Here is a 53,370-nt window from a genome sequence, read left to right as displayed (position 1 = left end):
GTGAGGGAGCGCAGCGACCGCGTGCCGAAAGTCTCGGAGGAGCCGGTGGCGCAGCCACTTGAACGGAGCCCGTAGGTAGCTACGACCGCAGCGAAGCGGAGGGAGCCGCCGAAGGCTTCACGGCAAAGAAACGTGAGCCCAACGGGCGAACATCAGCGGCCGGCACAGCCGGCCGAACCTCTGGGCGGCGCTCCGTCGCTGCTGCGCGAGTGCAGCTCGCGCCCCGGAACGGGATACCGGGGAGCGTGAGGGGTTATCCCTCACGGGGCGGCAACGCCGACCCTCCCCCACCGTCGACCGCGACATGCTGACTTGTAAACATGCCTACAAGTCAGCACGTGCTGTGGGGACTCGAACCTCCGTCACCAGAGTTGCCGAGCCGTGGGTTCGAACAGCGCCGCCGCCACCGCGCAGGTCCCCCGGAAGATAGCGGCGCCGACGCGCAGTAGCTCGTGGGTCATCCGATCCCGCGTCTGCCGGCTGCTCCCAATCACGGGGTCACCGCGGATGGCGAGTGACGGCCTGGGAGGGCCGGACGGCCCGGTATGCATGTAGGGAAGTTGACTTGATTACATGCTTACTTGTCATCAGCTTTGCGTCCCTCGTACTGGGCGAGGAGGAGTTGAAAGGCTTCCGCAGCGAGCACCTGTACGGGGACGCCCTGCTCGGCCGCCAGGATCTTCACCGCTCGGATCGACTCCTGGGGGAGTCGAACGGAGAACACGGCGAGCTGGGTCGGCGGCACGAAGGTGCCTTCGCCCACCTGGGCTCTCTTCGGTCGAGCTGCGCGGCCCGCGGCCGCAAAGCGGTTCTCGCTCACTTGACGATTCCCTTCAACTCCGCGAGCACGTTTCGGTACTGGCCAGGATCGGTGATCGGCAGGCCGTACGCCATCGCGAGAGCCTGCGCCTGCGGGATCTCGCTCGTCAGGACGGGGACGCCGAACGGTTCGAGCGCGTCGCGGATCTGCCCAGCGGCGACCGTGCGCTTGACCACTCGGGTGAGGAGGGTGAAGGCCGGCGCGTCCGTGAGAGCTTGAACCTGCTCGATGAGGTTGACCGTCTCCGCGTACTGGGAGAAGTCGCCGCTGGTGGGTTGGATCGGGATCAGGATCAGGTCAGCGGCTCGAGCTGCTGACGTCGTGATACCCAGATCGCCCGGGGGAGTGTCGATGAGCACGTTCTGGTGGCTGCTGCTCAACCAGGGCTGCTTGTGGATCGTGTTGCGAGGCAGCCCGGTCGCGTCCCAACCGAGGGTGTTGGCCCAGTCGAGCGCGCTGCCCTGCGGGTCGCCGTCGACAATGAGCACGCTCTCCCCGGTTTCGCGAAGCGCTGCTGCGAGATGGATGACGGTCGAGGTCTTGCCCGACCCGCCTTTCAGGTTCACTACCGCTGTAATCATGTTGACAAGACTACCAGTCTGCATGCTGACATGTAAACATGCTGACGTACTGACTTGGGGGATGTGCGGTTACTGGGGCCGTCGCTCGACGGCGGACGCCCAGACCCACAGTCGGCGGCTGGCGTCGCGGTCCTGCCACTCGACCATGACGGCTCGGGCGGTCCAGGCGATGGCGTAACCCTCGACGCGAACGGGGTTGCCGGGGTAGCGGACCCAAGCCCAGACGGGCAGGGGAGTGGCGGCCCAGGTGGGCCGCTGCCGGGTCTTGTCTAGCTCGTCGTCGGTCAGGCCGATGGGGTGGCCGCGGCCGGCCGTCTCTTCGATGCGTCGATCGATCTGGGCGCCGACATGGCGCTCGTAGCGTCGGTTCGTTCCCACGCCGCCAGTAGAACATATGTTCGAACGCGCGTGCGGTCGACGTCATGCGGCGGTCGAGGACCACCAGAGCGAGCCGGGGGCGAGCATGCCGGTGCGTCCCCAGTGCAGCGCCTCGCGGTGATCGCCGCGGCCGGCGGCGTCGCGGGGGTAGAGCGGCCAGACGCGCTCGCCAGCGGTGCTGTCCTCGAACAGGGGTCGGCTCGACACGTGTCGGCGTCGCGGTCGTTGCCTGGGGGAGGAGGACCGGTGAGCGAGCTCGGCTTGCCACCAGGCCCAGACTTCGCGCTCGACGTCGTAGCGGTGCGCTCGATCCGTCAAGACTCCGTCGACACCGATCGCGCGAGCGGCGGCGGTTCGGAGGTCGCGCTTGGCCTGGGTCCAGCCGTTGGTGTGCTTGACGATCAGGCGGTGGGTGCGCAGGCGGGAGAGGGCTGTGGCGGCGGTGCGGGTGGTCACTCCCAGCAGTGTGGCGGCGGCGTCGACGGCGAGGGTTCCTTCTCGGCGCAGCAGCGCGTACGCCTTCCCTGCCAGGTGTCCGAGGCCGGCGCGGGTGAAGAGGTCGTGCCGAGTGTCCGTGAGGTCCGCCTCGAGCGTGGTGAGCAGCATGGTTCGTTCAGTGAAAAGCGGCCCGGGGGGGCGGGGGTTATTAGTGGTTGTGACCGGACCTTGCAGTGAGCCTGTGGAAAAGTGCTCGGACAGTCGCCATTCGCTGGCGTTCGATCCGTCAGCGCGGACGACGAGCTGCACGTAGCCGTCCTCGCGCAGGCTCCGCAGGGCGCTGGCGGCCGTGGTGCGTCCCAGGCCCGCCAGGAGGGCCAGGTCGCGGATGGACGCGGCGACGGTGCGCTTGCCGGTGTGCAGGGTGAGGTAGGCCAGGGCGGTGAGGATCGTCTTCTCCGACGTCGCTCGCTCGGTCCTGCCCCACCGGCCCGGGCTCACCCGGAACCGGTCGAGGAGGCCGCTGACGGCGCCGACGATGCTGCCCAGCTCCGCCAGGTCGCTCATTTCGCGCTCGGGCGGGAGAACGGCGTGCAGCGCCGCGTACTGGCGGGCCTTCTCCCACTGCCGCGCCAGTCGCTCCGCGGCCTCGTCGCGGGCGCGGGGCCGGCGGTGGCCGCGGCCGGTGTTCTTGGTCCGGTAGTGCTCCATCCCGGGCGCGCTTCGGGCGGCGTGCTCGACGTCGGTCAGGGACCAGCCGGCGTGAGCAGCGGAGAGCAGGCACATGAACGCGGTCCACGATGGATTCGCGCCGCCGCCGGCCGTGGCCATGTGGGCGGCGCCGGCAGCGCTCAGCGTCCGGTGCGTGTGGTGTGCGGTGGCGGTGGGTACTGGGGGAGTGGCGTCGACGCGCTGCGGCGGACGGGACGCTTCCAGCGCGACCGTGACGGCATCGATGGCGGCCGCGGTGACGTTCGTGTCCAGCAGCTCCTCTGCGCGGCCGCGGAGGACCCTCGAGAAGCTGCCGTCGCGGTGCGGGGAGAGCGGCGGCCGGGCGGCGCCGGTGCGCGGGTTGCGGAGCATCCCGTGGTCGAGGGTGCGGAAGTTTGCTCGAGCGGCGATCGCCAATCGGGCCACCTGCTCGGCTGGGGCGGCTTCCGCGAGAGCGACCCACAGGTGGCGACCTCCGGTGCCGGAGGACTGGCAGACGACGTGAGCGACCTGGTGCGCGTCGAGGACGGCGGAAAGCGCGTCGCAGTCGTCCGCGGCCTGCTCCATGAGGTCGGCGTCGACGCCGCGGGAGTCCTTGCCGTCGAAGTCGAAGCACAGCAGCCGGAACGCTCCGGCGTCGTCGGTGAGGTAGATCGCCCACGGGGCGGCCGGCGCGACGGGGGAGACGGGGAACGCGGCCGGATAGGCGTTCTCGTCCAGGCGCCCGTAGGCATCCGGGCGCATCGTGCGCACCGCGGCACGGGGGCTCAGTCGGCGCGTCAGTGCCCAGGGCGCCGAGAAGGAGTCAACTTCGGCATTTTGGGCGTGCGCAGACACAGCAATGTGGCTTACGATGAGGTCACTTCTCCTCCCTCGGGGGGGATGGATGAGGCCCGGCCTGAGAAACCGGTCCTGATCAACTGCTTCACACCTGTCGCCCTGGTAAGCCTTTGGTGTGAAGCGAGAGCTTCTAGGCCCGTCGCGTGAGCGGCGGGCCTAATGCGTTAAGTGGTGGTGATCGGCGGCTCCGATCGGGACGCGGTGACCCGCGGGAGCGCGCCGTACTTCGCGAGCAGCTCGCTGTAGAGCATGTCGACGTAGAGCGAGACGGTCACGCCGCTGGCGGCGGCAGCCTCGGAGACGGCATCACGGTTGGTGGGCAGCACGCGGGCGTTGAGTTGCACCGCCGCCGCTCCATCGTTCCGTCGTCTTCTTCCCATGCGGCTCATCATGGTGTGAGTGCTAGCAGTATTCGGGGAGTGGTGCGGCGTGTCGAGTGTCATGGTCGTGGTCGCTGTCCCCTCTGCCTGCATCCAACGTGGGTGAGGCTGCCCGCTGGTCTGCGGCACTCTCGACCTCTGACTAACGTAATCGATACTTCACCGTAGCCGTTAACACCTGTCAGCCGGCCGCGGGGCGAGCGATGCTGGCGATTGCGTTGGAGACGGCCGTCATGTGGCGGGCGCCATCCGAAGCGACCGTGTTGGTTAGGTAGGCCACGACGAGCTGCGTGTCCGGGTCGGCCCAGGCGACGCAGACGTTGGACCCGTTGTGTCCGAACGTTCGCGGGCCGGCTATCGATCCGAGCGGCGGGTAGAGGTTGGGGGTGCGACCGCCGAGCTGGAATCCATGCGCCCAGAGGATCGGCGTGTGGGCGAAGCCGTCGACGTCGGCCTCGGTGGAGCTGGCGATCGTCGCCTGGGACAGGATCTCCGGTGAGACAACCTGCGTGTCATCGCGGCCCCGGCCATCGTTGAGCAGCATTTCGTAGAACCTGGCGACGTCGCGAGCGGTCGTTGAGATTCCGGCGCTCGGGATCACGGCCATGCGGACGGCACGGCTGTTCAAGGCCCCCATGGCGAGAGGTACGGAGCTGCGGATGGAGACGCATCGGGAGAGGTCGTGTTCAGCGACGCCCAGCATGGTGTTGGTGGCGCCGAGCGGAGTGAGCAGCACGTCGTTCATGACGTCGCGGAGAGGACGCCTGGTCACTCGTTGAATCACCTCGCCCAGGATGAAGCCGTAGGTGAACACCTGGTAGGAGGGAACGGTGCCCGGCACCGTCCTGAGGCGAGCGCTCTCGAGGTTACGGATCGAGCTGCGCCAGTCGGTCATCGCCAGGGCGTCCCCGATCAGTCCGCGCGAGGTCGAGAACCCCGCACGATGGTGGAGGACCTGGCGGAGAGTGATCGATCCTTTCCCGTGACGAGCGAACTCCGGCCAGTAGTAAGAGACTGCGGCGTCGATGTCGAGGAGCCCGTCTGCGGCCAACTGGTGCACGAGGATGCTCAGGTAGGGCTTGCTGACTGACCAGGACCAGAAGAGTCCATCGGGTGCGTACCCCTGGGAGTGGTCGAGAAGGACGTCACCGCCCCTGAGGACGACGAGCTGCGCGGACCCTCCTCGCTGACGAACGAGGTTGACCACGGGGGACAGCGACTGATTCACCCACACCCCCGGTTCTCGTGCCCGGAACTGGTCGGGGCCTGCTGAAACTAACAGTGCTCTCTACGAGCGGCTACCGTGGTCAGCATGGCTGCGAGAACAGGTAACGGCGCGTCCGAGTATTCGATGCGCGTTCACGCAGCGATCAAGACCTTGATGGCCAGAGCCGGTCTTTCGAACGTCGACTTCGCGACGCGCACGGGAATGACGCTGACCTACTTCTACGCGCGGATGCGCGGCGACGCGATGTTCGACACGAACGATCTGGAGCGCTTCGCGCAGGTTTTGGGAGTCAAGGTCGCCACCATCTTCACGATGGCGGAGGAGTTCGGCGAGCCCACCGCGGACGTTGACGAGGTGGTCGTGCTCACGAACGGTGTCGAGTTCGCCCGACGACTGAGCGTCCTCCTCCCGGCCGGCACGAGTGCGAGTGATGACGTCGCGGGGATCCCGGCGGCACGGCTGTCCGAGATGCTCGGCGCCACCGCGCGGTTCGGCGTGACTCGGAGCGAGCTCACTCGCCTCACCACTCACTTCCAGGTCCCTGAGGCGTTCTTGACGGAGCTGACGACCTCGGAGGACACCGCAATGATCGAAGCTGACCTCGAGCTGCGCCGAGCGCTCGCATCCAAGGGTGTCGAGCCGCTGGCGGCCCGGTCCCTCGGGGGAAACCTTTCCCCTGCTGCCATCCGCGGCATCGCCGCGTCGATCCGCGAGCTACGCGAATAGTGGCTGTATCTGGGAGGGGGAACTGTGGACGATCCGTGGCTCGTAACTGAGCAGATTCGCCAGACCGCCGAACGCGCCTTCAAGGAAATTTTCACTGAGAATTACCCCGGTGAACTGTCGACCGAAGAAGCCATCATCCGTCGCGCTCAAGAAGTGCTTGGTGCTGATATTGAGGTGTATCAGGGCGGAGACGAGTCGTGGGAGAACTATCTCGCCCTGACTCTTACCGAGACAATCGCCGCGCTGCTTCCTACCAAGTACATGATCCTCATCCGCAGCGACAAGAAAGCCTACTATCGGCTGTTCAATGTGTTCCACGAACTGGCTCACATCCTGTTGGGGCATCCTCCGAGTGAAGTCGAGCTCCCTCACGGTCTTAGCCTCGACAGCATGGGGCTGACGAGCGCAACGAACGCGGTACGTCACGCTAAGCAGTTTGTTTTCGATGGCGACGATTCCTCTCGGACGCATCGGATCCGCGAAGGCGAAGCTGAAGAATTCGCGCGTCTCATGGTGTCGCTCGTCATGTACCCGCGATACCGGTCGGGTGAGAGGAAGTTCGGCTAAGTGAGTCCGATCGAGAGCTTCTTCTTCACCGCCTCCTTCCTCGCCGTCACCGCCTACTTCTTGGGCTGGTTCATCGCCATCCTCGCCCGCCGACGTCCGCCGACGCGCCCATGGGTGGCAGCAGGCTTCGGGTCGGTGGGGCTGCTCGCACTGGGCGGCTTCCCGTGGCTGACGCTCGATGAGGCAGACAGCCTGTTCGGAGGAACGAACGTCTACTACTGCGTGATGCTCGTCGCCGCCTGCACGGCGATGTGGCTTCTCGTGGAGGCCGTGATCGACGTCGGCCGAGTGCGCCTCTGGTCGGTCGTCCTGCTCGTGGCGTGGATCGCGGCGTACGTGGCCGCGTTCATCGCGATCGACCGCCCGGCCACCTCGCCCAAGTTCTCGCATGAAGAAGTCGATCAGCTCCCGATGATTCTGTGCAGCGGGATCTACTTCCTCGGGCTGATGGTGCTGTTCGTGCGACTGATCGTGAAAGTCGCGAGGTTCCCCCGTCGCGCGTACTGGCCGTTCACTGTCGGCGGCGCGCTCATCATCGCCGGAGCCGCGGGCGAACTGGCCGGAATGCTGGTAGCGCGATACGTGCCCGACTCTGCCGCGACGACGAATGTCCTCTATCTCGCCTTCACCCCGGGATTCTTCGGTGGGATCCTGCTCTTCACCGCCGGCCTGTGCAGCTTCCCCGCTCGGCGTACGATTAGGGACGTCGCCGTCGACCTGAGCTCCCGAAAGCTCGTCACGATGCTGGCAGAGCGAGAAATCGCCGCCCCGCCCGTCTCATATGTGAGAGAAGGAACCGCGAGCGAGAAGAAGCTCGTGCGACTGATGACGCTACAGGTGCGCGTCACCGACGCGGTGATGGTCGGCGCAATGAAATTGAGCAACAACGAGAACGGTGTCGTTCGTCGCGCAGAGCGACTGATCGACGGTGAATTGCTAGCAGCAGGTATGGGATGGAACGAATGAACAAGTTGATCGTTGGAGCAGCAGCAGCAGGAGGCGTCGCCGTGGCCGGCGCTATCGGCTCGATCTTCGCCGCTCGCCAGGTCGTGCTTCCCGTCGATCCGCCTCAGATCCCGATCCTGCGCCAGGACGGGAAGACGATGACGCTGGCCGTTGACGGCAAGACCATCGCCCCCGGCATCCTCGGAATCTTCCGCACCGACCGCACGGGTCACGCGACACTCAGCCGCCCGATCCACACCGACCCGGTGACCGGTGCGACCACCCGGCGCATCGAATCGACCTGGGGCGCAAGCTTCGCCGGAGAGAAGGCCGTCATCTGCGAGGGCGACGTCTTCGCCGGACCGGAGGCGGTCGACCCTGACTTCGTGGAGGTCCTGGTCCCCGGGCCTCTAGGTGACTGCCCCGCCTGGCAGTTCGGGCCGGACGAGAACCCGGAGGGCACGTGGGCGATCCACGTGCACGGCATCCGCACCAAGCGGATCCACGCGCTGCGCAGCGTGCCGGCGATGACCGCGCTCGGCTACACGTCCCTCGTCGTCTCCTTCCGCGGCGACGGCGACGGCCCCGCGGTGCCTCACAGCGCGTCCATGCTCGGTCAGCGCGAGTGGGCCGACGTCGCCGCGGCGATCGACTACGCAGCCGCCCACGGCGCGCGGAAGATCGTCCTCATCGGCTGGTCCCTCGGTGGCGGTGTGGCGCTGCTCGCAGCGGAGCGCACGAGCCGCCGGGATCTGCTCTCCGGCCTCGTGCTCGTCGGGCCGGCGCTGAACTGGAAGACGGCGATCGAGCAAGGCGCCGTCGAGATGGGATTGCCTCGTCAGGTCGCGATCCTCGGCCTCGTGGGCCTGCGCAGCAAGCTCGCGAGCCGTCTCGTCGGTCTTCCGGAGCCGGTGGACTTCGACGCGCTGGACTGGGTGCGCGAGCCGCGAGCCGCCGCGCTGGGCTGCCCGATCCTCCTGTTCCACTCGGCCGGCGACACGACCTTGCCGATGGATGTCTCCCAGCGGTTCGCGAAGCTGAATGCGCCGGCCGTGGAAGTGGTCGAGACCGCAGCGACCGCCCACAACACGGAGTACAACGTCGACCCGGAGGTCTTCGACTCGACCATCGCTCGGTGGATTTCCGAGCACCAGTAACGAAACCGCTAGCACTGACATAGTGTTAACGCCATGGAAGCCCTTCCTGGCGTATCGCGAGCGGACCGTGCACTCACTGACGATGGCCGCACCGCTGATCGACGGTGGTCGGCCGTTGTCCACTTCTTCCACCTGGGCAACAGCCACCCCGTCGACTGCGCGTGCCAGCGGTGCGTGGCGACTCGCGAGCCGTCCATGGCCGATGAGGAGCTGGACGCGCGAACAGGGCTGGTGCGGCACTACCCGGTAGTGGAAATCGAGCAAGCCGCCGATGACGCGATCCTGCGGGCGGTGGCCTTGGAGACGTACTGGTTCGGCCGAGACGTCATCGCCGCCGGCTACGGGCTTCGCGCCGCGGAACGGTTCGAGGACGTCGCGGTGACCTCTCCTGACGGGGATCAGTTCGGCGTCGAAGGATGGCTCGCGGGGGATGCCTTCGAGCTCCAGTTCGCGACAGGGCTACGGGCGGTCGCGGACGAAAGCAAACTTCTGGCCCACAGATGCGTGGCGCTTCTTGAGCGCATCCCAGCAGGAACAGGGAACGCCGCGTGCGTCAGATAGCCCGCGGCGGCTCCGCGAGGTCGATCTGGCCCTTCTGATATGCCCGACTGACCTCGTGCAGGCGGTCGATCGCGTCCCAGTCGACCTTGTACGTCACGGTCTTGCGGTGTCGAACACCCGGCGCTGGCCTTCCAACGATCGCGCCAGCCTCCTCCAGGAGGTTGAGGTGACCGAAGAGGGTCACCTTGTTACGGGCCTCGGGAACCGCCTCAAGAATCTCCGACACCGTGGCCCCGTGAAGGCGCGCCGTCTCCTGCGACAGGAAGTGCAGCACGCGATTGCCGATTTCACTGGTCGTGGCACGCATGTGCATCACCTCCCTGGACGGCGGAGGGATCGGAGACGACATGAGTTCCATTGTGGCGCACTGGCCGTTTCCCCTTCACGCACGGGAGCCCGGTCGGCTTGAACCAAGCAAACTCATAAAGCTACCTAAGTTTACGTTACAGGAAACCAAAAAAACCTTATAGTGGTCGTAGCGCGCAACCGGGACGACCGGTTGCGGCACGAGCCGTAGGGGACACACATGAGGACGCCGAGTAAGGCAGCGCTGGTCGTCGCGTTCGCGCTCATCACCACCGGCTGCACCAGCTCGAGCACCGATGCCGCGTCACCCTCCACCGAGTCGGCAGCTCCCGAGACGCGCTCCGCTGAGGCACCGACCTCACCCGAGACGGCGCCGGCCGAGAGCACACCGCCGGCCGCCGCCGAACTCTCCGACGTGGAGCCGCAGCCGGAGCCGACTGTCGAGGGCGACACTGTGGCGATCGCGGTGGCAGCGACTACCGCCTTCTGCCGCCCCGCCCTGGACTACGACACCTGGATCGCTGAGCTGTACCCGTTCCTCAGCCAGCAGGCCGCGGTGGCCTACGAGACCGTCGACCCGGCCAACGTGCCCTGCACGACCCTCACCGGCGCAGCATCGGTCCGGGACGGGGACGGCGCCTTCACGATGCGCATCCTGGTTCCCACGGATGCGGGGGAGTACTCCGTGTACGTCCACCGCACCGTCGAGACCGGTCCATGGGCTGTCGAGCAGATCACCCCCCTGGCGTCGGAGTAGCCCGGTGGCGAAGGGGGGAATGGGGGTTCTCGCGGCGGTCCTGGCACCGCTTCTCGCGATCGCACTGCTGCTGTGGCTGCTGTTCTTCGGCGCCGCTGAGGACGCGGCCGCGGCGTGCCTGCCTGGCGGCGGGCCGGTGAACGTGTCCGCGATCCCCGCGGACGCGAAGGTCGGCGCCTACGGGCACGACCAGCTCGTGAACGCGGCACTCATCGTCAACGCGGGAGCCGCGAAGGGCCTCGGCGCCGATGGGCAGACCCTCGGCGTGCAGACGGCGATCGGGGAGTCCTCCTTGGTGAACATCAACTACGGGGACGGTGCTATCAACCCGGACGGGTCGGTCGCTGACTCGATCGGCCTGTTCCAGCAGCAGTCGAGCTGGGGCACCGTCGAGCAGCGCATGGACCCGACGACCTCGGCCGGCTTCTTCTACGACCGCCTCGTAGCCGTCGAGGGCTGGCAGTCGATGGAGCCCTCCATCGCGATCAACAAGGTCCAGCGCAACGCCGACCCGAACCACTACACGAAGTACCGCGCCGACGCCGTAGCGATCATGACCTACCTCAACAGCCTCGGCAGCAGCACGACCGCACCCACGACGTCGGCGGCGCCGGTGAGTGCCCCGTCGACGCCGATCGGCACTGCGCCCGCCTCCCCGGCGCCGGTCGGTGGATGCGTCGCCGTGTCCGGCGATGCGCAGGCTCTCGCAGCGAACCTCGTCGCGGCGATGGACGCAGGCAACCTGACCCTTCTCGAGGACCGGTACGCGCAGCAGATCCGCGACATGGCCGCGGGCACCCCGAAGGAGAACTGCGCGATCGACGTCCGCATTCTCCAGATCATCACGATCGCCCTGAACACGTTCGGGAAGATCGGCGTCTCCGACCTCAACCGCCAGTGCACGGGCTCGCTCCTGGGCGCCGGCACGGGTTCCTCGCACTGGATGAACGGCGGCGGCAACGCCGTGGACTTCTACAGCTTCGCCGGCACCGCCACGACCGGCTGCGACCCCAACGCCCTCCAGCTCCTTGACGTCCTGGACCCGCAGGTGCCGCAGGGCTCGCGTGCGGGCCAGATCCAGTGCCGGTCGAGCACCTATCAGCACATCACCCAGTTCGGTGACACCCCGAACCACCTGCACTTCGACGTCGCCTACGCCGACGGCCCCCTCACCACCGGATAACCGGACCCTTTCGACGTCGCGACCGCGGCGCCGATCACCCCGCACCACCCAACACAGAAAACGGAGCACACCATGTCTGCACTGCTCGCAGCAACGACCGACATCCTCACCACCGCGGGCGCGCTCGGCGCGGTCGTGCCGGACCCGGGCCCCGGCGGCATGCCCCCCGGATTCGAGGCCTTCACCACAGTCATGGGCTGGGCCAAGTGGGTCGGCCTCGGCGTCGCCGTCGTCGGCCTCATCATCCTCGGCGTCACCATGACCGTCTCCGCCCGCCGCGGCGAGGGCGGCGAAATCGGCGGCTGGCTCGGCCGGCTCCTCGTGGGTGTGATCGTCATCTCCGCCGCGTTCACGATCGTCGGGTTCCTGATGGGCGCGTAGCGTCCCCGGGAAACCGACACCACCAACAGAAAGGCAAGGGACGTCATGAACGACTCCGAACCGCGTAACCCGTTCACCAAGAAGGGCTTCATCGTCGGAGCCGTCATCGTCGGCGCACTCGCCCTCTCGGCCATCGTGCTCGGCGTGGCGTCCCTCGGGACCGGGGGAGGCGGCACCACGACCGCCGCCCCCGGGACCCCCACCCCGACCTCCACCGTCTCGGCCGACGCCGAAAGCGTGTGCGGACTCTCCGGCTACGAGGAGAGCGGCACCCTCACCGCACCGCCGACGACGGAGTGGACCATCGTCGGCACCATGGCCGCTCCCAGCTCCGCTGAGGCCGGCCCCGGGGAGACCGACAGTGACGGGGTACGCACCTGCTACGCGCACACCGTCGAAGGCGCTCTCTTCGCTGTCTCGAACCTGTGGGCGATGGGCTCGGATGCTCGACTCGCGCCGCTCGCAGTGGAGCAGCTCACGGCACCGGGACCCGGCCGCGATGCCGCTATCGCCGCCGACACGCAGCAGAGCAACACCGGCACCAGCGTGCAGATCGCGGGATTCAAGGTGCTGTCCTACGACGGAGAGAACGCAACGATCGACACCGCATTCGAGCTGAACACGGGCTCGCTGATCAGCTTCCCGTCCGCGGTGAAGTGGATCGACGGCGACTGGAAGCTCGTCGTCACCGACGAAGGACAGCCGCCCTTCCGCCCCACCACGCTGCAGAACCTCGGCGGCTACATCGTCTGGGCGGGTGTCCAGTGATCGCAACCGCCACAACCGGCGGTGGAGAGGCATGCCTCCCCATCGACGTTCCCTGCTGGACCGGCGTCGCTGTCGGCAACGTCGTCTCGAAGGCGTCGAACGATGCCTTGCAGCAGTTCGTCAACAACATCTTGGAGGGCTACGGCAAGGCCATCGCCTCTCTCGGTACCGTCTGGATGAACGTCCCCTCCCCGGTCACGGTCGTGGACCAGGGCGGCGGCGTCAACGGTGGCGGCACTCCGCCGCTGCCGGAGGCGTTCGAGACGATTCTCGGCTACGTGACGTGGGTCTCTGCGGGCCTGGCAGTCATGTCCCTGATCGTTGCTGGCGTGATGATGGCGAGCCGTCGCCGGCACGGCGACGGTGAAGCTCACATGGGCCGCATCGGCGTCATCCTCTTGGCCGTACTGCTCCTCTCCTCCGCGTCGGCGCTCGTGACCGGGTTCCTGCCGCTGGCGATGCACCTGAACGAGTCCTCGAGCGTCGTCGGCTGGGTGCAGGGGCAGTTGCAGTGGTACACCGGCGGACTCGCGATCCTCGCGATCCTCGTCGCCGCCGCCCGGATGGTGTGGACGCAACGCGCGATGCCGCTGCGCGAGCTCGCCGGCTCCGTGCTGACTCTGATCGCCGTGGCCGGCGCAGGGCTGGTCGTCATCCGCCTGGCGACCCAGGCGGGCGATGCGTTCTCGATCTGGATCCTCAACAACTCGACCGACTGCGACGTGTCCCAGCAGGGCGAGAGCAACTGCTTCGGCACCAACGTCTTCGCGATGATCAGCCTCACTGCGACCTCCGGCATCGGCCTGATCGGTCTCTTCCTGCTGGGCATGCTCGCCGTGTTCATGACCTACGTGCAGATCGCGCTGATGGTGTTCCGCGGCGCGATGCTCGTCGTCCTCGCCGGCATCTTCCCGCTCGCCGCGTCGTTCACGAACACCGAGATGGGTCGGCAGTGGTTCAAGAAGGCGATGGCCTGGACTATCGCCTTCATCCTCTACAAGCCCGCCGCGGCGATCGTCTACGCGATCGCCTTCCGGATGACCGGCACCGACCTGTTCAAGTCGGACGGCACCGGGCTCTTCCAGATCGTCACCGGCCTGGCCCTGATGCTCATCGCTCTCGTGGCTCTGCCTGCGCTGATGCGCTTCCTCGTCCCGGCCGTCTCCTCGGTCGGCGGCGGAGGCGCGGCAGGTCTGCTCCTGGGCGCTGCGGCAGTCTCGGCCGCTGGTGACGTCGCGACGGGTGCGATCCGCGCGAGCAGCAACGGAGGCGGCGGCGGCGGGAACGGCGGCGGTGGAGGCGGCAACAGTTCGTCCACGGACGGACCGTCCGGCAGCACGTCGACGCCGGGCTCGCCGACGTCGTCGCCGGCCGCTGACCCGTCTGGGTCGGCGTCGACGGCCGGCAGCGGCGCAGGTGCTGGTGCCGGAAGCGCGGCGACCAGCGGCGCGGGAGCCGCTGCGTCGAGCGGCGCCGGGGCCGGGGCAGCCGCGAGCGGCGCCGCGGCCGCGGCCGGATCGATCGGCGCCGGTATCGCCGTCGCAACGAAGGCCGCGGAGGGCGCGAAGCACGCCGCGCAGGCCGTGAAGGCCGGCACCGACGAGGCGACCGGCAGCAACGAGAGCGGGAGCTAACCCATGACCAGCACAGCAACCGATCCGATCAAGGCCCGCACCTACGGCAACTGGCGAAAGCCTCAGACCGCCGGCCTCGGCGGGCTGGGACAGCTCGCCACCCTCGTGATGTTCGTGGGCATCGTCGCCTCGATCATCGCGTCCATGTTCTCCGGCCTAGGTCCCGCACTCATCGTCGCCGCCATCTTCGGCGGCATCCTCCTGACCGTCTCGGTCAAGGACAAGCACGGGCAGAGCGCCCTCGGAAGGATGGTGGTCCGCGTGAACTGGTGGCGTACCAAGAGCAAGGGAGCAAACATCTACCGCTCCGGCCCGATCGGCCGCGCGAAGTGGGGCACCTTCCAGCTCCCAGGCCTGGCCGCGCCCTCGCAGCTCACCGAGCACGAGGACTCCCACGGTCGCCGGTTCGCTCTGATCAGCACCCCGATGACGAAGCACTTCACCGTCGTGCTGGCGACGGAGCCGGACGGCGCCGCGCTGGTGGATCAGGAGCAGATCAACAACCAGGTCGCGGAATACGGCATCTGGCTCGCCAACCTCGGAGACGAGCCCGGCATCGAAGCCGCGTCGGTCACCGTCGAGACGGCGCCCGACACGGGCACGCGCTTGCGCGGTGAGGTCGAGGGGTCGATGGACCCGGACGCGCCGCTGTTCGCGCGAGCGATGCTCCAGGAGGTCGTTGAGACCTACCCGGTCGGGTCGGCCACGATCCACGCCTACATCGCGCTCACGTTCACGGCGACCGCGCGGATCAACGGGAAGCGCCGCAATGCCAAGGAGGTCGCCGCGGACCTCTCCGCCCGCATCCCCGGCCTGACGTCTTCTCTCGCGGCGACGGGGGCGGGCGCGGCGCGGCCCCTGAGCGCGCAGGAGTTGTGCGAAGTCATCCGCACCGCGTACGACCCCGCCGCGGCGCTCCTGATCGATCAGGCGCGCGCAGAGGGCGAGACGGCGGACCTGTCCTGGACCGACGTCGGCCCTGCGGGTGCCGAAGCGCACTGGGACTCCTACCGTCACGACGGAGCGGTGTCGACGTCGTGGACCATGACCGCGCCCCCGCGCGGCGTCGTCCAGTCGAACATCCTCGCTCGCCTGCTCGCGCCGCACCGTGACATCGCCCGTAAGCGCGTCACCCTGCTCTACCGGCCCATCGATCCCGCCCGCGCCGCAGCGCTCGTGGAGGCGGACCTGAACGCCGCCCAGTTCAACTCCTCCGCGTCCACCAAGCCCACGGCCCGCTCGACGCTCTCGACCCGCTCGGCGCAGGCCACGGCCGCGGAGGAAGCCTCCGGCGCCGGGCTGATGAACTTCGGCCTGATCGTCACCGCGACCACGCTGCAGCGTGGTCAGGAGCCCGAAGCGCGCGCCGCGATCGACTCCCTCACCTCGGCCGCCCGCCTGCGGATGCGGCCGGCGTTCGGCTCGCAGGACTCCGCCTTCGCCGCCGCGCTCCCGCTGGGGCTGGTCCTGCCTCGGCACCTGCGCATTCCCAACGAGATGCGGGAAATCCTGTGACGCACCCCGCCACCACCAGGACGGCACTGGACACACGTCCGGTGCCGTCCCGGGTTAACCCTCAGCCCTCACCCGTCTTTGTCGCCGTTCCGACCCTTCTTGGAGGCCCCCAGTGAGCAGCACCACCAAGTTCTTCTCCCGCCACCGCGACACCGAGCCCGTCGACGTCCCCGCCGACGTCGACGGGGACGAGCTGCCGACCGGTGCCGTCGACGTCGACCAGAGCGAAGAGGCCGGCGACGTCGACGCGCTCGACTCCGCCACGCCCACGGGCGCGGTCGGAGCCCCGACGACGGCGCAGGCCGCGGCGACGTCGACGGACGCTCGCGCCCGTTCACGCCGCGTGCGGAAGGCTGAGGAGGAGGCCGCCGCAGCTCGCGCCGCCAGCTCTCCTCTCGCCCGCGAGAAGCCCTCGAAGCGGTCGCGGAAGAAGCGGGCGATCCCGCACCAGGGCGGCAGACAGAACATTGAGAAGGAGTCGGCGCCGAAGCGCCCGATGCGGCCGACGTCGACGGGATGGCTCGGCCGCGGCGGCGGACAGGCCGTCTCGATTCAGCCCGCCGATGAGTTCCGCGCAACGACCGTTCAGGTGTGCGGGCTGTACCCGTTCTCGGTCGGAACGGGCACGCCCATGATCGGCGTGCCGCTGGGGAAGAACCTCACCACCGGGGCCTCCGTGTTGTGCGACCCGATCAGCTGGTTCCAGCGGGCGCAGCTCATCTCCAACCCGTCGATGTTCGTCCTCGGCAAGCCGGGTCTGGGAAAGTCCTCGCTGACCCGCCGCATGGCGACCGGGCTCGCCGGGTACGGCACCATTCCGCTGGTCCTCGGGGATCTGAAGCCCGACTACGTGGACCTCATCCGCGCGATGGAGGGACAGGTCATCACCCTCGGCCGCGACCGCGGCTACCTCAACATCCTCGACCCCGGCGAGGCGACCAGCGCAGCGAAGCGCCTCCGCGACGACGCCGACCAGGCGCTCGAGCAAGCCGCGGAGCTCGACGCCCGCGGCGGCGACTCCAAGGAGCTGCACCTGCGTGCGGTGAAGGCGCAGCGCCTCGCTGCTCAGGTGCTCGCGGACGCTCACGGCCGCCGGCACACGATGATCGCAGCGCTCCTGACGATCCTCCGCTCTCAGCCGCCCACGGACCGGGAGGAGACGATCATCGACCGGGCGCTCAAGTACCTGGACGAGCACCACGAGGGCATCCCCGTCCTCGCGGACCTGCTCGCCGTGATCCAGGCCGCGCCGGACGAGATTCGACAGGTCGCGCTCGACCGCAACGACCTCAAGCGGTACAAGGAAATCACCGAGAACCTCGAAGCGTCGCTCATCGGCCTCACCTCCGGTGGCCGGCTGGGGGAGATCTTCTCCCGCCAGACGACCACCCCCATGCGTCGGGACCGCCCCGTCGTCTACGACGTGTCCTCCATCGATGACTCCGAAGGCGACCTTCAAGCGGCGATCCTCCTCGCGTGCTGGTCCGCGGGATTCGGGACGGTCAACGTCGCCGCCGCGCTGGCCGACGCGGGGATCGAGCCCCGCCGGCACTACTTCGTGATCCTGGACGAGCTATGGCGGGCACTGCGCGCGGGAAAGGGCATGGTCGATCGCGTCGACGCCCTCACCCGCCTCAACCGTGCCCGCGGTGTCGGCCTCGCGATGATCAGCCACACCATGTCCGACCTCCTCGCGCTCTCCAGCGAAGAGGACCGGATGAAGGCCCGCGGATTCGTGGAGCGCTCCGGCATGGTCATCTGCGGCGGCCTGCCCGGTGCTGAGATGCCCCTGCTCACGTCGGCGGTGCCGCTGTCCTCGAAGGAGCAGGAGATGCTCACGAGCTGGCAGGACCCGCCCGCCTGGGATGGCGTCTCCGGGAAGGAAGCGGACCCGCCCGGCCGTGGCCTGTTCCTGATCAAGGTGGGCGGCCGTCCCGGCATCCCCGTCCGCGTCCACCTGACCGGGGCGGAGAAGGACGTCAACGACACCAACAAGCTCTGGCACACCACGAGCCGCGCCGGACGCGCGAACGAGCCCCTGGCGACCGATCCGGTCATGGTGGAGATTCTGCCGTGAGCGTCCTCGTCGCCCTCGGCGCGACCGGCGTCGCGGCTGGCGCGGCCGGCGCCGCGATCGTCAGCGTGATCGCCGCCCGCCGTCGGGGGGCGGCGGAGCGCGATCGGTTTCTACTCACGGGCTGCTGGACCGGGGTCGCCCTCATGGCGGGCTTCGTCGCCTGGGACCAGTGGGACCGGGTGATCGCATGAGCTGCATGTCGACGGTCGTCTACGACGGCTATCTCTGGGGCTGCTCGATGACGACGACGCTCCCGCACACCGACCACATGACGGACCTGCCGGTCGAGTACGTCGACAACGGCCAGGCCGTCCTCACCTGGGGCACCAGCCGGCAGGCGACCAGCGACGACACGACGGCCCCCTACGACGGGCCGATCTATGAGCGATGCGAGCCGCGCAGGTTCCTGCCGGCATCTGTTCCGTTGCTCGAGCGGGCGATGTCGTGATCGCCGCCCGCGCCGGGGGTGCGCTGCTGCGGGGTCCGCTCGGCCAGGTCGGCGCGGTCGCCGGGCTCCTGGCTGTCGCGGTCCTCGTGGCCGCGGCCGCCACCCTCGCGTTCACCGCGCAGGTGCAGCACGCGATCCCCGCCCAGACCACTCTCACCAGCCCAGCACCGACCGAAGGAGTTGCACCATGAGCCTCACGAACAACCGCCGGAAAGAGCCCGGGAAGGCCAGTAACGGCTTCGGGGTCGCGTTCGCGGCCGGCGGTGTCCTGATCATCGCCCTGGCCATCTACATCGCGGTCCGCGTCGGGTCCCAGGTCGACGGCGTGAATCCCGACATGGACACCGACCCGTCGAACTTCTTCTCCGTCGTGGTCGACGTGTTCCGCGGCCGATTCGTCTGGCCGGGCACCGCGACGCTCATCGTCGCCGGGATCGGCGCCGTGGTCGTGTTCTTCGGCACCCTGTTCCTGATCGCGAAGAACGGCGGGAAGAAGAACCGGACCGCGATCGACTGGACCGCCCGCCACACCGCGACCTCCGCGGAGATGAGCCACATGCGCGGCAAGGAGGCGAAGGAGAAGTCGGCCCGACTGGGCGTGACCGACTCGTTCGGCGTCCCTCTGGGTGACCTCCTCAGCGACGGTCGACCTATCTACGCCTCGTTCGAGGACATGGTGCTGCTGCTCGCCGGCCCCCGCGTAGGCAAGTCGACGTCGTTCGTCATCCCCGCGATCGTCAACGCTCCCGGGTCCGTGGTCACGACCTCGAACAAGCGCGACGTGCTCGACGCGACCCGCGACCTCCGCGCAGCACGGGGGCAGGTGTGGGTGTTCGACCCGCAGCGGGTCGCGGTCGAGCCGCCGTCGTGGTGGTGGAACCCCCTCTCCTACGTCACCGACGACACCAAGGCAGCGAAGCTCGCGCAGCACTTCGCGTCCGGATCCAGCGAGGTCGGAGCGCGCTCGGATGCGCACTTCGAGCCGTCCGGTCGCGAGCTGCTGGCAGGCTTCCTGCTCGCCGCGGCTCTCGATGGCCGCCCGATCACGGACGTCTACGAGTGGACGACGAAACCGGGCGACGAGACGGCCGGAGACATCCTGGCCTCGAGCGATTTCCCGCTGATGGCCAAGAGCTTGCAGGGCGCGACGCGGTTGGAGCACCGGGAGCGCGGATCGGTGTACTCCACTGCCCGGCGCATGGCGTCCTGCTTGAAGGACTCCGGCACTCGCCAGTGGGTGAACCGCACCGGCGAGAACGACACCCGGCCGGAGTTCGATCCGGGCGCCTTCGTGCGCTCCACCGGGACGCTCTACAGCCTGTCCAAGGAGGGTGCCGGCAGCGCCGGCCCCCTCGTCCTCGCCCTCACCGCCGCAACGGTCGAGGCCGCGGAGGAGCTGGCCGCGGTGTCGCCCGGCGGCCGGATGCAGACCCCGATGCTCGGCGTTCTCGATGAGGCGGCGAACGTCTGCCGCTGGCGCGACCTGCCCGACCTCTACAGCCACTACGGCTCCCGGGGGATCCCGATCATGTCGGTATTCCAGTCCTGGTCGCAGGGCGTGAGCGTGTTCGGGAAGGAGGGCATGGACAAGCTGTGGTCGGCCGCGAACGCGAAGATCTACGCCGGCGGAATCTCGGAGACGGGGTTCCTGCGGATGGTGTCAGAGCTGATCGGCACCTACGACCGCGAGACGACCTCCGCGAGCATGAACAAGGGCGTGCGCTCGACCACCAGCGCGTTGAAGCGCGAACTGATCCTCGACGTCGCGGAGCTCGCGAACCTCCCCACTCCCAAGAAGGGGCGCAAGATCGGGCGGGCGATCCTGATGTCCTCGGGCTCGCGTGCCGCGATCCTGCGCACGGTGCCGTGGTTCGACGGCCCCAAGCCGCTCGTGGCCGCGATCAACGCCTCCATCGCGAACCACCGACCGGGCGCAGCGCCGACACCGACGCCGCCGCCGGCCCCGGAGCAGGGACACGGCTTCACGCCGGTGACGGACTCATGAGCGATGACTTCTACGGGGGCGTGGACGACGAGGCCGCGCCCGCGTCAGCGGCCGACGAGGCGACGAGCGCCCCGGAGAGCGAACAGCCCACGACGCATTTCGGGTCGGCGGATGAGTTCGTGCGCAAGCAGCTCATCGGCACCTACCGGCGCCGAGTGATGGCGCAGGGCTCCGGTGCCGGTCTGCGGTGGAAAGCAGCCTGGTGGGAGTCCAAGGAAGCGCAGCAGCGCATCGAGGCGCTGTGGCGGGCGTGGGAGGCCGCACGCGCCGACCCGAAAGCCGGGATGAGCGCGTGGTGGATCAACCACTGCGACCCACACATGAGCGTCCTGCTCTCTGCGGACGGCCCATTCGCTGACTCGACGGACGAGAACCGGATCGGTGAACCGCTGCCTTACACGGCGCCGGCAGAAGGCACTTTCCCGTCCGATCTACAACCGCCGCTGTACACGCAGCGCCCATCCAGAGAAAACGCCTGAGAGGCGCTCTGAGGACGTAAGAAGGGGAGCACCGTCCGGTGCTCCCCTTCTTCGTTCTCGACGCTCCGGCTAGCGGCTTAGGTCCGCGCGATCGGCGCCCTGCCCCTGGCCACGACCGCGCCGCGTCTGAGGGACGGTGCTCATCGGAGCCTTCGACGTCACCGCGGCGCTGGGCGGGGTGGCGTGCGCGCTGTCGGCGCTCATCCGCGCCTCGATGACGTGCGGGGGGACTCCCTTGGCTTCCATCGCCTGAATGGTCGACTGTCGACGCTCGGCACTGTCGTAAGCGATCTCTCCGGCCTCACGCGACGCTGACGCGCGCGGATCCGTCGCGGGCGGCGCCGACTCCGTGGACGGGCCTCCGGTGCCCTGTGCGGCCTCCTGGCGCTCTGCGGGGGCGTCGTCGCGGAAGAGCTGTGCCTGAGCGCGCGCGTCGGAGGCCAGCTCGCGCAGCTCGTCAGGAGTCGCGTTGGCGGTGCCACCGGCGGCCGCGTCGCGGTCGTAGTCGCTCGCGCGCGCTTCGAGCTGCGCAGCCATCTCCGCGCGGCCGTTGTCGACGTCGGATGCACCGGGGGTTTCTCGAGCGGCCTCCTGGTTGCGGGCGTCGTTCGCGCGGTCGAGGCGGTCGGCTTCCGCGATCAGTAGTTGTGCCTCCGTAACCTCCGCTCCCGCTCGAGCACGCTCGGGAGCTACCGTGTCCTTCCACTCCTCGACCAGCGCGGCTCGTGCAGCAGCGACGGCCGCGGGGTCCGCGGTGCGGAACTCTCCGTCGTTCCAGTCGATCGACGTCTGCACGCGGTAGTCCTGGAACCCGGCCGGGTCGGTGTCGCGCTTCCACTCCTCGGCCGCGGAGAGTTCGAGGGTGCCGGCGTCGCCTGCAAGCGCCGCGCGGTAGTCGGTGATCAGAGCGCGCTCCGCGTTCACGTCCGGCTCTGCGCGGCCGCGTATGTCCATGGTGAGGCGGTCGTCGTCGTGGCGGTGGTAGTGCTCCGGCGCGGAGTTGGTGGCCCATTCCTTCGCCCGGTCCAGCTCCGACTTCGCCTGACCGGCGGCGTCGCGCAGCACGGCGGTGTCGACGCCGTAGCGCTCGAACACTTCGCGCTGAACGACGGCCGACGCGCGCTCCGCGATCGGGTCGTGGTTCTTCCACGCCTGCGCCGTCTCCGCGACCTTCGAGATGTCTTGGATGCTCGCCTTCTCCCACCAGTCGGGCCGGTCCACGACCTGCAACGTCGCGCGTGCAGCGCCGCGCTCGGCGTCGAAACGGGCCGACAGCTCGCGCGCCTGCGCGGCGGAGCGTGCCTGCGCGTCGCGAGCCAGCTCCTCGCGCAGCCGGGCGAACTTCTCGCCCATCTGCATCGCGATGGTCAACGCGATCCGGACGTTCTGACCGACCTCCTGGCCTACCTCGTCGTCGTCACTCATGACTTCCTCCCCTTGCCTTGGTGAATCGTCTATCGGCCACGGTCGCCGCGGTCCTGGTCAGGTCCCTGCCGAGACTGTCGGGCGCGGTCCGCGAGCATCGCTTCCTCGCGCTCCCGGTCAGCCTTGGTGAGCTTCGTGGGTACGGGACTGCCCGACCCGAAGTTGGTCTGGGACAGCCGGCGAACGTCTTTGAGCTCCTCCGGGAGCGCCTGCCAGGCCCGCTCGTTCTCCGCGACCTTCTCGGCCTTCACGACGACCTGGTAGCCGTCGCGAACAGCGGACAACTGACCCCGCAACGTCTGCGACAGCTCGCGCATCCGTCGCGCATCACCGGCTGCCTTATGAGCCGACGCGACCGCGTGCGTCAAGCGCGCGAACTGGTTCAGCAGCAGCAGCTCCGCGGCTGCATTCTTCTTATTCCCCGCCGCGGCCATGATCAATGCGGAGTACGCCGCCGTCGAGGGCATCATCGCGGGCCGCGGGCGCGTCTCGTGCGCCCGCAGGTGCGCCGAGCGGGCGAGCGATCGCGCAGCGTCCGCGAGCGGTCCCGGGGTGGGCTCCATGCGCCGGGACCACGCCGCGTAGGCGCCGGCCGTCTCGCGCGCAACGTGCGCCCACGTGGCCCTGTCGGAGGGGTCCACGGACCTGATGTAGTCGTGCAGCCGGTCCATGTCCGCGGCGTACGCCTCGAACAGCTCGGGGGCCGGCTCCGCCGTCTCCCGGCCAGGGTTGACCGGCGTGTACTGCCAGGGATTCTTGGCTGTCGCGCGCCATTCGGATGCCGCATCCGACGCGGACTCCGGCTGGTCCGGCCAGCCCTTCCGCAGCTCCGGCAAGGTCAGGTCGCGAGCGAGCCGGCCGCCGCCGTGCCAGATCGCCTTCTCGCCGTTCGTCGGCCGCAGCGCCACCGAATAGCCGGCGATCACATCGTCACGACCCGTCGCGAATCGAGGGCGCACCAGCACCCCGCCCTGACGCAGACGACGAACGAACTCGCTCTCATCCTGGGACGCGGACGAGGCCGCGCGTACGGCGCGCTCGAGGCGCTGCATGTCCGGCTCGACGTGCCCGCGACGTGCAGCGGACTCACGCGCTCCCGGCCGCACACCGCGCTCCGGGAACTCGCGCTCCGGCGCCTGGTAGACCTGCAACCCGTACTCGCGCTCCAGCTCACGGCTGATCGTCTGCGACCGCTCGTAGTCCTTGTGCACCGACGCTTTCGTGCCGTCCTCGCGCACCAGCGACACGGCGATGTGTACGTGGTCGTTGCCGTTCTTCGACAGCCCGTGACGCACCGCGACCCAGCGGCAATCGGCCTTGCCGATGTCCTCGCCCGCGAAGCCCATCCGCTGCACGAAGTCGGTCGAGATTCGGCCCCACTGCTCGTCTGTGAGCTGGCCCTCCTCGGCCGCCAGCGACAGCGAGCAATGCCACACATCAGCCGCCACGCGATCCTTCACGATCGCGCCGGCCGAGTCCCGAACCGCCTCGCCGTTCTCGTCGGTGCGCACCTTGTTGCGCGTCACCTCGACGCCGAACAGCTCCCGCGGTCGGTCCAGATCCGCAGCGATCGCCGCAGCCGCAGCGCCATCCAGAACCTCATGCCCGTACTCAGCCATGATCGCGGAATCCCCCGCGATCAGGTGCTGCTCCTCGTGCTCGTTCGTCTTGCCGGGACCAACGAGGTAGCCCATCAGTCCACGCATGCGCGTGCCGCGCGTGATGTTCGTTCTCACCGTCCACCGAGCCGGTCTGCCGTCGCCTCGATCAGGCGTCGCACCCGCCGGTACTCCTCCGCAGCCTCAACAGCCTCGGCCGGGAACTGGCCCGTGCTGTTCGCGAACCGCGCGAGCTGGTTCATGTTGTCCGACGTCTTCTGCAACAGCTTCGACGCCCGGAACAGCTCAGCAACCACCAACCGCCACTCCGTGTCCGTGCGCACCTGGGCGTTCATCGCGGACTCGAACAGCAGCCGCGGCACCGTCACTTCCAGCACCTCGGCACGGGCGCGCAGGTGCGCGTCCTCCTCGGGCGTGACCGACACCTCGTACCGCTTCGACCGCGCAGCGACACCCGGCACGTTCGCGCGGCGGCGCCGGCCGAACAACCGACCCTCTCGTGACGACTCCGACACGACCCTCACCGTCCTTCCGGCCCAGCGCAGCGAACCCGCCCCCAGGCGGGGACCATACGACCAGTATGCGCCGACCCGGCCGCGCAGCGGAAGGGGCGCAAGCGGTTTACCACGGGTAAACCTATAGCTTGCTCCACAAACCATCTTCGCACCGAGCGCGACTTGGGTGTAACTCGGGTCCGAAGGACACCCGAGCGTCTCGGCTGGCGAAGCCGAACCCGAGACGCTTGAGTCCGCGCCTTCCGCATGACGGCGGCGGCGGCGGCTAGCCTTTCCGCATGAGCGACCACACGAGGAACCCTGACGACGCCGCCGACGCCGCCCGCCGACTGCTCGAACAGAGCGTCGAGAAGCGCGTCGAGGCGGTCCGCACGATCGTCTCCGCAGCCAACGACACCGACACCGCACGCGCCACCCTCAGCGACGCGCAGAACCGACACAGCAAGGCGTGGGCGGACGCCCTCGCCGCCGGATGGTCGGAGAAGGAACTCCGCGCAGCAGGAGTGCCGCGACCCGAGCAGACTCGCGCTCGCGTCACCCGCGCGCGACGCACAACGTCGGCGGAGGGAATTCCCGCCGATTCGACCGAGAGCGACAGCTCCGCGTCCATCGAGAACGCTGCATGACCGACAACGACTCCGCCGCGCTCCACGGCCAGGTCCGCGCCTGGGCGGAGGGGGCCAACCCGCTCACGGCCGCCGTCGAACTGCTGATCCGATCGGGCCTCGTGTACGCCGGAGCACCGTGGGTGAAGACCGACAACGCCTGGCACACGAGCGCAATCGACTTCGACCGCCTCGGCTACGAAATCGGAGCGCTCAGCGGAGGCGAACAGCGCGTCGCGCGGATCGCGTCGTCGCTCGGTCAGGGTGTCCCTGTCGACCTCCGCGAGGACGTCGCCGGGCTCGACCTCGAACACACGCGACTGGTCCTCGCGGCGATCGCGCACGCCGCCGGACTCGGAGAGCCCGGCACGACGATCCAGACCGTCGACGGAGTGCCGACAATCGTCCCCCATGACGCTCTGGCGTCGTGGCCGAACGAGTAGGTCGATCGCGCACGACGACCGCCCTCGTCGAGTAGCAAGCCCCCGCTCGAGCAGTCACGCTCGCGGGGGCTTCTGCCTTCCCGCGACGTGCGCGCAGGCTGCGGTCCGGCCGTCCATCCGACGCTTCACTCTTGCCTGCGCCGGCCGACCGTCAAGAGCGCTGCGCGTCCCTCCGGGATACCCCTCCGGGGCACTCCTGACGGCCACCCGCCTCCGGCATCGCGCCGCTTATCGGATGGATGGCCTCAGAGAATGCTCCCCTCGGGAAGAGTTCCGATCAGCGGCCCCTGCCGGACGCTCACCGGAGCGCTACATCGCGTAGGTGATGACGACGGATGAGAGCTTCCGCGACGTTCACGTCCACCGACGACGTGTGCACGGCCCTCCTCGCCTTCGTCGGTTCGATCGCCGCCGGCGGACACTCCGAGTCGATCGCTATTCCCGCGCTGCGCGTGGATGGGCAGGTCATGGAAGTACGGATGACGGTGAACGCCAACAGCGCGTTCGTCGTCGTCCCAGTCGATGCCGACGCGCAAGACGAGCGCGCCCTTCTGGCAGCCTCAAAGTCGGTAGTCAGCGAGCTGCGCAAGCGAAGCGCGGCCAGCCGTCAGGATGCCGAGCGGCGCTGACAGGAGTTGCTCGACTCGCTCCGCTCACGCTCACCGTCTCGGCACTTCGTGTCTAAAGTGGCGGTGCGGTTGAGAAGTGGGGACCTCGACGCCGCGCGCGGCAGACCGACGAGGGGTCGTCGGTGTCGCTCTGCTCTCGGCCGCGTCACACAGCGCGGCCGAGAGCACCACTCGCCGGCTGCTGCTCAGGGCCGTCAACCCTCCTCCCGTGGGCACAGTCGGCACCTATGGTCGGGCATGTACGGAGTGCCGTTCGCTCCGGCCCCAGTGCTCCCGGCTCGGATGCGGCTCGGCCCCTGAGCCGGGAGTAGCGGCCCGGCCCCGCGTCGGGGGATGCCGGGTCGGGCCGCTTCCCAGGGGAAGAAGCCGCACCCGAGCGAAACGACACCAGGCGTAACGTGCGGTGGTTATGCTCCGCGCATGATCGACTTCAGCTCCGCCGAGATGGCGACAGTCGAGTACGTCGAGGACCAGTGGCGCCTCACGATTCTCGACGGGACCGGCACCACGTTGGCCGAGACCGGGCTTCCGCTTTTCGGCCCCGAGAACTTCTTCGTTCGCGCCAGCTCTGACCGGCCGGCGGGCCTGGATTACGTGGGGCCGTTCTTGAACAAGCGCGGCCTGTACTACACCCAGTGGACCGGTCGCGGCCGAGACGGATGGAGCACACAGCTCCACTACTGACGAGCACACGTTGCGCGGGCAGACGTCCAGGATGATGAGCACATGTCGCGCAACACTGAGCCGTTGGCCGGTCAAATGGTCTGGCTCGTCCGCTGGATCCAATCGCGTGACGGCTGGTCGCACGAGACCATCAGCGGCGCTTTTCAGGAGCGCACCGACACGTGCTGGCGCGTCTGGGTGAACGAGGAGCTGCGCGAACTTCCCTCACAGGACTGGTCCCCCTACAAGCCGTGACGCCGACGGTGGTCCACGCTCAGCTGTGGTCAGTGACGGATCGCGGAAGCGCGCCAGCCTTCGTCCTTGACCCAGCGGAACCCAATCCAGCAAGTCTGCGGCTCCGGCGCGTCTGCGGCCGCGTCCAGGGCGACCCGAAACGTGGCAGGTGTCGCGCCGTCGATGATCGTGAACTCCGAATCGCGGTCCGCGAGCGCCCCGCACGCATCGCGCAAGCCTGCACTGTCTGACTCGGTGTTCGCGGGAAGAAGCTTCGCGATCGCCGGATCATCGTTCAACACGGGCACGAGCTCGTACACCAGCTCCTGGCCACTCCCCGACGGCGGCACCGCTCCCGACGTCGAGTCATCGAGCGACCCGACCGCAAACATGAAGACAGCGACGACGCCGGCCAGCACCGACGTCAGCAGAACGAGTAGGACCACGGTGACGCCACGATGGTGCCGCGGCGGTGAAGGAAGATCCTCCGCCTCGTCGTACGCCCCCACCGCTTCCCCTCCGCCGACAGGTCCTCCCGACCCCGGCTCACCAGAGATACCAGACCTGAACGACCAACCATCACGCACTATCCCCATCGCCCTCCCCCGTTTGGCTGATGCTCGGCAGATCACTCAGGAACCGATGTGTATGATTCCGCATGGATTGAGCGGGGACCTGGACCGCCGATCTTTGGCTTGTGACGCGAGAGCGCCAAGCCCGCCGGCGGGGGTGCGCCGACCCGAACGGCGCGCCCTCAGCCGCGCCACGATGCCAAGCTCGGTTCATCAGCTCGATGGCGTGGCGTCCGATCGGCGTCAGGTCGACCACGACTCGTCTTGGCGTGGCCGTGCCGGCCTGCCAGGGTCATGGCCATGGAGATCACAGATGATGTCGAGCGGGCCGAATGGCTTGGGCTGCGCATGCAGCGAGAGCGAAGCTGGGCACGAGTCGGCTCGGTCGCCGGATACGGGTTCGAGGCGTACGCCCGTGTCCTTCACCCTCGACCTGACGGCGATGACATTTGGGAACGCCAGCGGTGGGCGGACGTTGCTGCTACTGCCGGCAAGGTCATGCACCCGCTCGTCCAGTGGGAACGGCTCCTAGGCAGGGACGAGCCGCGCGGCGGCACAAGTGACGTCGGACGACTCGATCCGCAAGTACTCGCCGCCCTCGCACCCATCCTCAGTTCGGCGACCACTACGCCCGGCGATGCGCTCGCGGCGTACTGGGTCGGTGGGACCGGCCAGAACCTCCTCGGCAGGCCGGTCAGCATTGACCGATACGACTACATACTGGCCGCCACGAGCATGGCGGAGCTTGCCGAACCCGGATGGGGTCCCGAGATTGGCCTCCGCGGCGAGGAAGCGCCGCAACTACTCTGGCCTGAAGATCACGCCTGGGTGCTCGCCACCGAGATCGACTGGGACTCCACCATCGTCGCCGGCTCGCACACGCTCGTAAGCGCGATCCTCACTGACGGCCGATTCGAGGCCTTCCCCGTCGATGAGGACTCCGACCTGTCGTGGAACGGTGACACGATCAACCGTCCCAAAGTCCAGGAACCGTCCTAGGAGAGCGCGAAGGACAGCGATCGCGACGTCAGTGAGTGATTGAGGCCGCCTGCCATCCGCTCCGAGTTCGAGTCGTCGCATCGTTCTACGGTGCAAGCGACGCCTACCGATCGGGAGGCCGAAGGTACGCGGACAGGGTGAAGGCGGGCGGCCCATGGGTCACCCGCCTTCACACTCGCGGACGCGGAGCGCCTCTTGCGGTGACCCTACGGAGCCAGGATGTAGGACATGCCCACGACGTCCTGCACAGTTCGCGTGTTGTAGACGCCAGGTCCGGCGGCACCGTTCATCTCGGTGATGTTGATGTAGAGGCCGTCAGCGCGCTGCTCGACGGAATCGACCCAGGCGACGTGACCGTAGGTGGGGTCCGCCCCCTGCACGCCGGGCTCGAAGACGACGATGCTGCGAGCCTGAGCATCCAGGACGGTAGTCCAGCCGTTCGCGGCGGCGCTGGTGTCCCAGTCGAGGGCGTTGCCGTAGATGGCGGGACGCAGCCCGGTCGCCTCGAAGAACTTTTCCTTCGCACCCCATGTGCACTGACCGGCAGCGCCGCTGTTCGCTCCCTCGGTAACGCCAGTGGCGCGGCCGGAGTCAGCGACGGCGGTGGTTGTCTGAGTTGTGGTGTCCGCGAAGGCCGGCGCGGCGCCCACGATCGGGACTGCGACGGTGAGTGATGCTGCGAGCAGGCCCGCAGCGATGCGGGACCGGCGGAAGCCGTGTCCCGGGTGGTTCTGACGGTTGGCCGAGCTGGTGTCGAATTCGTTGCTCGTGCTGGTGCGCATGATGTACTCCTTCGTCTCTTCTTGCTTCCCTTGAACACCCTCCACGCTGCCACTCATACGGCTCCCATCACCGAAATGGAGGAAGCGGCCACGTAGCGCCCACCTCCCACCCAGGCGCGAAGCAGCGCCCGCCACGCACTGCGAGCGACCGCACCGGAGGGTGACGGGGGCTCCGTCTAGCTGAGGTACACCCCAACCGGACGTCAGGCACCATGGCCGAAGCGCGTCCGAATAGGGCCGTGTCGGACCTTGTCTGACACTTGCCCCTGCGGCTCTTAGACTTCAACTGGACAAGTAGGGGTCGGAGGCGGCATGTCGGGTCAGAGGGTCGGGTACGTGCGGGTGAGCACGTTGGATCAGAGCACGGTGCGCCAGCTCGACGGCCTGACGCTGGATCGGGTGTTCGAGGACAAGGCCTCCGGCAAGGACGTGAACCGTCCGCAGCTCGAAGAGATGATCGGGTTCGTCCGCGACGGAGACACGGTGCTCGTGCACTCGATGGACCGGCTCGCAAGGAACCTAGAAGACCTCCGCCGGCTCGTGCGCCGACTGACGGACAAGAAGGTCCGGGTCGAGTTCGTCAAGGAACAGCTCACCTTCACTGGTGAGGACAGCGCGATGGCGAACCTGCTGCTGAACATGATGGGCGCGTTCGCAGAGTTCGAACGCGAACTCATTCGGGAGCGTCAACGCGAGGGCATCGCTTTGGCCAAGCAGCGCGGCGTCTACCGAGGCCGCGCCCGCTCGCTTACCCTCGCGCAGGTCGCGGAGCTGCGCGAGCGGGCTGGTGCCGGCGTGCCGAAGACGACGTTGGCAAAGAAATATGGCATCAGCCGGGAGACGGTGTACGCCTACCTTCGCGCCTCGACATCGGCGCTACAAGCGTCTGAAGAGTGACGGGGCGCTGACATGGTGAGCACTGTCGGAGTCGTTCATGGCGCGGGAGGAAGCTGATGACAACACAGATGTTCCCTGGCGAGATCGGGTCGATGCCGGAATTGGGTTCGTCCGCGATTGCGACGTTCCGGCCCGCAACAGAGCTTCCGACTCCTGTGCGGTTTGTCGACGGCTTCGATCTCTTCGTTCAGTTCCTGCAACGCCATGGCGTGGACCCAGAGAGCCTTGCTGGTGACGTGTCGGGAGTGTGGCTCTTCCTGGCCAAGCATCCGACCGCCTTGACGACGCCAGAGATTGCCGACGCCGCAGCCCGGTTCGTCGGGAACGTGATCGCGGTGGTGCATCCCGCGGCGACCTGGCGAGTCACCAACGAGCCGGAAATCGGGACGAACGTCCGCTCCATTCCGGTCGCCGCCCTCGTGCGAACCATGGTGCAGCGTCCCGAGCAGCGGGAACCGTTCCTCGAGATGCTGTCCACCTGGGATCAAGAAGACCTCGACGACCGCGAAATCACCGCGCTCGCTCACGATGTCACTCCACCGCCGTTCACGGTTCCACCGGTTCCGTTCCAACGCGCCGCCTTCCCTCCCATCGAGTTCCGCGACGACAACGGCCACGTCATCGAATACGGGCAGCGCTGGCCCGACCACCACCCACCTGACGACGCGTACTCCCGCGTCTCCCACCCAGAACGCTTCGCACCCCTACGCCATGACGTCGACGCCCTGGCCGACTACCTCCACCGCTGGTACTCCGTCGACGTCCGCCACCTCGACCACGACGGGACACAGCAGATCCGGTTGCAGCCTCGCGCCGGAACCCCGATCACCGTCACTGCAACCGACGAATCAGTCCAAGTGGAAGCAGGCGTCTTCTTCCGCGCCACCCTGCCGAACTGCTCCTGCGATGCCTGCGACGAATCAGCAGAAACCGCCGCCGACCGCCTCGAAGAAGCCGTCCTTTCCATCGCCGCGGGCGGCTTCCGCGAGACGTACCCCCTCGGAAGTCGCCGGTGGCTGCACACCCAGCTCCACGCCGTTGACGGCAGCGGCTACACCGGCAGCAGTGGCGCCCCCGACAGAGACCTCACCACCGACGACCTCGAACACGCCACCACGACCCTGCGCCAACTCGACAACGGCTGGTGGCCCGCCTGGCCCCTCCGCACCCCCAACTCGCCAGACCGAACAGGCGACGACGAAACGACGAACGACCGAACCTGACGAGCGGCTCCAACTGCTTCGTTAGACGCCCCGCCACCTGGCTCCCCACCGGACGGGTCGCCACCACCCGTCCTCTGAACCCACGTTCGCGTACGAATCGCATGGCTAGCCTGGCTGAGTGGACTTCATCGGGTTGGCGCCCCAGCACTTTGACACCGCGCTCGGCACGGTACTGACCACAGCCGTGCAGGCGCAGGGCTGGAGCGCACAGAAGGTAGCCGTGTTCGCACGGCTCCGACCGCGCACCGTCCGACGCATCCTGACCGGCAAAACCTCGGCCGGCACCGTACAACTGCACCGCCTCCTGCAAGTCCTGCAACTCGACCATGACGCCACGATGCGCACCGTCTACATCGAAGCGCGAGTCGCGCAGCTGGCCGCGGACACCGAAGCAGCCGAGGACCGCGACCGCCCCCGGGACATGCTCGGATGATGACCGGCAACGACCTCGCCGTTCTTCTCAACCCCTTCGTCATCACCGGGGTCGTCGTCCTCGTCGCGATGATCCTCGGTGGGCCGTGGCTGCGCGAGCGGTACATCTTCCGCGAGCTCAACCGCGACACCGGCGTCACCCGACACCAGCCCACCGCCCTTTTCACCCCAGGCCGGGCCGGCAATCCGCCGCTGGTGTATTTCCTGGAACTGCACTACGCCGAACGCCTCGACACAGTGCTGATGCTGCACCGCGTCGGCGCCATCGCGAGCCTCCACGACGGCTCCATGACCATGCACGACCGCGCCGGACGCCTCCTCACCCACCTCAGCGCGCTCGACGTCGCCTACTATCGCCGCCTCAACGACACAGCCCCGCAACCACCCAACCCGGGATAGACAAGCCGGCCTGGCGCTCGGCCTTCCCTGCCCCGTTTCACGCCCCCTCAGCGGAATCACCACCGGACAGGTCTAACGAGACGGCCCCGCCCGCGCCACGCCGCGGCGGCGCACGCAACTCGCGTGCGACCGGTTGACGACCCCCTACCGGACGCTGGATAGCAGTGGGTAGTTTTACCGTCCGGACGACGATCCCCATATGGGACGCCGTTCTACCTTGCGTTGCGCAACCGCAGACGATCGACGGTGACGCCGACCGCGACGGTGACTGCGGCGGCGACCAAGCCCCATCCGAGCCCGAGCGTGTATGTTCCCCTGCTCGGGTCAGCCCAGTTCTCGATCTCCGGGCGTCTGGCGAAAGCAGCAGCGTTGAGCTGGGTTGCCACGAAGGCGACAACAAGAGTCACCAGCGCAAACACCACCAGCGAAGCCAGAACCCACATCAGGAGCTGCCGACGTCGACTCCGCGCGTTCCCCGGAACAGTCATGTGCTGAGCGTACGAACTGGACCGCCGTGGCGCACTAGCCGCGGTGCAAAACGTCAACGATCAACCGGTCATCCTCCGTCTCTCGACGAAGGAGCAGGGCGTCCGGTGGTCGATCCCGATACGGGACGCGCGCCAGCACTGTGATACCTCGCGCCACGGTGACCGAACGACGTCGGAACCGACGAGGATCCGAGGCGTGAAGAACAGCAGTGACGGTGAGCACTACCTCCTCCTCAGGACAGCCCTCTGGGCAGACGCCACCGACGTCGTTGGAATCTATGGCAGCGAGCAGCGCGCTCGGGAAGCAGCAGGTTCCTCTACGGGACCCGATCAGTGGACGCTCGAGGAGTGGAGAGGAGACGTGCGCCGCAGCAGTCTCCAGCTCCAGGCCGCTACGCGCTCACGCTGACGCAATGGAGTTGCACGGCTACAGTCACGAAGGAGGGTCGCGATGCGGCGACCGCTGGGGAGGTCGCTGTGGGCGAATCGAATGATGGCCGCTTCAAGAAGCTGCCCGATCGGATCGAGCCGGCTCAGCAGACCGTGAGCGTCCCGGCCAGCGAAGACGACTCCACGACGCCACCGCAACCGCCGGCCGGCGTTCCTGACCTCGTGATCGCGACTCGCGTGGCGGACGCCGCCACGATGACCGGCCTTCTCCGCCGTACGGCGGGGCGCGTTGCACTGACGGTCGTCGTCGTCGCGGCCGGCCTCGTCACCGTCCTCGCCGCGCTCAACCTGCGCCTGTAACCAGACCGATCAGCCGTGAGCGAGGACGGCGCGTCCGACAGCGGCGCCTCTCGACTCGCCCACCGAACATTCCGGGGATCCCATGCTCAGAGCACTTTCGTCCACTTCCATGTTCTGGATCGGTGTCGCCGGGATTCTCCTGGGCATCGTCTTCGGCACGATCGTGCCGTTCTGGATCGCCCCCTACCAAGCCAACGGATCACCCACCGTCGAACAGATCATCAGCACCATCCCGGTCCTCACACGAATCGCGGAGGGCATCGGCTACTCGTTCGTCGCAGGAGCCTTCGTCGTTCGCCACTTCGAGAAGCGCGAACTCGTCGACGCTCGACGGTCCGTGCACTTCGTCGGCCGAGCAGCCCGGAAAGACGAGCAGTAGCCCCTCCGAGCAGTCCGCTGAAAGCGTCCCGCGGATCGATCCCCTTACAGGACACTCTCGGTCGCGAGTCGGTAGCTCCTCGTGGTGAGAGCCGCGTCACGCCTACTTTTCTCCCGTGGGAGAACTCAAGGTAACGAGCTCGGCGGCGGTCGAGGCCGCTTCACGTCGCGCCGAGGGGTGGATACGCCGTGGTTGAACGCCTGGACAGTTGGGACCCGAGCAGACTCTCGCCGGACCGGCAGACACCACCCCGCCAACGACGGTTGGTGAGACTGTCGATCGCGCTGGGAGCTCTAGCCGTCGTGGCGGCCGCGGTTCTGTGGGTGGGTGATCTGCTGTTCGGAGTGCATGGCCCTTCCCACTACGTCAGCATCACCAACGACACCGGAGCCTCACTCACCTGGTCCTGCTCCTGGTCCGATCTTCACCTCGCCGCCGGGGAGACAGGTCAGCTGCGAATCCTCGACCAGCCCGACCAGGACTACGGCTGCGTCCCACAAGCAGCGACCCCCTTCGTAGCGGCGGCGCACAACAACGACATCTGCCCGTCACTGACCTCTATGACCGAGGGAAGGCAGTTCACGGCAACCGACTTCGCGAAGACCTACCGCTGCCCGTAGCTGGATACGCGACCGGTGAACGATCCCCTAACGGGACGACCCAAGTCCGATCGAAGGTCAGTAGGCGACGTCAGCGGGCGCTGGCTTCCCGACTCGGCTGTGATCGGGCCGACGGGCTCGGTAGGAAGATCCGGCCAGGAGGACACCTGCAGTCACAGCAGCTAGCGACGTGGCGACGCCGGTAAAGGGCAAGGTGTCCGCGACATCCCACGGGAGAAAGAACGCTCCAGGGTCGGTGAGGGGGTTGATGACCATGAGGAGCCCAACACCAATCAGCGTGACGGGTCGTCCTGGCGAGAGTACGAAGGCGCCGAATATCACGAGCGGGAAGGCGACGGCCCAGACGATCGTTGTGGCGATCCACGTGAAGTCTGACTGTGTGGCGCTGTAGCAACCCTCGTTCAGGCCACCGAGGCACGAGCTCCAGTGCACCAGGAACGCGGCGGCACCAGCAGCCCCGAGCAAGGCGATTGTCCATCCAACCAACTGGCCTGACGTCGCGAGTCGCTTCATGGGCTCAACATAGAACTCGAAGGTGAACCTGAGCTAGATCCACACGGTCGAAGCGAAGGCCACCGCCCCCTCGCCCCGATGAACGATCTCCATACGGAACAAGCGGTCGTTCGACCGTGCCGTGGGCTGCTCAACCGATGATCATGGCGGTACGCAGAGCGAGAACCCAGCTGGTGACGGCGCCGACCACGCCCAAGGCGAGCAACAGCTACCTCCATCGAGCGTGAGAGCGCCTGCTGGCGCGCATCGCTACGACCAGGAGAACAAGGGTCGCGAGGGCGACAGAGCACAGAGCCGGCCACGCGACGTCAAACCCCGTGCACTGAGGCGGAAGGGACTCGTTGCACGCGAACGAGAATCCGTCGAGGAAGACGCCCGCGACGAGGGCGAGGAGAGTGATTGCGCCCGCGATCGCTGCGGAAGCCTTGAGCGACAGCGTCTGCACAACATCACTATCGGACCAACGGGTGAACGGCAGGAGCGCGCTGGACCACTCGGGTCAGATCCGCATCGGTGAACGATCCTCTTACGGGACGGCCATTGCGCTGACCGGGAGACTCTCCGGCTAACGTGGCTACATGCGGCAAATCGTCCATCTTCATCGGAGGGCCGCTCTCTGTGCTGTACCCGTCGGCGTGGTGCTGGGTGCGCTGCTCGGTCTGGGATTGGTCCTTACGGGTAACTCCGACTTCCGCGAACAGGGCGGGTGGGGCGCCTTCGCCTACTTGATTATGGTGGGCGCCATTATCGGTGGGGTCAGTGCCCTGGCTGCCGTCGCCGGAGGATTCGTGGCGATTCTGATCACTCTGCGGTCGGGACGAGCCACCGAGTCGTCCCCGCTGATCAGCCCTATTGGGCCGGCCGTAGGGTCGAGCGTTCCGTGGGTTGTTGCGGCCGGCGTAGCTGCCGTCGTGGGTGATCCGATGACGGCGGGGATCGCTGTCGGTCTCGGTGTCGTGGCGGCTGTAGTCGGCGGGGTGAGTGCTGCACTACTTCTTCGAGGGGTGAAGTACTCGAGCATCACTACTGCGGCTGACGATTCCGGCGCGCTCACGTCGGTTGTGCAGACGAACTCGAAGACCTGAACGTTCACGGTCATCTGCACGAGGTTTGGGACGCAGCGACGAGCTGTGCAGGCGACCGTGAGGAACGACAGGCGCTCGGTGTCGCGTCTGCGTGCACCGATGAACGATCGTCCACCGGGACGGTCGGCGGACTAGCATTTTCAGCATGGGGCGACGCCAGCACACTAAGGCTCTAGTCCGGTTGGCGTGCGCGGGTACGCTCATGGGCATCTCACTGTGGGTGACCTGGACGACGTCGTCCTACTGGCAGCCATGCACAGGCGCTAGATGGAATGAAATGAACCCGTCCTGCGCTGAGGCCATGTCGTCATACGACCTCATGCCCCTTCTGTATCTCTGGGGCGCCCTCGCTCTCGTCGTTGTAGCTCTGGTGGTCGCACGCCTCGTTCCCTAGGTTCCCGCAGGGGTAGCGACGGTTGCAGCAGTTGTTCTCGCCTGCCCTGTGGCAGACCCAGGATTCTTCTGGGTCGAATGGGGCAGCGCCGACAGCACTCCCGGACACGGCCTCTGGACAGCGTGCTGGATTGCAGCAGCCGGTCTAGCCCTCGTCTACCCGTCACGCACCCGGAACCCGAGTATTCGCACAAACACGCCGGATGGAGCAGCTACTACACCGTCCGTCGCTATCTGATCGTTCGGCCCGGTGCACTCCGGGCTGAACACTGCGACGCGATTCGCTTGCGGTGACGCGCTTGCCAGTGGGTCAGGGCAGGCAGCGGAAGGGACGGCGACGGCGCGCGAGAACGAGCAGTGGCCCAAAACGTCGGACCGTCGAACGATTCCCGCACGAGACGTCTCCCGTAGCGATGCCGGTGAGAGCGGCACACCTAGACTCCTGCGCATGACCGCTTCGTCATCCGTGGACGTGCCGCGGCGCCGACGCCGTTCGGCTCGTCGCCGCCTGTCCTTCTTCGGTGTCCTCGGCGAGCTGCTGATGACCGCAGGGGTCCTCGTTCTGCTGTTCCTCGCCTGGCAGCTGTGGTGGAACGACGCCGTAATCGCAGGCCGGCAGGAAGATCAAGCGGCCGAGCTGCGCCAGAGCTGGGGTGATGACGCCCCGTCCGCTGAGGCGCCGTCCGAGCCGAGTGCTGAGCCGGCCGCCCCCGGCGACCCAGTGATCGCGCCAGTCGCAGCTCTAGACACCACGTTCGGCAACCTCTATATCCCCCGGTACGGCGAGGGGTGGGTGCGCACGATCGCTGAGGGCGTCGACGCGGAGAACGTGCTCGACGTGGGCAGTATCGGCCACTACCCGGGAACGCAGATGCCCGGCGAAGTGGGGAACTTCGCGATCGCCGCGCACCGCTCCGCCGCCGGCGGAGGAATGCACCTCATCGATGAGCTGCAACTGGGTGATGCGATCTACATCGAGACCGCCGACGGCTGGTACACCTACCGGTTCCGGAACCTCGAATACGTGCAGCCCTCCGAAGTGCAGGTCATCGATCCGGTCCCCTGGACGAGCGACGTCGCTCCGACCGACCGCCTCATCACGATGACGAGCTGCAATCCGCTGCTGTCGACCGCGGAGCGGATCATCGCCTACGGCGTCTTCGAGTCGTGGCAGCCCCGCTCCGCCGGAGCGCCCGCCGAGCTCGCCGCGTCCCTCGCGACCTGACGTCCGGCGTGGTCGCCGGCGCCCTGACGAGGGCGGCGAGCCGATTTCGTGCTGCGGCAGACGTTTGCGGGTCGGGTGGACATGTACAGGATGAACCCGCTTTCGAAGGAGCCCGTCATGACTGCCGCCCCTGACCGAGACCCCCTGGACGTCCTGCTGAATGAGTCCAGCCCCCGCACATCGACAGTGACGGACGACGTCGCCGCCGAGCTGGCCGAGCTGCAACAGCTCGCGGCGGCAGAGGCCCGCGTCAGCCGCCACCGCTGGGCCCGTCCTGCGGTCGCCGGAGTCGCTTCGCTGGTACTACTCGGTGGCATGGCGACAGCGGCCGCCGCGGCGACGGGCGCGTGGTCGCCGTGGGCGGAGACGCCGGACGCCTCGATCACCTATTCGCTGCCCAGCGGTGTCCAATGCGAGGAGCGCATGGGAGACGTTCAAGGGACCGATCCGGCGGCCGTCGCCGTAGTCGAGAACTTCTACCAGACGACCGACATCGACGCTCTCCTCAGCGACGGTGCGCTCGAGGAGACCGTCGCGCAACTGCGCACCGAGGACCAATCCTTCATCAACGCTGACGGATCCCGCACGTCGGCCGGCTACGGCACCGAGTTCTACAACGCCGACCGGGAGTACTCGACCGCGGTTGGACGCATCATCAGCAACGCCCTCGACGCCGAACTCACTGCGCAGAACGTCGACGTCGACGCCGCGAACATCAGCATCGCCGGCGAAGCCCACTGCCCCGGAGCGACCTGGTGACCCGCAGGAAGATCGATGAGGCGGAGCAACTCACCGAGGCCCTGCGCGTCGCCTCGCCCGACCTGCTCAAGTACCTACAACGCCGCCTCCCTCTCGAGGACGCCGCCGACGCGCTCGCGGACGTCATGCTCACCGCATGGCGCCGTGTCAGCGCCCTCCCCCGCACCGCGGAGGAGTCGAGGATGTGGCTGTTCGGCATCGCCCGGAACGTCCTCTCGAACAGCACTCGCACCGAGAGCAGACGAGCTGACCTCTCCGGCCGGCTCCGCGGCGTCCTCGCGACCGCTCCCACGGAGGGACGCCCAGCCGACGAAGGAGTCGACGTGCGCGACGCGATCGACAGGCTCGCGCCAGAACAGGCCGAACTCGTCCACCTCATCCACTGGGACGGCTTCTCCATCACCGAAGCAGGACACCTCCTCGGCGTCCCCGCGTCCACCGCACGTACCCGCTACCAACGAGCACGAGAAGACCTGCGGTCGACCCTGGCGACATCACCAGCACGCGATGACGACGCCAAGCCCCTCCGAGCGGTCCGCTGAAAGCGTCCCGCAGATCGATCCCCTTACGGGACGCGCGCCATCGAAGTGGCACTTTGTGCCGGACCCATCGCGGGGCTCTGCGGCCAGCGAGGATCCGTGGTGTGAGCATCAGCATCGACGGGGAGCACTACCTACTTCTGCGAAGCGCCTTTTGGGCCGAGACGCCGGATGTCATCGGGATCTACGGCTGCGCCGAGCGGGCCCGGGAAGCGGCCGGGGAAGCAGTGGGCGCGTCGCCCGGTCCCGATCGATGGGTTCTTGAGACGTGGAGCGGAGGTGAGCTGCGCAGCAGCGTTCGGCTCGGATGACGTTCGGGCAGCACGCTGGTGGCTCTACTGTGGCGGTGCGGTCGAGAAGTGGGGACTTCGCCGTGAGCAGCACCCGCAGGCTCAGCGGTGCTGCACCCAGATGTTCGGCTCCACATAGATCCCCTCGTCCGCGTCGCGGTCGACGCGCAGCGTCGAGAGGCCGCCGGGGATGACGTACTCCCCTGACGCCGGCAGGGCGATTCCGGTCCACTCCTCCCACTGGGCGACCGTGCCGGTCATCACCTGCGATCGCGGGGCGACGTCGAGGATGGTCGCTCCCATTCGCACGTGTGTGCGCAGCCACGGGTCCAGCGGCAGCCCGTCCTCTCGGGTCCAGGCCGCGTAGACGTCGATCGGGGTCAGCGGGTAGCGCGGCTTCATCGTCGGGCGCAGCGGCACGATCACGTGGTCGTAGCCGACGGTGATGCTGAGGTCGCGGAACGCGCCGAGCAGCGTCCCGGCGAGGCCGGCGCCGGTGCGGTCCGGGTGCACCTGCGCGGCGCAGACGACGAGGGTCGTCGCCTCGCCCTCCTCCTCGAGTGACCGGCGGAGGGAGTCGCCGTACCCGGCAGGCAGACCCTCCCGGGTGACGTCCCACCGGATCGGCACCGCCCAGCCCGCAGCGACCGGCACGTCTTCATCGAGGACCACGAGCTCGAACCGGGTGAACTGTTCGCGCACCTGCGGCAGGTGCTCCTCCGCGAGGCGGTCGGCAGAGATGAACGCCAGCCACCCCGAGCTGAACAGCGCCTCTACCTGCGCGTCGTCGCGCGCTCGCGCGCTCAACACCTCTGTCGACGTCATGGGCTCAGTCTGCGCGCAGGACGGCCGGCAGAAGATTCCCAAGCGGACGCGACGCGATCACGTCCTACATTCAGCACCCGAAGGCTGCAGAGGGTGAGAGCGAGCCCACCTAGAGTGATCAACGTGCCCTCGCTGACAGACCATGACGCCGAATACCGAGAGGTGCTCATGTCTCCCTTGCGCACCAGTTCCGGCTACCTCCCCAAGATGGGTGGAGGGGTTGAGGTTGACCTTGACGGATTCACGAGCCTCTACGGGTCCGACCCGCTGTACCACTGGATGGGTTTTGACTCGCCACTCATGTTCGCCGCACACAAGGCCGCTGGCGGGATGACCTCGCTCTACCGGCAACTCGGCATTGGAAGCGAGCGATTGGTCCGCCACGTACTCCGCGACCAGCTCGCCCTGTCCGAGGAACAAGTTCGATGGAGCTACGAGTTTCCATACGGGGGTGCAGTACGACTGATCACATTGGATGGCCGTATCGAAATTGACGCCGTGAAGGACACAGCGGCAGCCGAGCGTCTTAGAAATTGGATTACTGAACAGCAAAAGGCCCTCAAGATTTCGGTACCTCTCCGTGGTGCCGTATTAGAAGTCCGTCAAGGCTACAAGAGCGCCGACAGTAAGCGTCAAAATGGAGATTTGGCTTCCTCCGTACAGGCCGTAGCTCACGGATATCTCCCGGTACTTGCCATCATGAGCACGCAAATCAATCAGACTGTTCGAAATCGATATACGTTGGGTCGATGGGCTGTCCTCGCTGGCACGACCGGCACCGCCGACACAATGACATCGACTTTTGCCTTTTTCAAGAATGTTGTGGGTTATGACCTCGCGGCATTTTTTGAGCGCAACGCCTCGGTACTACGCACAGAAACGCACGTGGTCCTCAAACACCTTTTGGAAGCAAAATGACTATTCTTGAACGAGTTGCGCGAGATAGTGTTGCGCGTAACGAGTACATGACTTTTCGCGCCAACGCCGGGGTGGGTCGACATGGTTGGCTGCGTCTTACCCCCGCCTACGGTGTCAAGGTAGTGCGCGAACGGCTCGAGCTACTCGAACCAGGGTCCGTTGTAACAGACCCGTTTAGTGGCACTGGAACCACTCCCCTTGCAGCAGCGGAGTACGGCCACCTGGGGCAATCAGTCGATGTGAATCCATTTCTTGTATGGCTTGGAAATGCGAAAACTCGCGACTATCAAGAGGATATTGAGGCGACTCTTCTTGGGGCAGTTTCAGACGTAGTTGATACCGCTCAGTCTTTTCCTGCACGAGACCGCCTTTGGCAGCCTGATATCTTTCGAATCGAGCGCTGGTGGAGCCCTGGATCCCTCCACGGTCTGCGCACGCTTCGGGCGAGCATCGACACCTACAATGGCGACATTCGCGACCTACTAGAGATATTGCTGTGCCGCACACTCATCGCAAGCAGCTCAGCCGCATTCAATCATCAAAGCATGAGCTTCAAGGATATAGCGCCTGGGACCCGCTTCAAGGCAACTGATGACGATGCAACAATTGCGCTTTTCCTCGCCGGTGCCGCTGACCTAGCTTCATCGGCCTCTTCCACCCTTGCCGGAAGTGCCGCAGTGCGACTTGGAGATTCCCGCACAGGCCTAGCCGACCTTGAACCAGCCGACCTTGTGCTCACGTCACCACCGTATTGCAATCGCATGTCGTATATTCGAGAGCTCAGACCTTATATGTATTGGACGCGCTATCTCGACGCACCCAGTGACGCGGGTGACTTGGACTGGCGCGCCATCGGTGGCACCTGGGGAACGGCGACGAGCAAGCTCGCTTCCTGGGCTGCTGAGCATCCGACGCCGATCGACTCGCAGCTTCTCGCGGTTTGCGAGAACATCTCCCGCGATGGTGGCAAAAGCGGACCCGTCCTCGCGGCGTATGTCCATAAGTACCACTACGACATGTGGCTTCACTTCCAAGCCGCCGCCGGCCACGTCAAGCCTGGTGGAAGCGTCTCCTATATCGTAGGAAACAGCACTTTTTCCGGTCACGAGGTACCTGTGCAGAAATGGTACGCGGACATGCTCTCTGCGCTAGGTTATGTCGATGTAACAGTGCAGACGATTCGAAAGCGCAACAGCAACAAAGCCCTTTACGAATACGACGTTTCTGGACGTCGGCCAAGCTTCAGCTAATGAGCCGTGAAGGCGCGTACAGCGTCATTGGGATCACAGCAGGACAGCAGAACGGCTTGATGGCACCAATCACGAAGTTAATGGAGGTCCTGGCTTGACTTGGCACAGCAGCAATTCCGATGCGCTAGAAAAACAATTGGGCATGCTGATCGACGCGACGCGACGCGAGCGAGATTTGACCTCCGCCCGATCTTCGGCAACTCAGACGCGCGCGGGAGTTTTAGTCGGCGCTGCCGGTTTAGTTGGAACTGCAAGCACCCTATCAACAGATCTTATGTGGATTCCATTGCTCGGTTTTGGAGTTGCGGTTGCCCTAGGGATTTGGGCCTTAGTACCGGACAAAGGCCACGCCGTCCCCACTCAAAATTACCTAGACAATGCTACCTCTTACACTCCTGTTGATCTATTGGAAACTATTCTGCGTAAGGAAATTGAGGCAAACGAAGCTAGTGCGAAAGTTGTTTCAGAACGCTCCTGGCTAACGATCGTTGGCTTTATTGTCTTGGTTTTGGCCTTCGGAATAGCAATCTTGTTTAATATCAACGATGCGTTAACCGAACCTAGTCCGCTAAAAGTTATGATTGTTGAGGAATGATGCCAAAGTCCACCGAGCCTTGCCCGCCTGGCTTTTACAGAACAATCTCTGGGAACTGTGTGCCAAATCCCCCCTTGGTGACCAGACTTGGAGAAAGTAAAAAACCCTCAGACTCGAAGTGATGCGGGCGTAACGGTCTACGCACCTGGGCAATCGCTACGATTCACACAGAACACTGTCGACAAAGCTTCGGGTGACCCACCAGTCGTGGTTTCAGTGTGCGGAGTCCGATGAGCATCAAGGTCAACAGTGAGGGCCAGGTGTTCCTTACTCCGCGTGCCTCGATGCGCTGACTGGCCTCGCACCGTCGACCCCAGTACGGGCGGCGCCGTCCGTAAGCTAGGCGCATGTGCGGTCGTTTCGTCGTTAAGGACAACACCGAGGGCTTGCTCCCGGACCTCTTCACGGGCGGCTTCGCCGGAATGCGGCCGAACTTCAACGTGGCGCCGACGTCGCCAGTGACCGTCGTGCGTGAGCGCGACGGGGAGCGGTCGGCGCCGACCGTGCACTGGGGGTTCGTGCCGGTTTGGGCGAAGGACTTCAAGAAGCAGCGGCCGCAGCCGATCAACGCGCGGATCGAGACGGTCGCGAGCTCGCCCATGTTCCGGAAGGCGTTCGCGACGTCGCGGGTGCTGATCCCGGCGGCCGGCTACTACGAGTGGACGGTCACGGAGACGGGGAAGCAGCCGCACTTCATCTACGAGCCCGACGCGGCCCTCGCGATGGCGGGCATCGTGTCGGCGTGGCCGGATCCGTCGAAGGCGGAGGACGATCCGGAGAAGTGGCGCCTGTCGACGGCGATCATCACCCGCGACTCGCATGTAGCGCCGGGTGAGGTCCACGACCGGATGCCGGCATGCATCACGCCGGACGGGTACGACGACTGGCTCGGCGGACACCTCGACGTCGACGCTCTGATGCAGCTGCTCGACCGGGAGTCGTACGCGGTCGCGCACGACCTCGAGCACTACGAGGTGTCCCGCGACGTGAACAGCGTCCGTAACAACGGACCGCATCTGCTCGATCCGCTCCCTCCCGTAGCGGGAGGCTAGGCGGATGACTCTCGACCCGTCGACGGATGCGCCGGCCGCGGCTGACGGTCACCCGCAGCTCGGGTCCATGCACAAGAACGGTGATCGCCGGTTCGGGATCGCAGGGGCGCGCTCCCAGACTCTTGCGGACCGCGGGACCCCGATGCTGTCGAGCCTGTACCACTCGACGGTCACTGAGCATGTGGGGGCGGTGCGGGTCGGAGACGAGCTGCGGGTGGAGTGGAACGGCACTCAATGGTGGGCGTCGTCACCGGCCGGCGTCGTCGGCCGGCTCTCCTGGTCGAAGAGCCTCCGGATCGACGCGACCCACGTCCTCGAAGGGCGAAGTCCGTACGACGACTCCGGCACTCTGCTGGTGCAGAGCGTCACGGTCGACCGGGAGGGCGCCGTGGTCGACTGTGGCGGCTACGTCGTCCCGGACGGTCACGATCCGGCCGAGTGGTCGACGTCGACGCCGGATGAGTCGGCGCGGGAGCTGCGCATCACGCTGACCCCGAGCGCGCCCGATGCGGTGGCGGCGCAGCCGCCGGCGCCGCGATCCTTTCTCCGTAGGCTCCTCGGGCGCGATCACTGGCGGGCTGCCAGCGGTCGCGGCGGGCGCCGCTGTTGGCGTCGAGCTGGCGTTCGACGTCGGCCAGGATCGCGCGGGCCGCGCTGCACCGGTGCTGGTTAGAGTGCGTCCGTGGTGTTGGTGCTGATGGACGCAGTTGTGATGACCGACTACGGGCAGTTCACGGTGACGCAGACAGGCATGTGGGACGGGGACGCGGACCGGTTCTTCGCCGGTCAGGTCAACGGCTGGGTCGCTGCGGCCGTTCCGGGCGTTGTGCATGTCGTGATGGCGCGACGGTCGGGTGGTTCTGGGGTGCGGGTCGAGCTGTGGGAGCGGGAGCCGGCGCCGAGTGATTGGGACGATGTTGTCGAGGTGTCGGCCGCGTTCCAGGACGGTGATGCCGTCCGGTGGGAAGGGTGGGGCGGCATGTCGGGCGGAGACCTCGCTCTGCCGGCGGGCAGCTATCGCGTGCGGGTGAGCGCTCAGGGCCGTGACGCCGGGAATGCTGACGAGTTCGCGGAGGGGGTGGTCGATCGGTACCTTCTTCAATTCTGGCCAGCTTCGGCAGCGCCCGATGAGGTACTCCGCACACTCAGCGAAAACGCCGAGTACTGGAACGGCGCGTGGGGGCAACGGCAATAGGGAATGCGTGACTGCTAGACATGAGGCGACTACCTTTACCTGCTTGGAGAAACCCTGATGGCGCAGAAGCTCACTCTTATCGATGACCTGGACGGCTCTCCGATCGAGGGTGACGGTGGAACCGTCACGTTCTCGATTGACGGCGCGAACTACGAAATCGATCTGTCGGCAGAGAACACCGCCGAGCTGCGCCGCGTGTTCGAGAAGTACGTCGATGCCGGCCGCCGCGTGCGGCGTGACGGCAACGCCGGCTCCTCGGCTCCTTCGCGCGGGAAGAGTGACCCGGAGCGGTTGAAGGCGATCCGGGAGTGGGCGGCGAAGAACGGCCGCAACGTCTCCGAGCGTGGCCGCATCTCTGCTGAGGTCCAGAAGGCGTACGACGACGCCCACTAGGGCGGCGTTACCGTTGACGCTCGGATGAGCGTCGGACGGGAGGAGTGCCGGTGAGTGTCGTGCGGGAGATGTCGGCCCTGTATCGCGGACCGTGGGGACGCCTGGGCGGCCTGATCACAGCGAACGCGGACGGCAGCGATCGCCAGCGCGTGCGCTCGGCGGTCGCTCGGTCGGTGTTCTCGCGCGGCGGGAAGATGATCCACTACTCTCCCGCCGCCTCGATCTTCGGGGACGGCGACGAGCGCGTCGAGCCGTCGCACGAGCTGCTGGCGTTCGCCGCGCATCAGTACGCGGTGCCAGAGGGGTATCTCACCGGCGCCGATGACAACGAGCTGCGCGACGTCGCCTTGCATCGCGCTCTGAACGCGAAGCACTTGCACGGGACGCCCGTCCCGGATTCGTTCACGGTGACGACGCGCTGCCCGACGCTCGGAGGCGAGTTGGGCGAGGCCGGCCACGCGGCGACGGCGCTGCGCACAGCGGAGCGCCGATCGCTACTTACCGCGATTCCTTACGCGCTGGTCGGTGTCGCGTTCCCTGGCCTGCTGACCTGGGCCATCTTCGCGAACGGCAACGACGGGCAGCACTGGTTCCTCGGACTCTTCTTCCTCGCGTTGACGGTGGCGAGCGTGTCGGCGGTGGCGCGGCGTGTGATCGCCGCTGTGAGGTTCTTCCGCCTGCCGCCGGCTACGGCGGAGCTGTGGTCGGACCTGCTGCTGAAAGAAGCGATCGCGACCTACTTCCACGACCTCTACTCGGAGGGGTACCTCCCGCGGGCGTGGTTTCACGACACCTTCTGCCGAAACCGGCCGATCACTCGACGGGCCTATGAGCGGCTGGGGACAGAGACTCTGACCCGCTCGATCATCACGTTCGAGGCGCTGAACGGCTTCCCGAAGCTGCGTCGAGCTCGACGGCGCCGGGACGGCGACGGGCAGCCGGCGAACTGACTTGTCTACTTGTCATCAAGTAAGCAAGTCGCCCTGGTCCCGCTGCTCGGCGGCACTCCATCGGGGTCAGTCCCAGCCTCAACTGCGAGGGTGAGGGCATGGCGAATCCCCGCACTCCCCTGGCTCGTGCCGCGCTGGTCAGCAACGGCATGGTCTGGTTCGGCCTGTCGCTGATGTTCGCCAGCATCGCGGGCGAGCAGACGTTCGCGGCGTTCGCCGGCCAGTGGTTCAACGTCCTCGGCTGGGTGCTCCTCGTCGCAGTCGCGATCGGGCTGGCCGTCGTCGGTGTGATCGAGAACCGGAACATCCGGGCGGGGAAGACGCACAAGGCGCGTCCCCGCCGCTGACCACCGCTCGAGCGCGGGTGGCCGTTCCACGCGCGTGACGGGGGGTCGAGGGGGCTCTCCCCCTCGTGCGGGCCGGCCCGTTCCGGGTCGGCCCGCACGCACGCTCAGAGCATGTAGAGGTGGTATCCGACCGCCACGCCCTCGCTGAGGGGTCCGAAGGTGTCGGCGTAGTCCTGTGTCTCGTGGCTGTTGGTGATGAGGTCGAGCGCGACGCGCTCCTCGTCGCTCTCGTCGCTCATCTCGTCGGGCTCGTCCTCCCACTCCCGCAGCACGCGGTGTCCGGAGTCGGTGACACGCCAGAGCGCCCAGAATCCGGCGAACGTGCCGACCGTCTCGCGCTTGAAGACGAGGGCCGTGGCGGTGGGCCAGGCGTGGTGAGCGGCGGCGGTGAGCAGGACGCGCACGGCGACGTGAAGGGCGCGGGTGTCGCCAGACTCGGCGGCGACGTTGACGAACACTTGCGCGGCGCGCAGCGCGGGGGTGTGTCCCCACTCATCGACGTCGGGGGCGGGGGTCGTGGTGGTAGTCATGGTGGGCCTTTCTGCAGAGTCGAGGGAGGAGGGCGGGGACCGGCGGCTGCCGGTCCCCGCGGAGCGGGCTAGTTCAGGGCCGCGGCGTCGGCGGCGGTGGTGTCGCCGGTGACGACCTGCTCGACCGGGGAGAGCGCGTAACCCCAGGCCGCGAGCTGGCGGAAGTGAGCGGCGGCGCGGGCGTCGCCGCGGCGCCAGGACTCTTTGCTCGTGTTCGCCTCCTGCCCTGCGAGGACGACGGCCAGCGCGACCAGGCGGGCCTTCGCGGGGTTCGCCTCGACCAGCGGGGCCAGCGCGTCGGCGTGGTAGCCGGAGGGCTGGGTGACGCCGAGGAGGGTGTGAGCGAGCGCGTTGCCGTTGCCCATCCCGCCCGACACCGACGAGCGGTGCGCGGTCAGTCCCAGGGCGATGACGCGCTCGGCGTCCTTCGGGAGGGTCTTCCGGGACAGGAGCGTCGCGATCCAGTCGCGGCGCACCGTCTCGGCGGCGATCCAGGCGCGGTTGTTCGCGAGGAGGATGCGGCGCTCGGCGGACTTCGCGGCCTTCTCTTCCTCCGTCTCGGGTGCGGCGGGCGCGTTGTAGGCGTAGCTGAATCCGTGGGCGGCGGGGTCCTGGATCGCGTAGGAGACGTGGGTGTTGCCGTCGTAGATGGTGCTCACGAGGACGCCCCGCGGCTCGATGGTCGCGATGTGCTCGACGGTGACGCGCTTGCCGTCCTCCGTGCGCAGCGGGTCGATGACGACCCACGCGCTGCCCTCGCCGTCGACCTGATCGCGGGTGAGGAGGGTGAAGCCTGCGGCCTCCTGGTTCGCCTCCTCCACGAGGACGGCGATGTGGCGGGCGCGCGCCTTGCGGTGGCGCTCTGCGGTGTGGGTGAACTGGCTCGGGTTGGTGGTGGCGACGGTGATGAGGTCGGCGCGGGCTTCCTCGTCGTCCTCAAATTCGAGGATGATCGCGGCCTGGTCCAGGGTCAGCTCGTGCTCGTGCAGCGCGGTCCGCGCGACTGCGGACTCCTCGACCGCCAGTCCCGCTTTCACGGTCGCGGCCTTGGTGCCGGTGCGCTTGGCGATGCTCGCGGCCGACAGGCCCTCGAACGACAGCTGCGCCCACGCGGCGGTGCGGTCGGCGGTGGTGAGTTCGGCGCGCTGGTCGTTCTCGATGATCTGCTGCACGATCCGCTCGGCGGTCTTGTCGTCGCCCTCCACGACGTAGACAGGGATCGTCGCGAGGCCGATTTCACGGCTCGCGAGGGTCCGGCGCTGCCCCGCGCGGACGATGACGTTGCCGTGCTCGTCGCGGCGTCCGAGCACAGGCGACAGGATCCCGCTCTGACGGATGGAGTCGATGAACTCCTTGGTCAGCGGGGCGCTGGTGCGGACGTTCTGCTCGATCACGAGGGCGGTCGGGTCGATGTGCTCGATGGTCCCGGTTGCGGTGGTGTTCACGATGGTTTCTCCTCAATCAATGTGCGATCATTGAGGCGACGGGTCCCGTGGTTCTAGATCAACTACGGGGCTTTTGTCGTCTTCCTGATCGTTTTTCTTTGCCTCTCCGGCGGGATGAAATCAATTGAGTGGAGTCGGCGGAGTGCCGAGCATTTCGGGCGAAATAAGGGCGCTTGCGCCCGCGTCCGAAATGCTCGGCACGTAGCAGACGGAGCGAGATAGATTGAAACCGCGGAGAGGTGAAGAAAACGGGGAAACGGGCCGCGTAGCGGCTTCCCTTCGGCGGTGCTCCGTCACCGCTGCGCGGGCGGAGCTCGCGCCCCCGGAACGGGGATGCCGGGGAGTGTGAGGGGGTCGCCCCTCACGGGCCGGCCCGGAAGGCCGGCCCGCACCGCGCGGCTACCGGTCGGCGGGCTCGTAGCAGTTGGCGCAGTCGCACGGCCCGCCGGGGTTCTCCGTCCGCTCGACGGCCGCGATCTGCGCGGCCTGCTCCGCCGGGGAGAGCGCCTGCCACCCCTCATCCACCCGCCGGTTCGACTCGATGCGTGCCGCGCGCTCGTCCAGCGTCTCCGGGGTCGGGGTGAGGAAAGCGGCCAGGGCCGCGCCGGTGTCCTGCTTCTCGGCGGGGGTGAGGAACGCGATCAGCGCGGCGGCGTAGGCGGTGCCGTCGTCGGTGACCGGGAATCCGCCGGGGGCCCCTTCTCCGGGCAGGGTGAGCGTGTTGCGGATGTGCGCGAGGATCTCGGCGTCCGCGGCGGTCGCGTCGTCGTCGGACTCGGCGCGGCGGGTGTCGAGGATGAGGGCGAGCTGTTCGGCCGTGGCGCGGCCGGTGTCGGTGGGGGTCATGGTGTGGTCCTCTCAGCGGCTCATGAACGGGGCGACGCGGCGGATCGCTGCGCGGCGAGCGTGGGTGACGCAGTGGCGGAACGAGCCGCTGGTGATGCCGTGCAGCTCGTCGGAGTGCCACGCCTCCCAGACACCGGACTTGCGGCGGGTGACGAGCACGGAGGGCGTCGTCCTGGGGTCGGTGCCCACGACGCGGATGCTCACCGCGCGGGTGTTCGCGAGCGTGAGATAGGTCTTAGCCGTGGTCTGCAATTCGGTGGCGGTCTGCATGGTGTGGGTGCTCCCTCTGGCTGATCGTTTTTCTTTGCCTCTCCGGCGGGAAGAACCGTTTGAGTGGAGGCGGCGGAGTGACGCCCATTCCGGGCGAAATAAGGGAGCGCAGCGACCGCGTCCGGAATGGGTGGCGCGGAGCCGGTGGAGCGAAATAGGTTTGAACCGCGGAGAGGTGAAGAAAACGGGGAATCGGGCCGCGTAGCGGCCTCCCCTCGGCGGTGCTCCGTCACCGCTGCGCGGGCGGAGCTCGCGCCCCCGGAACGGGGATGCCGGGGAGTGTGAGGGGGTCGCCCCTCACGGGCCGGCCCGGAGGCCGGCCCTCGCCCGCTCAGCTCGCCGCGGCCGTCTCCGCGACAGCCTCGCGGGCCGCGCCGAGTTCCGCGGCGGTGCGGTGTCCTTGCACGTCGGCGTAGGCGACGGAGTAGGGGCGCGTCCCGGCGTTCCAGTCCAGCGCGACGGTCACGGTCTTGGGGTTTCCGCGGGTCACGACGCTCCACCCGTGCTTGTGCTTGATCGCGTCGCCCTTGGCGATCGTCTCGCGGCTGTAGATCGTGACCTGTCCGGCGGCGGCCTGCGCCTCGCGGACCTCCGACCAGTAGTCGCGCTGATCTTCGAGCTGCGCGCGCTCGGCGTGCAGCCGGTCGAGTCGGTCGCCGGTGGCGGGGGCGGTCGTCTCGATGTAGCCGCCGCCGAAGTTGTGCGAGCTGCCCTCGATCTTCCGCGTGTAGCCGCGAATGTCGGTATCGAGCCGGTCGATCCGGCGGGCAACCATTCCCGGCGCGTAGCGGGATTCGGTGGTGTGGGCGGCGACGTCGGCGCGGGCGCGGGCGCGGGTGGCCTCGCGGTCGGCCTCGACGCTGCGACCCATCGCGTTGTGGGCCTTCACGATCGCGTTACGGTGCCGCGTCTCGGAGTGGTGGCCGATCTTGATCGGCTCGCCACCCTCCGGGAGCCGATCGAACGCGCGGCGCGCGGCCGCGTCGGCGGTGTCGGCATCCGCTGCTCGCCGGTCGGCCTTCGCGTCGAGCGCGTCGACGCGGGCCGCCTGACGCTCGATGGTCGCCGCCTCCGCCTCGGCAGTCGGGCGGAACGTCTCTTCGGCCTCGATGGTGACCTCGTGTCCGGCGTCGCGCAGGGCGGTCGCGGCGCGGTTGATGGTCCACCACTTCGGCAGGCGGTCCCGGGACTGCGGGACGTACCAGGCGCCGATGGAGCGACCCCAGCGCCAGCCGGACGCCTTCAGGATCTCGGCGGTGCCGTCCCCGCGGCTGGTGCCCTCGATGAGGGTTCCGGCCTCGGGGGTGTGGGTGATGGTGAGCATGCTCTGTCTCCTTCTCGTCTCGGGGGTTCAGTCGTTGTCGCGGTAGTCGGCGGGCGTCTCGCTGCGGTCGTGCAGCGCGTACGCGGCCGGGAACAGGTCGAGCGCTCGCGCGACGTCGACCGGAACGACGACGTAGGCGCCGGAAGCCATGTAGCCGATCCGGCCCTCCCCCACGGGCTCGACGGGCTCGAAGTGCTGCAGCGTCACCCCGGCGACCGCTCCGCTGCGGGTGACCAGGTGCACGGCAGGGGTCTGCTCGGTCACCGGGTCGCGGCCACCGGCGCCGACGATGACCACCTGACGGGCGGTCCGGCTGATGCCCTCCGTCCCGGGTCCGTGGTACTCGCTCGTGATGACCTCGGTACGGGTGCCGCGCTGCTGAGTCATGGTGTGTCTCCCTCTGGCTGATCGTTTTTCTTTGCCTCTCCGGCGGGAAGAACCGTTTGAGTGGAGGCGGCGCAGTGACGCCGCTATCGGGCGAAATAAGCCCGCAGGGCGCGTCCGATAGCGGTGGCACGTAGCCGGTGGAGCGAAATAGGTTGAGACCGCGGAGAGGTGAAGAAAACGGGGAAACGGGCCGCGTAGCGGCCTCCTACCGGCGGTGCTCCGTCACCGCTGCGCGAGTGCAGCTCGCGCTCCCCGGAACGGGGAATGTCGGGGAGTGTGAGGGGGTCGCCCCTCACGGGCCGGCCCGAAGGCCGGCCCGCCGCCTCTCAGCTCTCGTCGTCGCTCTCGTCGTCGTCGGCGTCGAGGATCGCGGCGATGCGGTGCGCGGTGGTGAGTACCCGCGCGGCCGTCTCGCGGATCGTGTCGGCCTTGCAGTCGCTCCACGTCGCGACGTAGCCGACGCTGTAGGCGCTGGTGTCGAATCCGACGAGCCCGGCGACGACGAACGCGACGGACTCGGCTTCCGTCTCCATCAGCCCTCGGTGCTGCGCGTACTCCTCCAGGTCATCGACGTGACCCATCAGCACGTGCGCGGCCTCGTGGATCAGGGTCTTTGCGGCCTGCTCCGGCGACAGGCTGGAATCCACGACGACCGTGCGCTCCTCGGGGGCGGCGTAGCCGTTCGTTCCCTGCGGCAGCGGGCGGCGCTCGACCGTCCACCCCTCGGCCTCGAGAGAGGCCGTCAGCGGCGCAATGACGCCGTGATCGTGCTCCCCGGTGAGCAACTGCGCGATGTCGCGGGGATCCTCGGCGCCCTCCATCAGGTCGGTCTGCTCGATCGCGAACACGGACACGAGCGGGTAGTACGTCTGGACCTTCTGCCCCGTCTCGTCGGTGCTGGTCGTGGTGCCCTCCTCGGCCTCCTCGTCGGCGGCGATCTTCCGCTGAGCGAAGCCGAAAATCTTGATCGCCTTCTCGCCCTTGCGTACCTGGCGGCCCTTGGCCTGCCACGCGCGGAACCCGGCGACGGCGGAGGCGTCGGGGCGCTGAGCGAGGATCAGCAGCAGGTTGCCCAGGCTGTAGCGGTGGAACGAGGACGCGAACGAGAGGAACCGGCGCCACTGGTCGGAGTCGCGCAGCGCCTCGACCTGCTCGGCGATGCTCTCGTGCAGCGCGGCGGCCTGCTCGCGGCGCTCCTCCGGCGTGGTCCGCGGTGCGCGCTTCTTGGCGGCGGTCTTGCGGGCGGTGGTCGTGCTGGTCATGGCGATTCTCCCTGTGCGAGGATCGACGCGACGGGTCCCGTGGTTCTAGATCAACTACGGGGCTTTCGTCTTGTCTGATCGTTTTTTTGTGCCTCTCCGGCGGGAAGAACCGTTTGAGTGGAGGCGGCGGAGTGACGCCTATTCCGAACGAAATAAGGGAGCGCAGCGACCGCGTTCGGAATAGGTGGCACGTAGCCGCTGGAGCGAAATAGGTTTGTACCGCGGAGAGGAACAAAAAACCTCGAAGCAGCGCCGCGCAGCGGCTCCCGGTCGCCGCAGGCGATGTGCGCGAAGCGCACCCCGCCCCGCGGAACACCGGGGAGGGTGAGGGGCCGGCCCCTCACCCTCCCCGGTGTTCCGCGGGCCGTCGTACGCTTCGGACACCTCGCCCGCAGCGAACAGGACACGCCTCGCGGCG

General features: G+C 67.5%; 66 protein-coding genes. 44 read left to right on the top strand and 22 right to left on the bottom strand.

The genetic code is table 11. The annotated features are described in order from the left end of the window. Positions 1 to 577: 577 nt before the first annotated feature. The 6 genes from C5C49_RS13450 to C5C49_RS13425 all read right to left on the bottom strand — a co-directional run bounded on the left by C5C49_RS13450 (position 578) and on the right by C5C49_RS13425 (position 5,376). Positions 578 to 820, bottom strand: a complete 243-nt coding sequence (locus C5C49_RS13450) for a ribbon-helix-helix domain-containing protein (RefSeq protein WP_146078847.1) — start codon at positions 818 to 820, stop codon at positions 578 to 580. Then, complete coding sequence (locus tag C5C49_RS13445; RefSeq protein WP_181072910.1) at positions 817 to 1,401, bottom strand: AAA family ATPase; 585 nt, start codon at positions 1,399 to 1,401, stop codon at positions 817 to 819. Before C5C49_RS13445 ends, C5C49_RS13450 begins: the two co-directional genes overlap by 4 nt. Positions 1,402 to 1,470: 69 nt before the next feature. Further along, positions 1,471 to 1,779, bottom strand: a complete 309-nt coding sequence (locus tag C5C49_RS13440) for a hypothetical protein (protein WP_104227116.1) — start codon at positions 1,777 to 1,779, stop codon at positions 1,471 to 1,473. 42 nt (positions 1,780 to 1,821) lie between these two features. Continuing rightward, on the bottom strand, positions 1,822 to 3,672 hold the full coding sequence (locus tag C5C49_RS13435) for a hypothetical protein (protein ID WP_181134912.1): 1,851 nt from the start codon (positions 3,670 to 3,672) through the stop codon (positions 1,822 to 1,824). Positions 3,673 to 3,932: 260 nt separating this feature from the next. Next, positions 3,933 to 4,112: a hypothetical protein gene (locus C5C49_RS13430; protein WP_104224217.1), complete on the bottom strand. Its 180-nt coding sequence runs from the start codon at positions 4,110 to 4,112 to the stop codon at positions 3,933 to 3,935. Positions 4,113 to 4,329: 217 nt separating this feature from the next. After that, positions 4,330 to 5,376: a serine hydrolase gene (locus C5C49_RS13425; protein ID WP_181072912.1), complete on the bottom strand. Its 1,047-nt coding sequence runs from the start codon at positions 5,374 to 5,376 to the stop codon at positions 4,330 to 4,332. A gap of 84 nt (positions 5,377 to 5,460) precedes the next feature. Between C5C49_RS13425 and C5C49_RS13420 the strand changes: the two genes are divergently transcribed. From C5C49_RS13420 to C5C49_RS13400, 5 genes are all read left to right on the top strand, one after another. Further along, positions 5,461 to 6,102: a helix-turn-helix domain-containing protein gene (locus C5C49_RS13420; RefSeq protein WP_146078848.1), complete on the top strand. Its 642-nt coding sequence runs from the start codon at positions 5,461 to 5,463 to the stop codon at positions 6,100 to 6,102. Between the two features lie 24 nt (positions 6,103 to 6,126). Then, a complete protein-coding gene (locus C5C49_RS13415) occupies positions 6,127 to 6,669 on the top strand; it encodes an ImmA/IrrE family metallo-endopeptidase (RefSeq protein ID WP_104224220.1) in 543 nt (180 codons plus the stop codon). Continuing rightward, the gene (locus tag C5C49_RS13410) at positions 6,670 to 7,635 is read left to right on the top strand and encodes a hypothetical protein (protein WP_104227113.1); all 966 of its coding nucleotides are present in this window, start codon (positions 6,670 to 6,672) and stop codon (positions 7,633 to 7,635) included. Beyond that, the gene (locus C5C49_RS13405; RefSeq protein WP_181072913.1) at positions 7,632 to 8,771 is read left to right on the top strand and encodes a S9 family peptidase; all 1,140 of its coding nucleotides are present in this window, start codon (positions 7,632 to 7,634) and stop codon (positions 8,769 to 8,771) included. Before C5C49_RS13410 ends, C5C49_RS13405 begins: the two co-directional genes overlap by 4 nt. A 195-nt stretch (positions 8,772 to 8,966) precedes the next feature. After that, positions 8,967 to 9,332, top strand: a complete 366-nt coding sequence (locus C5C49_RS13400; protein ID WP_104227112.1) for a hypothetical protein — start codon at positions 8,967 to 8,969, stop codon at positions 9,330 to 9,332. Here the strand turns inward: C5C49_RS13400 and C5C49_RS13395 are convergent. Beyond that, positions 9,325 to 9,639, bottom strand: a complete 315-nt coding sequence (locus C5C49_RS13395; RefSeq protein WP_146078849.1) for a hypothetical protein — start codon at positions 9,637 to 9,639, stop codon at positions 9,325 to 9,327. The two genes, C5C49_RS13400 and C5C49_RS13395, sit on opposite strands and share 8 nt — an antisense overlap. A gap of 219 nt (positions 9,640 to 9,858) precedes the next feature. Here C5C49_RS13395 and C5C49_RS13390 point away from each other — a divergent pair, with 219 nt between their 5' ends. The 12 genes from C5C49_RS13390 to C5C49_RS13330 all read left to right on the top strand — a co-directional run bounded on the left by C5C49_RS13390 (position 9,859) and on the right by C5C49_RS13330 (position 20,885). Continuing rightward, complete coding sequence (locus C5C49_RS13390; RefSeq protein WP_104227110.1) at positions 9,859 to 10,395, top strand: hypothetical protein; 537 nt, start codon at positions 9,859 to 9,861, stop codon at positions 10,393 to 10,395. 19 nt (positions 10,396 to 10,414) lie between these two features. Next, positions 10,415 to 11,578, top strand: coding sequence for a hypothetical protein (locus C5C49_RS13385; protein ID WP_104227109.1), 1,164 nt, complete (start codon positions 10,415 to 10,417; stop codon positions 11,576 to 11,578). A 72-nt stretch (positions 11,579 to 11,650) separates the two neighbouring features. Beyond that, complete coding sequence (locus C5C49_RS13380) at positions 11,651 to 11,959, top strand: hypothetical protein (protein ID WP_104224227.1); 309 nt, start codon at positions 11,651 to 11,653, stop codon at positions 11,957 to 11,959. A 45-nt stretch (positions 11,960 to 12,004) separates the two neighbouring features. Continuing rightward, entirely contained in the window at positions 12,005 to 12,727 is a 723-nt protein-coding gene (locus C5C49_RS13375) for a hypothetical protein (RefSeq protein ID WP_104288625.1), read from the top strand. A gap of 107 nt (positions 12,728 to 12,834) precedes the next feature. Then, the gene (locus C5C49_RS13370) at positions 12,835 to 14,361 is read left to right on the top strand and encodes a hypothetical protein (RefSeq protein WP_104227107.1); all 1,527 of its coding nucleotides are present in this window, start codon (positions 12,835 to 12,837) and stop codon (positions 14,359 to 14,361) included. A 3-nt stretch (positions 14,362 to 14,364) separates the two neighbouring features. Then, positions 14,365 to 15,876, top strand: coding sequence for an SCO6880 family protein (locus C5C49_RS13365; protein ID WP_181072914.1), 1,512 nt, complete (start codon positions 14,365 to 14,367; stop codon positions 15,874 to 15,876). A gap of 496 nt (positions 15,877 to 16,372) precedes the next feature. Beyond that, complete coding sequence (locus tag C5C49_RS13355) at positions 16,373 to 17,953, top strand: ATP/GTP-binding protein (RefSeq protein ID WP_258063340.1); 1,581 nt, start codon at positions 16,373 to 16,375, stop codon at positions 17,951 to 17,953. Next, positions 17,950 to 18,144, top strand: coding sequence for a hypothetical protein (locus tag C5C49_RS13350; RefSeq protein ID WP_104288626.1), 195 nt, complete (start codon positions 17,950 to 17,952; stop codon positions 18,142 to 18,144). Before C5C49_RS13355 ends, C5C49_RS13350 begins: the two co-directional genes overlap by 4 nt. A 5-nt stretch (positions 18,145 to 18,149) precedes the next feature. Continuing rightward, complete coding sequence (locus tag C5C49_RS13345) at positions 18,150 to 18,401, top strand: hypothetical protein (RefSeq protein WP_104288627.1); 252 nt, start codon at positions 18,150 to 18,152, stop codon at positions 18,399 to 18,401. Further along, on the top strand, positions 18,398 to 18,592 hold the full coding sequence (locus C5C49_RS13340; RefSeq protein ID WP_104288628.1) for a hypothetical protein: 195 nt from the start codon (positions 18,398 to 18,400) through the stop codon (positions 18,590 to 18,592). Before C5C49_RS13345 ends, C5C49_RS13340 begins: the two co-directional genes overlap by 4 nt. Further along, positions 18,589 to 20,406: a type IV secretory system conjugative DNA transfer family protein gene (locus C5C49_RS13335; RefSeq protein ID WP_104288629.1), complete on the top strand. Its 1,818-nt coding sequence runs from the start codon at positions 18,589 to 18,591 to the stop codon at positions 20,404 to 20,406. The genes C5C49_RS13340 and C5C49_RS13335 overlap by 4 nt, the downstream gene beginning before the upstream one ends. Further along, positions 20,403 to 20,885 carry a DUF4913 domain-containing protein gene (locus C5C49_RS13330; protein ID WP_104346343.1) on the top strand — a complete coding sequence of 161 codons (483 nt, stop codon included), beginning with the start codon at positions 20,403 to 20,405 and terminating at the stop codon, positions 20,883 to 20,885. The genes C5C49_RS13335 and C5C49_RS13330 overlap by 4 nt, the downstream gene beginning before the upstream one ends. A 69-nt stretch (positions 20,886 to 20,954) precedes the next feature. Here C5C49_RS13330 and C5C49_RS13325 read toward each other — a convergent pair whose 3' ends face one another. The 3 genes from C5C49_RS13325 to C5C49_RS13315 are packed head-to-tail and all read right to left on the bottom strand — an operon-like array spanning position 20,955 to position 24,354. Beyond that, a complete protein-coding gene (locus C5C49_RS13325; RefSeq protein ID WP_104263454.1) occupies positions 20,955 to 22,310 on the bottom strand; it encodes a hypothetical protein in 1,356 nt (451 codons plus the stop codon). 29 nt (positions 22,311 to 22,339) lie between these two features. After that, entirely contained in the window at positions 22,340 to 24,046 is a 1,707-nt protein-coding gene (locus tag C5C49_RS13320) for a relaxase/mobilization nuclease domain-containing protein (protein WP_104263455.1), read from the bottom strand. Then, a complete protein-coding gene (locus C5C49_RS13315) occupies positions 24,043 to 24,354 on the bottom strand; it encodes a plasmid mobilization relaxosome protein MobC (protein WP_236553717.1) in 312 nt (103 codons plus the stop codon). Before C5C49_RS13315 ends, C5C49_RS13320 begins: the two co-directional genes overlap by 4 nt. 368 nt (positions 24,355 to 24,722) lie before the next feature. On the opposite strand from C5C49_RS13315, the gene C5C49_RS13310 reads away from it, so the two are divergent. From C5C49_RS13310 to C5C49_RS13290, 5 genes are all read left to right on the top strand, one after another. Beyond that, entirely contained in the window at positions 24,723 to 25,070 is a 348-nt protein-coding gene (locus tag C5C49_RS13310; protein WP_104263456.1) for a hypothetical protein, read from the top strand. Further along, complete coding sequence (locus C5C49_RS13305; protein WP_104263457.1) at positions 25,067 to 25,492, top strand: hypothetical protein; 426 nt, start codon at positions 25,067 to 25,069, stop codon at positions 25,490 to 25,492. Before C5C49_RS13310 ends, C5C49_RS13305 begins: the two co-directional genes overlap by 4 nt. A gap of 335 nt (positions 25,493 to 25,827) precedes the next feature. Further along, complete coding sequence (locus C5C49_RS13300) at positions 25,828 to 26,121, top strand: hypothetical protein (RefSeq protein WP_104227097.1); 294 nt, start codon at positions 25,828 to 25,830, stop codon at positions 26,119 to 26,121. Positions 26,122 to 26,541: 420 nt separating this feature from the next. Next, positions 26,542 to 26,805 (top strand): hypothetical protein, encoded by a 264-nt coding sequence (locus C5C49_RS13295; protein ID WP_104227096.1) that lies wholly within the window; start codon positions 26,542 to 26,544, stop codon positions 26,803 to 26,805. A gap of 42 nt (positions 26,806 to 26,847) precedes the next feature. Next, entirely contained in the window at positions 26,848 to 27,039 is a 192-nt protein-coding gene (locus C5C49_RS13290; RefSeq protein ID WP_104227095.1) for a hypothetical protein, read from the top strand. A 29-nt stretch (positions 27,040 to 27,068) separates the two neighbouring features. Here the strand turns inward: C5C49_RS13290 and C5C49_RS13285 are convergent, their stop codons facing one another. Then, on the bottom strand, positions 27,069 to 27,527 hold the full coding sequence (locus tag C5C49_RS13285) for a hypothetical protein (protein WP_104227094.1): 459 nt from the start codon (positions 27,525 to 27,527) through the stop codon (positions 27,069 to 27,071). Positions 27,528 to 27,890: 363 nt separating this feature from the next. Between C5C49_RS13285 and C5C49_RS13280 the strand changes: the two genes are divergently transcribed. Further along, a complete protein-coding gene (locus C5C49_RS13280) occupies positions 27,891 to 28,589 on the top strand; it encodes a hypothetical protein (RefSeq protein WP_146078502.1) in 699 nt (232 codons plus the stop codon). Between the two features lie 206 nt (positions 28,590 to 28,795). On the opposite strand, the gene C5C49_RS13275 is transcribed toward C5C49_RS13280, so the two are convergent. After that, positions 28,796 to 29,371 (bottom strand): CHAP domain-containing protein, encoded by a 576-nt coding sequence (locus tag C5C49_RS13275; protein WP_219812207.1) that lies wholly within the window; start codon positions 29,369 to 29,371, stop codon positions 28,796 to 28,798. 312 nt (positions 29,372 to 29,683) lie between these two features. Between C5C49_RS13275 and C5C49_RS13270 the strand changes: the two genes are divergently transcribed. From C5C49_RS13270 to C5C49_RS13255, 4 genes are all read left to right on the top strand, one after another. Continuing rightward, positions 29,684 to 30,268 carry a recombinase family protein gene (locus C5C49_RS13270; RefSeq protein WP_104227091.1) on the top strand — a complete coding sequence of 195 codons (585 nt, stop codon included), beginning with the start codon at positions 29,684 to 29,686 and terminating at the stop codon, positions 30,266 to 30,268. A gap of 56 nt (positions 30,269 to 30,324) precedes the next feature. Next, on the top strand, positions 30,325 to 31,491 hold the full coding sequence (locus C5C49_RS13265; protein ID WP_104227090.1) for a DUF6226 family protein: 1,167 nt from the start codon (positions 30,325 to 30,327) through the stop codon (positions 31,489 to 31,491). Positions 31,492 to 31,609: 118 nt separating this feature from the next. After that, on the top strand, positions 31,610 to 31,924 hold the full coding sequence (locus C5C49_RS13260; RefSeq protein WP_104227089.1) for a helix-turn-helix domain-containing protein: 315 nt from the start codon (positions 31,610 to 31,612) through the stop codon (positions 31,922 to 31,924). Beyond that, positions 31,924 to 32,322 (top strand): hypothetical protein, encoded by a 399-nt coding sequence (locus tag C5C49_RS13255; protein ID WP_104227088.1) that lies wholly within the window; start codon positions 31,924 to 31,926, stop codon positions 32,320 to 32,322. The genes C5C49_RS13260 and C5C49_RS13255 overlap by 1 nt, the downstream gene beginning before the upstream one ends. 212 nt (positions 32,323 to 32,534) lie before the next feature. Here the strand turns inward: C5C49_RS13255 and C5C49_RS13250 are convergent, their stop codons facing one another. Further along, positions 32,535 to 32,810: a hypothetical protein gene (locus C5C49_RS13250; RefSeq protein WP_146078850.1), complete on the bottom strand. Its 276-nt coding sequence runs from the start codon at positions 32,808 to 32,810 to the stop codon at positions 32,535 to 32,537. Between the two features lie 477 nt (positions 32,811 to 33,287). Here C5C49_RS13250 and C5C49_RS13245 point away from each other — a divergent pair, with 477 nt between their 5' ends. The 3 genes from C5C49_RS13245 to C5C49_RS13235 all read left to right on the top strand — a co-directional run bounded on the left by C5C49_RS13245 (position 33,288) and on the right by C5C49_RS13235 (position 34,559). Further along, the gene (locus C5C49_RS13245; RefSeq protein WP_104227086.1) at positions 33,288 to 33,560 is read left to right on the top strand and encodes a hypothetical protein; all 273 of its coding nucleotides are present in this window, start codon (positions 33,288 to 33,290) and stop codon (positions 33,558 to 33,560) included. Positions 33,561 to 33,669: 109 nt separating this feature from the next. Further along, on the top strand, positions 33,670 to 33,939 hold the full coding sequence (locus tag C5C49_RS13240; protein ID WP_104224259.1) for a hypothetical protein: 270 nt from the start codon (positions 33,670 to 33,672) through the stop codon (positions 33,937 to 33,939). A 266-nt stretch (positions 33,940 to 34,205) separates the two neighbouring features. Beyond that, positions 34,206 to 34,559 (top strand): hypothetical protein, encoded by a 354-nt coding sequence (locus tag C5C49_RS13235; protein ID WP_104227085.1) that lies wholly within the window; start codon positions 34,206 to 34,208, stop codon positions 34,557 to 34,559. Between the two features lie 57 nt (positions 34,560 to 34,616). On the opposite strand, the gene C5C49_RS13230 is transcribed toward C5C49_RS13235, so the two are convergent. Then, complete coding sequence (locus C5C49_RS13230; protein WP_104224249.1) at positions 34,617 to 35,072, bottom strand: hypothetical protein; 456 nt, start codon at positions 35,070 to 35,072, stop codon at positions 34,617 to 34,619. Between the two features lie 578 nt (positions 35,073 to 35,650). On the opposite strand from C5C49_RS13230, the gene C5C49_RS13220 reads away from it, so the two are divergent. The 5 genes from C5C49_RS13220 to C5C49_RS13200 all read left to right on the top strand — a co-directional run bounded on the left by C5C49_RS13220 (position 35,651) and on the right by C5C49_RS13200 (position 39,384). Next, positions 35,651 to 36,157 carry a hypothetical protein gene (locus tag C5C49_RS13220; RefSeq protein ID WP_146076974.1) on the top strand — a complete coding sequence of 169 codons (507 nt, stop codon included), beginning with the start codon at positions 35,651 to 35,653 and terminating at the stop codon, positions 36,155 to 36,157. A gap of 841 nt (positions 36,158 to 36,998) precedes the next feature. Next, on the top strand, positions 36,999 to 37,775 hold the full coding sequence (locus C5C49_RS13215; protein ID WP_104288632.1) for a class E sortase: 777 nt from the start codon (positions 36,999 to 37,001) through the stop codon (positions 37,773 to 37,775). 117 nt (positions 37,776 to 37,892) lie between these two features. Continuing rightward, positions 37,893 to 38,534: a hypothetical protein gene (locus C5C49_RS13210; protein ID WP_146078851.1), complete on the top strand. Its 642-nt coding sequence runs from the start codon at positions 37,893 to 37,895 to the stop codon at positions 38,532 to 38,534. Further along, positions 38,531 to 39,076 (top strand): RNA polymerase sigma factor, encoded by a 546-nt coding sequence (locus C5C49_RS13205; protein WP_104260280.1) that lies wholly within the window; start codon positions 38,531 to 38,533, stop codon positions 39,074 to 39,076. The genes C5C49_RS13210 and C5C49_RS13205 overlap by 4 nt, the downstream gene beginning before the upstream one ends. A 101-nt stretch (positions 39,077 to 39,177) precedes the next feature. Next, positions 39,178 to 39,384, top strand: coding sequence for a hypothetical protein (locus C5C49_RS13200; protein ID WP_104227079.1), 207 nt, complete (start codon positions 39,178 to 39,180; stop codon positions 39,382 to 39,384). A gap of 81 nt (positions 39,385 to 39,465) precedes the next feature. On the opposite strand, the gene C5C49_RS13195 is transcribed toward C5C49_RS13200, so the two are convergent. Continuing rightward, positions 39,466 to 40,188 (bottom strand): hypothetical protein, encoded by a 723-nt coding sequence (locus C5C49_RS13195; RefSeq protein WP_104227078.1) that lies wholly within the window; start codon positions 40,186 to 40,188, stop codon positions 39,466 to 39,468. A gap of 123 nt (positions 40,189 to 40,311) precedes the next feature. Here C5C49_RS13195 and C5C49_RS16770 point away from each other — a divergent pair, with 123 nt between their 5' ends. The 9 genes from C5C49_RS16770 (at position 40,312) to C5C49_RS13160 (ending at position 46,888) form a co-directional block, all read left to right on the top strand. After that, on the top strand, positions 40,312 to 41,106 hold the full coding sequence (locus C5C49_RS16770; RefSeq protein ID WP_146078852.1) for a hypothetical protein: 795 nt from the start codon (positions 40,312 to 40,314) through the stop codon (positions 41,104 to 41,106). Next, positions 41,103 to 42,356 carry a DNA methyltransferase gene (locus tag C5C49_RS13190; protein WP_104227077.1) on the top strand — a complete coding sequence of 418 codons (1,254 nt, stop codon included), beginning with the start codon at positions 41,103 to 41,105 and terminating at the stop codon, positions 42,354 to 42,356. Before C5C49_RS16770 ends, C5C49_RS13190 begins: the two co-directional genes overlap by 4 nt. Positions 42,357 to 42,450: 94 nt before the next feature. After that, positions 42,451 to 42,951: a hypothetical protein gene (locus tag C5C49_RS16765; RefSeq protein ID WP_146082822.1), complete on the top strand. Its 501-nt coding sequence runs from the start codon at positions 42,451 to 42,453 to the stop codon at positions 42,949 to 42,951. A 347-nt stretch (positions 42,952 to 43,298) separates the two neighbouring features. Continuing rightward, the gene (locus C5C49_RS13185; protein ID WP_104227076.1) at positions 43,299 to 44,003 is read left to right on the top strand and encodes an SOS response-associated peptidase; all 705 of its coding nucleotides are present in this window, start codon (positions 43,299 to 43,301) and stop codon (positions 44,001 to 44,003) included. 4 nt (positions 44,004 to 44,007) lie between these two features. Further along, positions 44,008 to 44,676 carry a hypothetical protein gene (locus C5C49_RS13180; protein WP_104227075.1) on the top strand — a complete coding sequence of 223 codons (669 nt, stop codon included), beginning with the start codon at positions 44,008 to 44,010 and terminating at the stop codon, positions 44,674 to 44,676. A 9-nt stretch (positions 44,677 to 44,685) separates the two neighbouring features. Continuing rightward, positions 44,686 to 45,198, top strand: a complete 513-nt coding sequence (locus C5C49_RS13175; RefSeq protein ID WP_104227074.1) for a hypothetical protein — start codon at positions 44,686 to 44,688, stop codon at positions 45,196 to 45,198. A 57-nt stretch (positions 45,199 to 45,255) separates the two neighbouring features. Further along, positions 45,256 to 45,591: an Lsr2 family protein gene (locus C5C49_RS13170; protein ID WP_104227073.1), complete on the top strand. Its 336-nt coding sequence runs from the start codon at positions 45,256 to 45,258 to the stop codon at positions 45,589 to 45,591. A gap of 50 nt (positions 45,592 to 45,641) precedes the next feature. Next, on the top strand, positions 45,642 to 46,541 hold the full coding sequence (locus tag C5C49_RS13165) for a hypothetical protein (RefSeq protein ID WP_104227072.1): 900 nt from the start codon (positions 45,642 to 45,644) through the stop codon (positions 46,539 to 46,541). Positions 46,542 to 46,639: 98 nt separating this feature from the next. Then, complete coding sequence (locus C5C49_RS13160) at positions 46,640 to 46,888, top strand: hypothetical protein (protein WP_104227071.1); 249 nt, start codon at positions 46,640 to 46,642, stop codon at positions 46,886 to 46,888. Between the two features lie 104 nt (positions 46,889 to 46,992). Here C5C49_RS13160 and C5C49_RS13155 read toward each other — a convergent pair whose 3' ends face one another. From C5C49_RS13155 to C5C49_RS13120, 7 genes are all read right to left on the bottom strand, one after another. Next, positions 46,993 to 47,418, bottom strand: a complete 426-nt coding sequence (locus tag C5C49_RS13155) for a hypothetical protein (protein WP_146078855.1) — start codon at positions 47,416 to 47,418, stop codon at positions 46,993 to 46,995. Positions 47,419 to 47,486: 68 nt separating this feature from the next. Continuing rightward, complete coding sequence (locus tag C5C49_RS13145; protein WP_181072906.1) at positions 47,487 to 48,863, bottom strand: ParB/RepB/Spo0J family partition protein; 1,377 nt, start codon at positions 48,861 to 48,863, stop codon at positions 47,487 to 47,489. A 399-nt stretch (positions 48,864 to 49,262) separates the two neighbouring features. Beyond that, positions 49,263 to 49,709: a hypothetical protein gene (locus C5C49_RS13140; protein WP_104227123.1), complete on the bottom strand. Its 447-nt coding sequence runs from the start codon at positions 49,707 to 49,709 to the stop codon at positions 49,263 to 49,265. Between the two features lie 12 nt (positions 49,710 to 49,721). Next, entirely contained in the window at positions 49,722 to 49,979 is a 258-nt protein-coding gene (locus tag C5C49_RS13135; RefSeq protein WP_104227122.1) for a hypothetical protein, read from the bottom strand. A 331-nt stretch (positions 49,980 to 50,310) separates the two neighbouring features. After that, positions 50,311 to 51,303: a DUF3560 domain-containing protein gene (locus tag C5C49_RS13130; RefSeq protein ID WP_104227121.1), complete on the bottom strand. Its 993-nt coding sequence runs from the start codon at positions 51,301 to 51,303 to the stop codon at positions 50,311 to 50,313. 27 nt (positions 51,304 to 51,330) lie between these two features. Next, entirely contained in the window at positions 51,331 to 51,690 is a 360-nt protein-coding gene (locus C5C49_RS13125; RefSeq protein WP_104288633.1) for a hypothetical protein, read from the bottom strand. 326 nt (positions 51,691 to 52,016) lie between these two features. Continuing rightward, positions 52,017 to 52,952: an ArdC-like ssDNA-binding domain-containing protein gene (locus C5C49_RS13120; RefSeq protein ID WP_104227119.1), complete on the bottom strand. Its 936-nt coding sequence runs from the start codon at positions 52,950 to 52,952 to the stop codon at positions 52,017 to 52,019. Positions 52,953 to 53,370 lie beyond the last annotated feature (418 nt).

Origin of the sequence: Rathayibacter sp. AY1E2, from assembly GCF_002932325.1 — a bacterium.
GTDB lineage: Bacteria > Actinomycetota > Actinomycetes > Actinomycetales > Microbacteriaceae > Rathayibacter.
Note: the sequence above shows the minus strand (reverse complement) of the source record. Positions and strands in the feature narration are given on the sequence as shown.

What these genes read in the sequence shown, in the direction of transcription:
- C5C49_RS13345 (WP_104288627.1), top strand. Translation starts at nt 18,150, where the DNA reads ATGTCGACGGTCGTCTACGACGGCTATCTCTGGGGCTGCTCGATGACG.
- C5C49_RS13405 (WP_181072913.1), top strand. Translation starts at nt 7,632, where the DNA reads ATGAACAAGTTGATCGTTGGAGCAGCAGCAGCAGGAGGCGTCGCCGTG.
- C5C49_RS13265 (WP_104227090.1), top strand. Translation starts at nt 30,325, where the DNA reads ATGACAACACAGATGTTCCCTGGCGAGATCGGGTCGATGCCGGAATTG.
- C5C49_RS13280 (WP_146078502.1), top strand. Translation starts at nt 27,891, where the DNA reads ATGGAGATCACAGATGATGTCGAGCGGGCCGAATGGCTTGGGCTGCGC.
- C5C49_RS13400 (WP_104227112.1), top strand. Translation starts at nt 8,967, where the DNA reads ATGGCCGATGAGGAGCTGGACGCGCGAACAGGGCTGGTGCGGCACTAC.
- C5C49_RS13120 (WP_104227119.1), bottom strand. Translation starts at nt 52,952, where the DNA reads ATGACCAGCACGACCACCGCCCGCAAGACCGCCGCCAAGAAGCGCGCA.
- C5C49_RS13290 (WP_104227095.1), top strand. Translation starts at nt 26,848, where the DNA reads ATGTCGCGCAACACTGAGCCGTTGGCCGGTCAAATGGTCTGGCTCGTC.
- C5C49_RS13275 (WP_219812207.1), bottom strand. Translation starts at nt 29,371, where the DNA reads ATGCGCACCAGCACGAGCAACGAATTCGACACCAGCTCGGCCAACCGT.
- C5C49_RS13310 (WP_104263456.1), top strand. Translation starts at nt 24,723, where the DNA reads ATGAGCGACCACACGAGGAACCCTGACGACGCCGCCGACGCCGCCCGC.
- C5C49_RS13295 (WP_104227096.1), top strand. Translation starts at nt 26,542, where the DNA reads ATGATCGACTTCAGCTCCGCCGAGATGGCGACAGTCGAGTACGTCGAG.
- C5C49_RS13180 (WP_104227075.1), top strand. Translation starts at nt 44,008, where the DNA reads ATGACTCTCGACCCGTCGACGGATGCGCCGGCCGCGGCTGACGGTCAC.
- C5C49_RS13195 (WP_104227078.1), bottom strand. Translation starts at nt 40,188, where the DNA reads ATGACGTCGACAGAGGTGTTGAGCGCGCGAGCGCGCGACGACGCGCAG.
- C5C49_RS13375 (WP_104288625.1), top strand. Translation starts at nt 12,005, where the DNA reads ATGAACGACTCCGAACCGCGTAACCCGTTCACCAAGAAGGGCTTCATC.
- C5C49_RS13170 (WP_104227073.1), top strand. Translation starts at nt 45,256, where the DNA reads ATGGCGCAGAAGCTCACTCTTATCGATGACCTGGACGGCTCTCCGATC.
- C5C49_RS13435 (WP_181134912.1), bottom strand. Translation starts at nt 3,672, where the DNA reads ATGCGCCCGGATGCCTACGGGCGCCTGGACGAGAACGCCTATCCGGCC.
- C5C49_RS13250 (WP_146078850.1), bottom strand. Translation starts at nt 32,810, where the DNA reads ATGACTGTTCCGGGGAACGCGCGGAGTCGACGTCGGCAGCTCCTGATG.
- C5C49_RS13140 (WP_104227123.1), bottom strand. Translation starts at nt 49,709, where the DNA reads ATGACCCCCACCGACACCGGCCGCGCCACGGCCGAACAGCTCGCCCTC.
- C5C49_RS13380 (WP_104224227.1), top strand. Translation starts at nt 11,651, where the DNA reads ATGTCTGCACTGCTCGCAGCAACGACCGACATCCTCACCACCGCGGGC.
- C5C49_RS13300 (WP_104227097.1), top strand. Translation starts at nt 25,828, where the DNA reads ATGAGAGCTTCCGCGACGTTCACGTCCACCGACGACGTGTGCACGGCC.
- C5C49_RS13255 (WP_104227088.1), top strand. Translation starts at nt 31,924, where the DNA reads ATGACCGGCAACGACCTCGCCGTTCTTCTCAACCCCTTCGTCATCACC.
- C5C49_RS13305 (WP_104263457.1), top strand. Translation starts at nt 25,067, where the DNA reads ATGACCGACAACGACTCCGCCGCGCTCCACGGCCAGGTCCGCGCCTGG.
- C5C49_RS13365 (WP_181072914.1), top strand. Translation starts at nt 14,365, where the DNA reads ATGACCAGCACAGCAACCGATCCGATCAAGGCCCGCACCTACGGCAAC.
- C5C49_RS13395 (WP_146078849.1), bottom strand. Translation starts at nt 9,639, where the DNA reads ATGCGTGCCACGACCAGTGAAATCGGCAATCGCGTGCTGCACTTCCTG.
- C5C49_RS13185 (WP_104227076.1), top strand. Translation starts at nt 43,299, where the DNA reads ATGTGCGGTCGTTTCGTCGTTAAGGACAACACCGAGGGCTTGCTCCCG.
- C5C49_RS13215 (WP_104288632.1), top strand. Translation starts at nt 36,999, where the DNA reads ATGACCGCTTCGTCATCCGTGGACGTGCCGCGGCGCCGACGCCGTTCG.
- C5C49_RS13210 (WP_146078851.1), top strand. Translation starts at nt 37,893, where the DNA reads ATGACTGCCGCCCCTGACCGAGACCCCCTGGACGTCCTGCTGAATGAG.
- C5C49_RS13330 (WP_104346343.1), top strand. Translation starts at nt 20,403, where the DNA reads ATGAGCGATGACTTCTACGGGGGCGTGGACGACGAGGCCGCGCCCGCG.
- C5C49_RS13190 (WP_104227077.1), top strand. Translation starts at nt 41,103, where the DNA reads ATGACTATTCTTGAACGAGTTGCGCGAGATAGTGTTGCGCGTAACGAG.
- C5C49_RS13445 (WP_181072910.1), bottom strand. Translation starts at nt 1,401, where the DNA reads ATGATTACAGCGGTAGTGAACCTGAAAGGCGGGTCGGGCAAGACCTCG.
- C5C49_RS13135 (WP_104227122.1), bottom strand. Translation starts at nt 49,979, where the DNA reads ATGCAGACCGCCACCGAATTGCAGACCACGGCTAAGACCTATCTCACG.
- C5C49_RS13270 (WP_104227091.1), top strand. Translation starts at nt 29,684, where the DNA reads ATGTCGGGTCAGAGGGTCGGGTACGTGCGGGTGAGCACGTTGGATCAG.
- C5C49_RS13355 (WP_258063340.1), top strand. Translation starts at nt 16,373, where the DNA reads ATGCGGCCGACGTCGACGGGATGGCTCGGCCGCGGCGGCGGACAGGCC.
- C5C49_RS13325 (WP_104263454.1), bottom strand. Translation starts at nt 22,310, where the DNA reads ATGAGTGACGACGACGAGGTAGGCCAGGAGGTCGGTCAGAACGTCCGG.
- C5C49_RS13390 (WP_104227110.1), top strand. Translation starts at nt 9,859, where the DNA reads ATGAGGACGCCGAGTAAGGCAGCGCTGGTCGTCGCGTTCGCGCTCATC.
- C5C49_RS13240 (WP_104224259.1), top strand. Translation starts at nt 33,670, where the DNA reads ATGTTCTGGATCGGTGTCGCCGGGATTCTCCTGGGCATCGTCTTCGGC.
- C5C49_RS13130 (WP_104227121.1), bottom strand. Translation starts at nt 51,303, where the DNA reads ATGCTCACCATCACCCACACCCCCGAGGCCGGAACCCTCATCGAGGGC.
- C5C49_RS13155 (WP_146078855.1), bottom strand. Translation starts at nt 47,418, where the DNA reads ATGACTACCACCACGACCCCCGCCCCCGACGTCGATGAGTGGGGACAC.
- C5C49_RS13160 (WP_104227071.1), top strand. Translation starts at nt 46,640, where the DNA reads ATGGCGAATCCCCGCACTCCCCTGGCTCGTGCCGCGCTGGTCAGCAAC.
- C5C49_RS13335 (WP_104288629.1), top strand. Translation starts at nt 18,589, where the DNA reads ATGAGCCTCACGAACAACCGCCGGAAAGAGCCCGGGAAGGCCAGTAAC.
- C5C49_RS13420 (WP_146078848.1), top strand. Translation starts at nt 5,461, where the DNA reads ATGGCTGCGAGAACAGGTAACGGCGCGTCCGAGTATTCGATGCGCGTT.
- C5C49_RS13230 (WP_104224249.1), bottom strand. Translation starts at nt 35,072, where the DNA reads ATGAAGCGACTCGCGACGTCAGGCCAGTTGGTTGGATGGACAATCGCC.
- C5C49_RS13385 (WP_104227109.1), top strand. Translation starts at nt 10,415, where the DNA reads ATGGGGGTTCTCGCGGCGGTCCTGGCACCGCTTCTCGCGATCGCACTG.
- C5C49_RS13220 (WP_146076974.1), top strand. Translation starts at nt 35,651, where the DNA reads ATGCGGCAAATCGTCCATCTTCATCGGAGGGCCGCTCTCTGTGCTGTA.
- C5C49_RS13125 (WP_104288633.1), bottom strand. Translation starts at nt 51,690, where the DNA reads ATGACTCAGCAGCGCGGCACCCGTACCGAGGTCATCACGAGCGAGTAC.